This window comes from Enterobacter cloacae complex sp. 2024EL-00227 (genome assembly GCF_043945315.1).
GTDB classification, from domain to species: Bacteria; Pseudomonadota; Gammaproteobacteria; order Enterobacterales; family Enterobacteriaceae; genus Enterobacter; species Enterobacter roggenkampii.
This window is the reverse complement of the sequence record NZ_JBIMQP010000006.1, coordinates 1-57,017: the sequence shown is the minus strand read 5'-3', so window position 1 is coordinate 57,017 and position 57,017 is coordinate 1. Positions and strand designations below refer to the sequence as shown.

Annotated in this window: 51 protein-coding genes, 3 tRNA genes, 2 rRNA genes and 1 pseudogene (1 of these 57 running past the window's edge); 19 read left to right on the top strand and 38 right to left on the bottom strand. The window is 53.1% G+C overall.

The genetic code is table 11. The features are described from left to right. Positions 1–415, bottom strand: partial view of a TetR/AcrR family transcriptional regulator gene (locus tag ACHH0Z_RS12260; protein ID WP_023343460.1) — the 5' portion only. 230 nt of this gene lie to the left of the window's left edge; the window shows 415 of its 645 coding nt (coding positions 1–415); it begins with the start codon at positions 413–415; its stop codon lies beyond the left edge, outside the window. 180 nt (positions 416–595) lie between these two features. Between ACHH0Z_RS12260 and ACHH0Z_RS12255 the strand changes: the two genes are divergently transcribed. The 9 genes from ACHH0Z_RS12255 (at position 596) to ACHH0Z_RS12215 (ending at position 11,502) form a co-directional block, all read left to right on the top strand. Then, complete coding sequence (locus ACHH0Z_RS12255; RefSeq protein WP_100122021.1) at positions 596–2,092, top strand: efflux transporter outer membrane subunit; 1,497 nt, start codon at positions 596–598, stop codon at positions 2,090–2,092. Positions 2,093–2,141: 49 nt separating this feature from the next. Further along, positions 2,142–3,284, top strand: coding sequence for an HlyD family efflux transporter periplasmic adaptor subunit (locus ACHH0Z_RS12250; RefSeq protein ID WP_021241698.1), 1,143 nt, complete (start codon positions 2,142–2,144; stop codon positions 3,282–3,284). A gap of 13 nt (positions 3,285–3,297) precedes the next feature. Beyond that, positions 3,298–4,842, top strand: a complete 1,545-nt coding sequence (locus ACHH0Z_RS12245) for a DHA2 family efflux MFS transporter permease subunit (RefSeq protein WP_023326755.1) — start codon at positions 3,298–3,300, stop codon at positions 4,840–4,842. A gap of 489 nt (positions 4,843–5,331) precedes the next feature. Further along, entirely contained in the window at positions 5,332–6,405 is a 1,074-nt protein-coding gene (locus tag ACHH0Z_RS12240; protein ID WP_045408030.1) for a catalase family peroxidase, read from the top strand. Beyond that, positions 6,402–6,989, top strand: a complete 588-nt coding sequence (locus tag ACHH0Z_RS12235) for a cytochrome b (RefSeq protein WP_045408033.1) — start codon at positions 6,402–6,404, stop codon at positions 6,987–6,989. Before ACHH0Z_RS12240 ends, ACHH0Z_RS12235 begins: the two co-directional genes overlap by 4 nt. Positions 6,990–7,385: 396 nt before the next feature. After that, entirely contained in the window at positions 7,386–7,880 is a 495-nt protein-coding gene (locus ACHH0Z_RS12230) for a molybdopterin-dependent oxidoreductase (protein ID WP_008503255.1), read from the top strand. Positions 7,881–7,897: 17 nt separating this feature from the next. Next, positions 7,898–9,829 (top strand): bifunctional diguanylate cyclase/phosphodiesterase, encoded by a 1,932-nt coding sequence (locus ACHH0Z_RS12225; protein ID WP_045408037.1) that lies wholly within the window; start codon positions 7,898–7,900, stop codon positions 9,827–9,829. A 63-nt stretch (positions 9,830–9,892) separates the two neighbouring features. Further along, positions 9,893–10,552 carry a type A chloramphenicol O-acetyltransferase gene (gene catA / locus ACHH0Z_RS12220; RefSeq protein ID WP_045408039.1) on the top strand — a complete coding sequence of 220 codons (660 nt, stop codon included), beginning with the start codon at positions 9,893–9,895 and terminating at the stop codon, positions 10,550–10,552. Positions 10,553–10,683: 131 nt separating this feature from the next. Then, positions 10,684–11,502 carry a DUF4225 domain-containing protein gene (locus tag ACHH0Z_RS12215; RefSeq protein ID WP_032676873.1) on the top strand — a complete coding sequence of 273 codons (819 nt, stop codon included), beginning with the start codon at positions 10,684–10,686 and terminating at the stop codon, positions 11,500–11,502. A 5-nt stretch (positions 11,503–11,507) separates the two neighbouring features. Here the strand turns inward: ACHH0Z_RS12215 and ACHH0Z_RS12210 are convergent, their stop codons facing one another. Further along, positions 11,508–11,864 carry a hypothetical protein gene (locus tag ACHH0Z_RS12210; RefSeq protein WP_023293200.1) on the bottom strand — a complete coding sequence of 119 codons (357 nt, stop codon included), beginning with the start codon at positions 11,862–11,864 and terminating at the stop codon, positions 11,508–11,510. 412 nt (positions 11,865–12,276) lie between these two features. Here ACHH0Z_RS12210 and ACHH0Z_RS12205 point away from each other — a divergent pair, with 412 nt between their 5' ends. After that, on the top strand, positions 12,277–12,822 hold the full coding sequence (locus tag ACHH0Z_RS12205; protein ID WP_023293201.1) for a hypothetical protein: 546 nt from the start codon (positions 12,277–12,279) through the stop codon (positions 12,820–12,822). A 779-nt stretch (positions 12,823–13,601) separates the two neighbouring features. On the opposite strand, the gene ACHH0Z_RS12200 is transcribed toward ACHH0Z_RS12205, so the two are convergent. From ACHH0Z_RS12200 to proB, 6 genes and pseudogenes are all read right to left on the bottom strand, one after another. After that, the gene (locus ACHH0Z_RS12200) at positions 13,602–14,342 is read right to left on the bottom strand and encodes a hypothetical protein (RefSeq protein ID WP_045408040.1); all 741 of its coding nucleotides are present in this window, start codon (positions 14,340–14,342) and stop codon (positions 13,602–13,604) included. Continuing rightward, positions 14,339–15,967, bottom strand: a complete 1,629-nt coding sequence (locus ACHH0Z_RS12195; protein WP_023293203.1) for an RNA-directed DNA polymerase — start codon at positions 15,965–15,967, stop codon at positions 14,339–14,341. The genes ACHH0Z_RS12200 and ACHH0Z_RS12195 overlap by 4 nt, the downstream gene beginning before the upstream one ends. 315 nt (positions 15,968–16,282) lie before the next feature. Continuing rightward, positions 16,283–17,455 (bottom strand): annotated as a pseudogene (locus ACHH0Z_RS12190) (tyrosine-type recombinase/integrase). A gap of 176 nt (positions 17,456–17,631) precedes the next feature. Next, positions 17,632–17,707 (bottom strand) — tRNA-Thr (locus ACHH0Z_RS12185). 111 nt (positions 17,708–17,818) lie between these two features. Next, on the bottom strand, positions 17,819–19,072 hold the full coding sequence (proA, locus tag ACHH0Z_RS12180) for a glutamate-5-semialdehyde dehydrogenase (protein WP_032646979.1): 1,254 nt from the start codon (positions 19,070–19,072) through the stop codon (positions 17,819–17,821). 11 nt (positions 19,073–19,083) lie between these two features. Next, positions 19,084–20,187, bottom strand: coding sequence for a glutamate 5-kinase (gene proB, locus ACHH0Z_RS12175; protein WP_045354385.1), 1,104 nt, complete (start codon positions 20,185–20,187; stop codon positions 19,084–19,086). Positions 20,188–20,491: 304 nt separating this feature from the next. Between proB and phoE the strand changes: the two genes are divergently transcribed. Next, positions 20,492–21,544 (top strand): phosphoporin PhoE, encoded by a 1,053-nt coding sequence (phoE, locus tag ACHH0Z_RS12170; protein ID WP_008501878.1) that lies wholly within the window; start codon positions 20,492–20,494, stop codon positions 21,542–21,544. Between the two features lie 136 nt (positions 21,545–21,680). On the opposite strand, the gene crl is transcribed toward phoE, so the two are convergent. The 3 genes from crl to gpt form a co-directional block, all read right to left on the bottom strand. Then, positions 21,681–22,082, bottom strand: coding sequence for a sigma factor-binding protein Crl (gene crl / locus ACHH0Z_RS12165; RefSeq protein WP_008500249.1), 402 nt, complete (start codon positions 22,080–22,082; stop codon positions 21,681–21,683). 57 nt (positions 22,083–22,139) lie between these two features. Continuing rightward, entirely contained in the window at positions 22,140–23,384 is a 1,245-nt protein-coding gene (frsA, locus tag ACHH0Z_RS12160) for an esterase FrsA (RefSeq protein ID WP_008500250.1), read from the bottom strand. A gap of 106 nt (positions 23,385–23,490) precedes the next feature. Beyond that, positions 23,491–23,949 carry a xanthine phosphoribosyltransferase gene (gene gpt, locus ACHH0Z_RS12155; protein ID WP_003863205.1) on the bottom strand — a complete coding sequence of 153 codons (459 nt, stop codon included), beginning with the start codon at positions 23,947–23,949 and terminating at the stop codon, positions 23,491–23,493. A gap of 260 nt (positions 23,950–24,209) precedes the next feature. Between gpt and pepD the strand changes: the two genes are divergently transcribed. Then, complete coding sequence (pepD, locus tag ACHH0Z_RS12150; RefSeq protein ID WP_008500251.1) at positions 24,210–25,667, top strand: cytosol nonspecific dipeptidase; 1,458 nt, start codon at positions 24,210–24,212, stop codon at positions 25,665–25,667. Positions 25,668–25,743: 76 nt separating this feature from the next. Here pepD and dinB read toward each other — a convergent pair whose 3' ends face one another. The 8 genes from dinB to ACHH0Z_RS12110 all read right to left on the bottom strand — a co-directional run bounded on the left by dinB (position 25,744) and on the right by ACHH0Z_RS12110 (position 32,951). Beyond that, a complete protein-coding gene (dinB, locus tag ACHH0Z_RS12145; RefSeq protein WP_008500252.1) occupies positions 25,744–26,802 on the bottom strand; it encodes a DNA polymerase IV in 1,059 nt (352 codons plus the stop codon). A 108-nt stretch (positions 26,803–26,910) separates the two neighbouring features. Next, positions 26,911–27,114, bottom strand: a complete 204-nt coding sequence (gene nqrM, locus ACHH0Z_RS12140) for a (Na+)-NQR maturation NqrM (RefSeq protein ID WP_023615899.1) — start codon at positions 27,112–27,114, stop codon at positions 26,911–26,913. Further along, positions 27,114–28,337 (bottom strand): NADH:ubiquinone reductase (Na(+)-transporting) subunit F, encoded by a 1,224-nt coding sequence (gene nqrF, locus ACHH0Z_RS12135; protein ID WP_032674212.1) that lies wholly within the window; start codon positions 28,335–28,337, stop codon positions 27,114–27,116. Before nqrF ends, nqrM begins: the two co-directional genes overlap by 1 nt. Positions 28,338–28,347: 10 nt before the next feature. After that, a complete protein-coding gene (gene nqrE, locus ACHH0Z_RS12130) occupies positions 28,348–28,944 on the bottom strand; it encodes an NADH:ubiquinone reductase (Na(+)-transporting) subunit E (protein WP_008500255.1) in 597 nt (198 codons plus the stop codon). A 6-nt stretch (positions 28,945–28,950) separates the two neighbouring features. Continuing rightward, positions 28,951–29,589, bottom strand: a complete 639-nt coding sequence (locus tag ACHH0Z_RS12125; RefSeq protein WP_008500256.1) for an NADH:ubiquinone reductase (Na(+)-transporting) subunit D — start codon at positions 29,587–29,589, stop codon at positions 28,951–28,953. Continuing rightward, positions 29,582–30,376 (bottom strand): Na(+)-translocating NADH-quinone reductase subunit C, encoded by a 795-nt coding sequence (locus tag ACHH0Z_RS12120; protein ID WP_023293210.1) that lies wholly within the window; start codon positions 30,374–30,376, stop codon positions 29,582–29,584. Before ACHH0Z_RS12120 ends, ACHH0Z_RS12125 begins: the two co-directional genes overlap by 8 nt. Then, positions 30,369–31,604, bottom strand: a complete 1,236-nt coding sequence (locus ACHH0Z_RS12115; RefSeq protein WP_045408045.1) for an NADH:ubiquinone reductase (Na(+)-transporting) subunit B — start codon at positions 31,602–31,604, stop codon at positions 30,369–30,371. Before ACHH0Z_RS12115 ends, ACHH0Z_RS12120 begins: the two co-directional genes overlap by 8 nt. A gap of 3 nt (positions 31,605–31,607) precedes the next feature. After that, positions 31,608–32,951: a Na(+)-translocating NADH-quinone reductase subunit A gene (locus ACHH0Z_RS12110; protein WP_045408048.1), complete on the bottom strand. Its 1,344-nt coding sequence runs from the start codon at positions 32,949–32,951 to the stop codon at positions 31,608–31,610. Between the two features lie 298 nt (positions 32,952–33,249). On the opposite strand from ACHH0Z_RS12110, the gene dpaA reads away from it, so the two are divergent. Beyond that, positions 33,250–33,990, top strand: coding sequence for a peptidoglycan meso-diaminopimelic acid protein amidase (dpaA, locus tag ACHH0Z_RS12105; protein ID WP_008500261.1), 741 nt, complete (start codon positions 33,250–33,252; stop codon positions 33,988–33,990). On the opposite strand, the gene ACHH0Z_RS12100 is transcribed toward dpaA, so the two are convergent. Together ACHH0Z_RS12100 and lpcA are read right to left on the bottom strand one after the other, a co-directional pair. Then, complete coding sequence (locus ACHH0Z_RS12100; protein ID WP_008500262.1) at positions 33,961–34,728, bottom strand: class II glutamine amidotransferase; 768 nt, start codon at positions 34,726–34,728, stop codon at positions 33,961–33,963. The two genes, dpaA and ACHH0Z_RS12100, sit on opposite strands and share 30 nt — an antisense overlap. A 48-nt stretch (positions 34,729–34,776) precedes the next feature. Further along, positions 34,777–35,355 (bottom strand): D-sedoheptulose 7-phosphate isomerase, encoded by a 579-nt coding sequence (gene lpcA / locus ACHH0Z_RS12095; RefSeq protein ID WP_395149538.1) that lies wholly within the window; start codon positions 35,353–35,355, stop codon positions 34,777–34,779. A 239-nt stretch (positions 35,356–35,594) separates the two neighbouring features. Between lpcA and fadE the strand changes: the two genes are divergently transcribed. Beyond that, positions 35,595–38,039 (top strand): acyl-CoA dehydrogenase FadE, encoded by a 2,445-nt coding sequence (fadE, locus tag ACHH0Z_RS12090; RefSeq protein ID WP_045408050.1) that lies wholly within the window; start codon positions 35,595–35,597, stop codon positions 38,037–38,039. A 110-nt stretch (positions 38,040–38,149) separates the two neighbouring features. Then, positions 38,150–38,920, top strand: a complete 771-nt coding sequence (locus tag ACHH0Z_RS12085) for an amidohydrolase (RefSeq protein WP_045408052.1) — start codon at positions 38,150–38,152, stop codon at positions 38,918–38,920. 85 nt (positions 38,921–39,005) lie between these two features. On the opposite strand, the gene ACHH0Z_RS12080 is transcribed toward ACHH0Z_RS12085, so the two are convergent. From ACHH0Z_RS12080 to dnaQ, 9 genes are all read right to left on the bottom strand, one after another. Further along, a complete protein-coding gene (locus ACHH0Z_RS12080; protein WP_045408055.1) occupies positions 39,006–40,607 on the bottom strand; it encodes a gamma-glutamyltransferase family protein in 1,602 nt (533 codons plus the stop codon). 9 nt (positions 40,608–40,616) lie between these two features. Then, complete coding sequence (locus ACHH0Z_RS12075; protein ID WP_032654781.1) at positions 40,617–41,492, bottom strand: ABC transporter permease; 876 nt, start codon at positions 41,490–41,492, stop codon at positions 40,617–40,619. Between the two features lie 2 nt (positions 41,493–41,494). After that, positions 41,495–42,436: an ABC transporter permease gene (locus ACHH0Z_RS12070; protein WP_008500268.1), complete on the bottom strand. Its 942-nt coding sequence runs from the start codon at positions 42,434–42,436 to the stop codon at positions 41,495–41,497. 18 nt (positions 42,437–42,454) lie between these two features. Continuing rightward, on the bottom strand, positions 42,455–43,969 hold the full coding sequence (locus ACHH0Z_RS12065) for an ABC transporter substrate-binding protein (RefSeq protein ID WP_186436487.1): 1,515 nt from the start codon (positions 43,967–43,969) through the stop codon (positions 42,455–42,457). 2 nt (positions 43,970–43,971) lie between these two features. After that, positions 43,972–45,054: an ABC transporter ATP-binding protein gene (locus ACHH0Z_RS12060; RefSeq protein WP_045408062.1), complete on the bottom strand. Its 1,083-nt coding sequence runs from the start codon at positions 45,052–45,054 to the stop codon at positions 43,972–43,974. After that, positions 45,051–46,064 carry an ABC transporter ATP-binding protein gene (locus tag ACHH0Z_RS12055; RefSeq protein ID WP_045408065.1) on the bottom strand — a complete coding sequence of 338 codons (1,014 nt, stop codon included), beginning with the start codon at positions 46,062–46,064 and terminating at the stop codon, positions 45,051–45,053. The genes ACHH0Z_RS12060 and ACHH0Z_RS12055 overlap by 4 nt, the downstream gene beginning before the upstream one ends. Continuing rightward, positions 46,061–46,780, bottom strand: a complete 720-nt coding sequence (locus tag ACHH0Z_RS12050) for a FadR/GntR family transcriptional regulator (protein ID WP_021242871.1) — start codon at positions 46,778–46,780, stop codon at positions 46,061–46,063. The genes ACHH0Z_RS12055 and ACHH0Z_RS12050 overlap by 4 nt, the downstream gene beginning before the upstream one ends. Positions 46,781–47,166: 386 nt before the next feature. Further along, positions 47,167–47,243, bottom strand: a tRNA-Asp gene (locus ACHH0Z_RS12045). A 132-nt stretch (positions 47,244–47,375) separates the two neighbouring features. Further along, the gene (gene dnaQ / locus ACHH0Z_RS12040; RefSeq protein WP_025912581.1) at positions 47,376–48,107 is read right to left on the bottom strand and encodes a DNA polymerase III subunit epsilon; all 732 of its coding nucleotides are present in this window, start codon (positions 48,105–48,107) and stop codon (positions 47,376–47,378) included. A gap of 64 nt (positions 48,108–48,171) precedes the next feature. On the opposite strand from dnaQ, the gene rnhA reads away from it, so the two are divergent. After that, positions 48,172–48,639: a ribonuclease HI gene (rnhA, locus tag ACHH0Z_RS12035; RefSeq protein WP_008500276.1), complete on the top strand. Its 468-nt coding sequence runs from the start codon at positions 48,172–48,174 to the stop codon at positions 48,637–48,639. Here the strand turns inward: rnhA and ACHH0Z_RS12030 are convergent, their stop codons facing one another. Further along, positions 48,640–49,356, bottom strand: coding sequence for a class I SAM-dependent methyltransferase (locus ACHH0Z_RS12030; RefSeq protein ID WP_008500277.1), 717 nt, complete (start codon positions 49,354–49,356; stop codon positions 48,640–48,642). Between the two features lie 32 nt (positions 49,357–49,388). Between ACHH0Z_RS12030 and gloB the strand changes: the two genes are divergently transcribed. Then, positions 49,389–50,147 carry a hydroxyacylglutathione hydrolase gene (gene gloB / locus ACHH0Z_RS12025; RefSeq protein ID WP_045408068.1) on the top strand — a complete coding sequence of 253 codons (759 nt, stop codon included), beginning with the start codon at positions 49,389–49,391 and terminating at the stop codon, positions 50,145–50,147. 68 nt (positions 50,148–50,215) lie between these two features. Continuing rightward, entirely contained in the window at positions 50,216–51,580 is a 1,365-nt protein-coding gene (mltD, locus tag ACHH0Z_RS12020) for a murein transglycosylase D (RefSeq protein WP_023293221.1), read from the top strand. Positions 51,581–51,632: 52 nt separating this feature from the next. Here the strand turns inward: mltD and ACHH0Z_RS12015 are convergent, their stop codons facing one another. The 3 genes from ACHH0Z_RS12015 to ACHH0Z_RS12005 all read right to left on the bottom strand — a co-directional run bounded on the left by ACHH0Z_RS12015 (position 51,633) and on the right by ACHH0Z_RS12005 (position 54,595). Further along, the gene (locus ACHH0Z_RS12015; RefSeq protein WP_045408072.1) at positions 51,633–52,406 is read right to left on the bottom strand and encodes a class I SAM-dependent methyltransferase; all 774 of its coding nucleotides are present in this window, start codon (positions 52,404–52,406) and stop codon (positions 51,633–51,635) included. 76 nt (positions 52,407–52,482) lie between these two features. Continuing rightward, on the bottom strand, positions 52,483–53,283 hold the full coding sequence (locus tag ACHH0Z_RS12010; RefSeq protein ID WP_025912579.1) for an endonuclease/exonuclease/phosphatase family protein: 801 nt from the start codon (positions 53,281–53,283) through the stop codon (positions 52,483–52,485). A gap of 136 nt (positions 53,284–53,419) precedes the next feature. Continuing rightward, complete coding sequence (locus ACHH0Z_RS12005; protein ID WP_395149537.1) at positions 53,420–54,595, bottom strand: MFS transporter; 1,176 nt, start codon at positions 54,593–54,595, stop codon at positions 53,420–53,422. A gap of 104 nt (positions 54,596–54,699) precedes the next feature. Between ACHH0Z_RS12005 and yafC the strand changes: the two genes are divergently transcribed. Beyond that, positions 54,700–55,605: a DNA-binding transcriptional regulator YafC gene (gene yafC / locus ACHH0Z_RS12000; RefSeq protein ID WP_021242864.1), complete on the top strand. Its 906-nt coding sequence runs from the start codon at positions 54,700–54,702 to the stop codon at positions 55,603–55,605. A gap of 29 nt (positions 55,606–55,634) precedes the next feature. On the opposite strand, the gene dkgB is transcribed toward yafC, so the two are convergent. From dkgB to ACHH0Z_RS11980, 4 genes are all read right to left on the bottom strand, one after another. Next, entirely contained in the window at positions 55,635–56,438 is an 804-nt protein-coding gene (gene dkgB, locus ACHH0Z_RS11995; protein ID WP_045408079.1) for a 2,5-didehydrogluconate reductase DkgB, read from the bottom strand. A gap of 160 nt (positions 56,439–56,598) precedes the next feature. Continuing rightward, positions 56,599–56,675, bottom strand: a tRNA-Asp gene (locus ACHH0Z_RS11990). Positions 56,676–56,731: 56 nt separating this feature from the next. Continuing rightward, a 5S ribosomal RNA gene (gene rrf, locus ACHH0Z_RS11985) occupies positions 56,732–56,847 on the bottom strand. 73 nt (positions 56,848–56,920) lie between these two features. Then, a 23S ribosomal RNA gene (locus ACHH0Z_RS11980) occupies positions 56,921–57,017 on the bottom strand; the annotation flags it as partial.

Here is a 57,017-nt window from a genome sequence, read left to right as displayed (position 1 = left end):
AAAGCGCCGATACGTTTGAACGAAGTTTTTGCATTCGTTCATAATACAACTCTCCAATTCCCGACCTTCCGGCTTCGGAAATCATTAATCTTTGCAAGTCCACAATATCCGGTGAACAAATATAGCGTAAAAAGGCAACGGCAAATTGCTCGATGACCAGCTGTGGTGATTTTCTGAAAAGGCGCACCTGCCCTGCAGTTTCAATAGTCATGCTCTTAATATACTGTTCTGTTTCAGAAGACATGCATTCTACAAATAGCTCTTCTTTCGAAGAAAAGTGACTGTAAATTGTCGATTTTGAGCCACCCACAATCGCGTTGATCTCAGAGATAGACGTAGCATCAAATCCTTTTTGTCGAAACAGCCCGGATGCAACGTCCAGAATCTGTTGCCGTTTAAGCGCTCTTTTATCCATATGTTTCCTCGGTAGTTTAGGTATTTGGCCGCTCGCCAACACTTTTTGTTATCTGATTTCGGAATCACGTCTGTGAGTAGGGTTCGTAATCGTACCGACGAGTACATTTTTATTTGACGGCGCTCAGAAGTCAAGATATAAATCGTACCGTACTGTACGGTACTGCATTTGGACTACTTGATGAACAGCATGATGAGCGTACTGATGAAAGGTTTTCAGGAGGCACTCCCGAGGTGTCGTATTTCCGGTTCAACCCGGTCCAGGATAGTGATGGGCTGTGTTGTCTTTTCCGCCATCAGCCTGAGCGGATGCGCCATGATCCCCGATCTCGGCACCCCACCGCCTATGAAGACGGTCACACAACTTAAAAGCGATCAGAGTTTCCCACATCAGAACGGCCAGTGGCCGAAAGATGACTGGTGGAAAAAATACGGTGATGAGCAGCTCAACGGACTGATTGATGACGCGCTCAAAAATTCCCCTACGCTTAACATCGCCGACGCTCGCGTGAAGCAAGCGCAGGCGATGACCCAAAGCGCGAGCGGATCGCTTTTCCCCGAGGTCACCGCTAACGCCAGCTTTATGCGGGACAAAATGAGTTACAACTATGTGACGCCTGAAAGCGCAACACCCCAAAACTGGAACAGCTATGGGCGCACCACGCTGGATATGAGCTGGGAAATTGATTTTTGGGGTAAAAACCGCGCGGCGCTCGCGGCTGCAACGTCAGGTGAAATGGCGGCAGTCGCGGAAAAAGCGCAAACAAGACTGGTGCTGTCTTCGTCTGTTGTTACCGTTTACGCGGAGCTGGCGCATTTATACACCGTTCGCGAAACGCTTAACGATACCCTGACGATACGAACCAGTACGCTTGCGTTGTTCCAGCAACGGCATGACGCGGGGCTGGAAGATTTATCCAGCCTTCAACAGGTTGAGACGCGTCAACTCAACGCAAAAGCAAACCTGGTGGCAATAGATGAAGCGATTGCGATCAAAAAACATGCCCTCGCCGCATTGATCGGTGACGGGCCTGACAGGGCGCTGGCCATAACCGCGCCTAAGGCAACGCTTTTAGCGCATGAGGACCTTCCTCCCAATATTGCGTTGGATCTGATTGGTCGCCGTCCCGATATTGTCGCGGCACGTTTACGCGCAGAGGCGGCAGCAGAGAAAATCAAACAGAAAAAAGCCGGTTTTTACCCGAGCGTTAATCTGGTTGCCTTTGCCGGATTCCAGTCATTGGGTATTAACAACCTTACCCGAAGTGGCTCAGCAATTGGCAGCTTTGGCCCGGCAATATCGTTGCCCATATTTAATACGCAACAGCTACAGGGTGATTTGAAATACGCCAGCGGTGAATATGACATTGCGGTGAATGTATATAACGACACGTTAACGAATGCACTTCGTGAAGTGAGCGATGCGCTCACCAGCAGAGCCTCTCTTAAAGACGAGATGCTGTATTCTCAGGCGGCAGTCGCGTCAGCAGAAAAAGCGTATTCGCTCACCAGACAAAGGTATGAAGGAAAAGTTGCTGATTATCTTGACGTCTTATCCTCGGAAGACGAGCTGGTCGCTGCCCGCAGAAAATTAGCCGACGTTAATTCTCGTGCCTTTACGATTGACGTCGCATTAGCGCGCGCATTAGGCGGCGGATATACCTCGAGCAAACAGTGATTATTTAACACCAGGTTAATAACTAAATAGTGGAAAGAAAGGAAATAAAATGAGTCATTCTGCAGCGATTGAAAATCAAAATATTGAATCATCCGATATCAAAAAGAAAAAGAGAAAACGTTTGTTCTCCTGTCTTGCAGTGAGTATTGCGCTTGCTGGTGCAGGCTCTTTTGCCTGGTGGGAATTCGTCGGTTCCCGGTATGTTGAAACCGATAACGCCTATACCGATGTCGAATCAGCCCAACTCTCTTCTGCCGTTACCGGTACGGTAAGCGCCATCCTGGTCACGGATTCCCAGGTGGTAAAAAAAGGCGATGTTCTGATCCAGCTGGATCCCACCGACGCGCAGCTAGCCCTTAATCAGGCGGAAGCAGACCTGAACCTGTCCATTCGGCGAGTAAATGGATATAAGGCCACTGATACAAAGCTCGGCGCAGAAGTTGTGGCTAATGAAAAAGAGCAAAAACGCCTGCTGGCCCAGGTTGATGCCGCAAACGCTGACTTCCAGCGCGCGACGGTTGACCTCAAACGACGCGAGGCGCTCATGCAGACAGGCGCGATTTCAGGCGACGAGCTGACGCGCATTCAAAACGTTTATGCTTCCGCTCTGGCAAACCTGAATGCCGCTAAAGCCGCCGTGGCGCAAGCAGATGCAGCAAAACAGGCGGCGGTGGGTGCAAGACAAGCGAATGCCGTTCTGATTGAGAACGCAGATACCGAGACCAACCCTGAAGTTGTCCTTGCCAGAGCGAAGCGCGATCAGGCCAGACTGGATCTGGAAAGAACCGTAATCCGTTCGCCAGTCGATGGCGTAGTTGCTCGTCGCCAGGTCGAGCTTGGGCAACGTGTACAACCTTCCACACCGTTATTGTCCGTGGTGCCAGTACAGCAAATTCACGTCAATGCCAACTTCAAGGAGGTTCAACTCCAGCATGTGAAAGTGGGACAGAAAGTGGAGCTGGTTAGCGATCTGTATGGCGATAACGTGCTTTTCCATGGAACGGTAGAAGGCTTTGATGGCGGAACCGGCGCAGCGTTTTCAGTTATTCCTGCGCAGAACGCAACGGGTAACTGGATTAAGGTTGTTCAGCGTTTACCCGTACGCATCAAACTCAATGCTGACGAACTTGCAGCACATCCGCTGCGGGTTGGGCTGTCCATGAAAGCGACAGTTAATTTAAAAAGTGAATAACGGAAACCGGGCTATGTCTACATTCGTTATCGATAACCAGCCTCCTTCGCTGAAGGGCGGTATGTTATGGGTGGGTGCCCTGGTTCTTGCAATGGCGAACTTTTTAGCCGTGCTCAACATGACCATTGCAAACGTCACTCAACCCAATATGGCTGGTGCCCTGGGCGCAGGCACCAGCCAGGGCACCTGGATCATCACGGCCTATGCCGTTGCTGAAGCCATTACGGTACCGCTTTCAGGATGGTTAACCACACGGTTTGGCGGCGTGCGCGTTTTCTCCATTTCCGTGTTCATGTTCGGTATTTTTTCATTGCTTTGTGGCCTTTCCACTTCGCTGGGAATGCTGCTGCTGATGCGAGTTTTTCAGGGCATGGCAGGAGGCCCCCTGATGGCCTTATCACAAACGTTACTGCTGCGTATTTTCCCGAAAGAAAAATCCATGCAGGCGACGGGACTATGGGCAATGACCACGTTGCTGGCGCCCGTTATTGGTCCCGTTCTCGGTGGATGGATTTGCGATCATTACAGCTGGTCGTGGGTATTTATCATCAACGTTCCAATGGCCATCGCTTTTTCAGTCGTGGCGTGGTCAGTATTGAAAATCTTCGAAGATGAGCTGGTTAATAACGCTATTGATATCGTTGGGTTTGTTTTACTGGTTATCTGGGTTGGCGCACTGCAAATCATGCTGGATGAAGGGAAAGACCTTGACTGGTTTGCCTCAGAAGAAATATGGGTTCTGGCGATTGTGGCCTGCATAGGTTTTTTGAGTTTCTGTATCTGGGAACTGACCGCTGACCATCCGATTGTCGATATCAGCGTGTTTCGCCATCGCGGTTTCTCGGCCAGTATGTTTGTGCTCGCGCTTGCGTTTGGGTGTTTTTTTGGTCTGAATGTCCTGACGCCTTTGTGGTTACAATATAACTTAGGGTATACAACAACATGGGCCGGGATTGTGGTGGCCTGGGGTGGCCTTCTGCAGGTGGTCTTTTCTCCGGTTGCCGCTAACCTCTCCAACAGAATCGATCCGCGCATTCTTATCTTCTTTGGCTGCGCCTGGCTCGGTCTCGATACCTTCTGGCGCGCCTATGCGACGACCGATATGGACTACTGGTCCATCTGTGTCCCCTTGTTATTCATGGGGGTGGGAATGCCGTTGTACTATGTCCCGATTACGGGCCTTGCAATGGGCTCGGTAGATGAAGCGGAAATGCCCTCGGCAGCCGGGTTAATGAACTTTGTTCGAACGTTATCAGGCGCGTTTGCCACATCGCTGGTGACGACGTCATGGCAAGACCAGCGCTATATTGCGCATGACAGGCTGGCGTCCGTCGTTGACCCGACAGGCGATCTTTCACAGTACATCAACTCGGCGCCTCAGCAAGGTGGGCAGTTTGTTAGGGAGCTTTTTGACAAGATGGTTAACAGCCAAAGCATGATGCTTTCTACGAATAATCTGATGATGTCGATAGGCGTCATATTCTTTATCGCTGCTTTTGCTATTGCTTTAGCACCGAAACCCTCTCGCGTTGTTGATGCCGCATCTGTAGGACATTAATCGTTATTCAGCACAGGGATGTGGGCGTCAAATAAAAGAGAAAATTTGATGGATGAAAAACCAGGACTTTCTGTACAGAAAAAGCGGTGCTTAATATCAGAAATATATTTTTCAATATATAAAAAAGTGGACGCTTCCCAGTGGAAGAAGCGTCCTAAATCAGGCAATTATTCAGACACAGATTGAAACCGTTGACTGACGATCTCATCGATAATATCGCATACTCCCTTCTGTTCATTATTTACATTTTCTGCCATCGCCTACCTGTTTCGCCACTCTTTATCGCTGGGTCACCGACTCGGTCACAACTTCCGACACGATGAGTAAACCGGTCTTTTTTGCAGCGGAAAGGTTTAAACTTTTCGTGATATTCTTTCTTTACGCCCCTTAGTTCCTATACTCGAGCCATATTCGCCACTGTATTAACAGCTGCCACGCGCAATACGTTGCGCATGACAGGTGAAGATATTTTGTTCTGGAAAAACGTCTATGTCGAAACTGGATTTGAGGTCCAAAAAAACCTGGGGCGCGCTGGCAGCGATCGCCGTTGTCGCCGGTACGCTGGCATCTGCTTTTGCATGGACGGCGGGCTGGCTTGGGTCACGCACGGTCAGCCAGGCACTGGTGGGTGAAACACCGAAACCCTTCCCACCGGGTTTTCGTCGCGCGCATGGAAAAGGCATCTGCTTTGCCGGCACCTTTACGCCAAACGGCTCGGCGGATTCCCTTTCAACCTCCCGCCTCTTCTCGCAGCAGGAAGTGCCCGTGGTGGGCCGATTCTCTATTGGTACTGGCGATCCCCATGCCCCGGATAGTACGACCAAAACCCTGAGCATGGCGCTGCTGCTGAAGACAGATGACAAGCAACAATGGCGGATGGCGATGAACAACGAGCCTTTCTTCGCCACGCACAGCCCGGAAGGTTTTCTGGCCTTGCGAAAAGCCACGGCCGTTGATGCGTCCACCGGGAAACCGGATCCGCAGCGTCTCAAAGACTTTTTAAAAGCGTACCCGGAGGCGGAGAAATACCTTAAATGGGCGGCACAAAAACCCGCCCCCGGCAGCTTCGCGGGCGCGACGTTTTACAGCATTAACGCCTTTTACCTTGTGAACGCGCAGGGGGAACGTCAAGCCGTTCGCTGGATGATGCGTCCGCACGAGCCTTTCCTGTCGATAAGCGATGAGCAACGACAGAAAGCCGATGATAACTTCCTGTTCGAAAACCTGCGTCAGCGCCTGGCGCAGAAGCCACTCTACTGGGATTACGTTTTGCAGCTCGCACAGCCGGGCGATCCGGTGGATGACCCTTCCCAGCCATGGCCGGACGATCGCAAAAAGAGGGTGGCCGGTACGCTGGAAGTGACGCGCGTCGAAGCACAATCCACAGGCGCGTGCCGCGACGTTAACTTTGACCCTTCTGTCGTTCCTGCAGGCGTTGCGGTGTCTGACGATCCCATCTTAAACGCCCGTTCCGCTGCCTACTCCCACTCTTTCAGCCGTCGTGAGCGGGAAATCGGCTACGGCAAGGCCACCGAAGCCGTGCAAAAGCAGGAGGTAAAATGAGCTCAAATAAAGATAGGCGAGAGCACGCGCCGCAGCATTTCAATACCCTGGCGCGAAGCCTGCACTGGCTGATGGCGGTGATGATCCTGGCCATGCTTTTCATCGGTGCCGCGATGATGACGTCGTTACATCACCGGATTTGGTTAATCGATCTGCACCGGCCGCTGGGTATCGCCATTTTACTGCTGGCACTGGTGCGTCTGGTCAACCGACTTCTGAGCCGGACGCCCCCACTTCCTGCCGATTTGCCCGTCTGGCAGGTGCTTGCCGCAAAGGCATCACACTGGATGCTGTATGGGTTAATGCTGGCAATGCCGCTGCTGGGCTGGGCGCAGCTGTCGGCAGCGGGCCTGCCGATTGTGATGTTTGATGGCGTCAACCTGCCGGCGATTGTCCCGACCAGTCCAGCACTGTATGCCTGGTGTCACGACGCCCACAGCCTTCTGGCAAAATTGCTTTTTGCCGTGGTGCTGGTCCATCTTTCTGCCGCACTGGTTCACGCGTGGATCTACCGGGACGCAGTGTTTGCCAGCATGGCGAAAGGGGGTAAGCCGGTGTCAGCCATCCGGGAGGACCTGAAGTAAGGCAAGCGGTAGGGGACACGCACTGTCGGAATGTTCGTGTCCTCGCTTGTCATCATCCTGAAACAACGGACACAACCGGAGCAGGTATTTGGTCTCCAGATTCGCGCGTCAATACGCCACGAACACCCCACAATTGTCTTAAAAGATAATATCCCTCAATTAAAGCGATTATTTTTTAATCAACAGAGCATTTATGCCGGCAATTTTAGCTTTTATCAAAAAGTTAAGCGTCGCTTGAGTATCAAACACCCTGTTACCCACACCACCTAACTCATTGATTTAATTGAAATCACATCAATAAAAACGATAAAACCCCTGACTTCCCAACAAAATATATCAACTCGTGTGATATCTAAATTATAATTCTTATACTTCTGTTAAAAGGTGGAGGTCAAAATGCGATTAACCCTACTGCTGTTATGCTGTCTGGTACAGAGTGTAACCTGGGCTGGCGACCTGCCAAAACCAGTTGGTAAACCCATTTTAACGATTTCCGGTAATATAGAAAATACCAATGAAAATGGAAAAGCAGTGTTTGATCTCGCCAGCCTTGAAAAACTGGGTGTCGTGAGTTTCGAGACAACCTCCCCCTGGTATAACGGTCGTACGAAGTTTGAGGGTGTCCCAATGAGCAAGCTCATGGATTATGTGGGTGCAAAAGGTACGAACGTGAATGTTATTGCGCTCAATGATTACTCAACCATCATCCCTCTCAGCGACTTTAAAAAATACAACGCCATCCTTGCCTTAAAGGTCAATGGCGAATATATGCGCATCCGCGATAAAGGCCCATCGTTCATTGTATACCCCTATGACAGTCTTCCTGAGTTGAATAATCAGATTTATTACTCACGATCAGCATGGCAGGTAAGCAAAATGAAGATTGAGTAGTCGTTCAGGAGAACATAATGAACAGGATACTGGTTGGTATCATTTTTTCTCTTTTTATCACGACAGGATATATTGCATACCTTGTTTATGATCGTCAGCAAGAATTGCAAAAACTGACTCAATACACTGAGTCCTGGTCCGTGGCACAACTGGTATCAGAGTATTACCGTTTTGAATCATGGCTTGGTCTATACGCAACCGATACCGATGACGTTACGATAGACCAGGTCCGCATGCGTCTCGAAATTATGCTCAGTCAGGGCGATTTAATGAAGGGGGGCGATTTAGGTCGCTACATTGACAGCGATAAAACGCATCAGGAACTCGCTTTACGCTTAGAAAACATACTGGCCTATCTGGATAGCCATCTTGAAAATATGAGCCACCCGGCGTTGAAAGCATACCTGACAAATATGCATGAACTCGATGCACCGCTAAGCCAGCTTTCTGCCACGGCATTAACAAAAGATATTAACACAGTTAACGAATCCAATAAGAAAATACAGATACTGTATTATATCTACTCGGCACTTTCATTGCTCCTGGTAATTTTAAGCTTTATTCTCGGCTTCTTAATGATCTACCAGAATAAAAACATCCTGAAAGCACATATGCAGGTTAAAAGCCTGGCTGACGAACTTCAAATTTCAAAAGAAAAGCTGCAAATTCAGAACTCGAAGCTGGAGTATGATGTTTATCATGACTCCCTCACCGGCATGAAAAACCGACTTTTCTTCTGGGACGATCTCAACAAAATTAATCTTCAGGCAGATAAAAACCACGTCCCCGTCACCGTAATGTTATTTGATTTAGACCGTTTCAAAGAGGTCAACGATACCTATGGCCATGATACGGGAGATTTGCTGCTGAATCAGGTATCCCGACGGCTGACCTCAATGAGCAGCGCAACGGATACGTTTTACCGCTTGGGCGGCGATGAATTCGCCCTTCTCTCCAGCGGACTCACGGAAACCGCCGCCGTTTCGCGCGCCAAAGAAATCAGCGATCATATCAGCCAGCCTTATACGATTAATAACCAGCTGATAAAAATTGCCACCTGCGTAGGTATCGTTTTATCAGATAATGAACGACGCTCTGATTATCTATACAAATTTGCCGATCTGGCCCTTTACGAAGCGAAAAAAGAAGGTTCGCAGCAGATCAAAATCTTCCGTCAGTGGATGCTGCAAAGACTGCAGGAAAGCAGAACCCTTGAACATGATATGGCTCTGGCGATCGATCACAATGAATTCGTTGTGTATTATCAGCCTATTGTCGATTCATTCAGCAATGAAATTTACGGCTATGAAGCGCTTATTCGCTGGATACACCCGGTGAAAGGGATACTCGCGCCAGATTATTTTATTTCCGTCGCTGAAAAAACGGGAATGATCAATGAGATCGGCAAGTCGGTGCTTGAGATGGCCTGCCGGGAAGCGGTGTCCTGGGCGGTGCCGGCCAGGATCTCGGTGAACGTCTCCCCCGTTCAGCTAGGCACGAAATCGTTTACCGCGATGGTGCAGTCCATCCTGAAAGAGACAGGGCTACCGGCCAGCCGACTTGAGCTAGAGGTAACAGAGTCTTCGCTCTTCAGTGACAGCAACATGCCGATCACTATTCTCAAAAAACTCCGGGCGCTGGGTGTCAAAATTTCCATCGACGATTTCGGAACGGGATATTCCTCGCTCTCACGACTGAGTGAACTGAATTTTGATAAAATTAAGATAGATAAATCCTTTGTGAATCCGATATCCACGCAGGATGATGCCCTTAATATCGTTAAGTTAATTACCGGCATGGCGAAGAGCCTCAACATGCGGGTCATTGCAGAGGGTGTTGAAACCGAAGCGCAGCTTGAACGGCTTCAGGCGCTTGGCTGCGATCTCGTGCAGGGATACCTGTTCGGAAAGCCCCAGGCTGAGATTGACAGGAAGATTAGATACGGTTGAAATGGTTGTCCGGTTGTTTCTGGCCCAAAATCACGTAGACGGTTGATAATCAAAGGTTAAATAATGAAAAAAACAGCCCCGGAGTATACGCCTGTTGATTTATCTCGTTGGCCAAGGAAGGAGCATTTTGAAGTCTTCCAGTCATTTGCTGAATGCACAATTAACCAAACCGTTCTCATCGACATTACCGCGCTGCGAAAACATATCAAAGCGGTGGGCTGGAAGTTTTACCCGACGATCATTTTTCTCCTGTCTAACATCATGAACCGGCATCCTGAGTTCCGCATGGCCATGAAGGACAATGAGCTTGTCATATGGAATGAAGTTCATCCCAGCTACACCATTTTCCACCCCGAAACGGAGACGTTTTCGTCACTGTGGAGCCACTATGACGGCAATATTCATCACTTCCAGAACACGTATGCAGAAGATACGGCCCGCTATGGAAATAGCCTTTCTTACTGGCCTAAGGAAGAGTCACGGGAAAATGTCTTTTTCGTGTCGTCTATTCCGTGGGTAACGTTTACGAACTTTACGATGAACATTGCTCACATGAAGAACTTCTTTTCGCCTATGTTCACGTTTGGAAAATACTACGAGCAGGATGGAAAAGTGCTGCTGCCTATGGCGGTGCAGGTGCATCATTCGGTGTGCGATGGCTTCCATGTGGCAAGGATGTTTAATGAGTTGCAGGAGATGTGTGATGGTTTGTCGGAGCTGTAGGAAGAATGGAATGGCTAATCCACTAAAATATTTTGATAGGTAGCTGGCAGCAAGGGATACTGTTATAACGGCGGTCCGAAATGCATGTGTTACCCTATGTTCTCAGTTTTATTACGATTCGAGGGAAGGAATTGGATATCTATACAGGTGGTAATCGCTTTTCTGGCTATTTCCTGACAATGGCCTCATTAGAAGTGAATCAACTAATGAATACAGCGCTCGCTGTATCGGGATTTCATATTAAAGATGCTCTGACACGCATGCGTTTTCAGGACAATGTGCGTGATTTTGGAAAATATCAACTGGAAGCCATCAGGAATGGCGCGACGGAACAGGAATGTCAGCTGTGTATCCAGAATATTCGCGAGGAAAATAATAATCTGAAGATTCAGGACAGAATGCTTAGAACAGGTGAGTCTGTTCTCACGGCATCAGTCAGGATCTATGAAGAGAATGGTAAATACTTTGGTTATGCCATCGATTTCATAGGTGTAGTCATTTCCGGTTTGCAGGTTGCAGGCGGCATTGGAGTTATTGCCTCATCCGTTCCGGTCGGAAATATGCTTGGGATCATAGCTGGCGCAACGCTGGTACTTAATGGCGTATCTTCAGCAGCAGAGAGTGTCCAGAAGTTGGCGGGAAAGGTGTCACCCATCAATTTTATGCGTGATGGCTTTGAAGGTTCGGCAGAATTTCTGGGCTTTGACCGCAAAGTAGGTTTACTTGCTTATCAGATGGTAGATCTAAGTACGTCATATTATGGCATGTTCAAACTCACTCTGAAGCCCGATGCCTGGCGTCTGTACCGTTATCTCGCCCCGGACTTCATGAGACAGGTAAACACCATGAGCCGGACGGCCCTGGCGATTAAGGGCGCCGGAGCAACGTTGAAAGGCGCCAAAATTGGGCACACTCTTTACCAGTTGCAGAGTAACGAAAAAACTCAGTGAGCCCGCTACCGGCCTTTCATAATCTTATGCGCTTTCCATGAAAGGCCTAGCGGTATGAGATACCAGACTGCAATAACGCCAAAAGCTGCAATAGGTAGGTAATATACCAGCATAGAGGGGGTATAAAAGACGGGAAGGAAAATCAGCGGTGCCAGGATAAGCATCAGACAAATCACTCCACCATAAAAACGCTTACTTAGATCATCCACTAAAGTTGAAAGCGTTTCGCCAGCATTTTCTTTCCTGCTTAATACTTCTTTCAGACGAGATAATTGCTTACGCGAAAAACCATTATCTAGTAGATCTTTTTCCGTCAGTTCACTGGCCACTTGCTCGCCTATCTTCATGATTGGTATGTTCATGCAAGGATACCTTTAAGATGATCTTTTTTAAACACTAACCTTACTAACGAACTCCTTGAGATAGCAGGCAGGTGAAAATAAACCAGCATTTTCTGTAAGTTTATAGGCTTTCGTTCTGGATTTCACTTCATCTCTCTGGTGTACATTAAGCTTCAATGTGGGCATCACTCTCGACCTTACACTGAATGTCCCAACTTATGCCCCATACAAAATAGCCCACCAGACGAAAACACTGACAAAAGGCTTTTCCTCCGGCTGCCAATCCCGGATTATCAACCTCTACCAAAAAATTGAGGCCTGGATGGAAGCCAGACGGGCCAAAGAAACAGCCATTGAGAACCTCAGGGCTCTGCGCCAGCATCAGACCTAAACTGAACAGGTCAGTAAAGATAATCGGGAGTAGGTCAGGGAATTGCTAGACCAGACCGGCGGCATCGTAACGCCGGAGATGAAATCTCTTCGGGCTGAGTATCTGAAACAACAGGAAACAGCTACAGAAGTAGCCGGACTGATTACTGAAAAAGAAGAGCTGCTGCCGGTACTGGTTGACGCGACCGCGCATAAGGCAAACATCTATGTGAACTGCCATCATGACATCACTCAGGAGCGTATCAATGAGCTTTTACGAGTCTTTTTTATTTACCACAGTGCCGAATTGAGCAGCCTGCTCAGGATGAAGTACAGACAATTTGAGCGGAATAGCTTAGCGCATAAACCGGGCATTATTGAAGGGTCAAATGATGCAGATACGCTGTTTCGTGAATTTATCCTGCATCTAATGCTGAAGTCGATGAATGAAATATTGCCGTTGAGATTCCGTGACGACGTGATGAGTCTGACCGGTTCAGCACCGGTATCAGGATCACATGACGACCGAAAAAAAGAAAGCTGTTCTGACCTGAACAGAAAAGCTCACTTAAACCCGGCCAGTGCCGGGTTTATGATGTCTGTAGCATGAATGCATGTCTATACTGCATGAAATCTCATGGCTTTATGCACTTGCATCTTTACTTCCTAGGCCAGATAAGGTGCGGTTAAGAGCCTATCATGCAACTGCATGAAAACCACTCCATAAAGCGGGCAGGCGTGGCGGGGCTACGAGCGCGCGCTGTGGGGTTAAATAGTGCCGAACGTACAAATTTCAAGAAGCAGGCTGGGTCAAGACAGGGGGAAATCACGCCTCTTTGATGCTCTGTTGAAACGCAAGGCATAAGGGAGAAGAGTAGCAGGTCAGAGTAGAACAACGCGGTAGAAAGCATTAAAGACTTGATGCTGTTTAGTGGGTGAATAATTTTGAAAAATTCATCGTTCAAGAGTGTAATTTACCTCTGTCAACGCGCTGAACGTGCCTTGGGTAGTCGGTCAAAATACGACTTAAATCCCATTGTTTTTCCACGTTAAAGCATGCATCCAAAAGGAGCATCGTTTTGCACGCACTTTCTTGTTCCTGTACTAACTACCAGGGCCAGTTCCAGTGGGTTGTAAGTCCACCTTTGCACAAGCATTAGAAGCGCCTTCTAAAACGAGCGGGTGTGGCAGGGAGAGCATTGCGCGCTGAAGCTGAGAATATAGTTTCATGTTATTTTCATATGATAATCTGGCTTTATTAGTGAGCAAAGATATTTAGAGAGGAATTCACTTTGGATTAATAATCAAGTAAAAAAACCAATCCTTTTGTTCTTTATGTTATTTTTTTAAAAGACCGCCACAATGAACCGTAGCGGTCTATTATGACATCTAACGTTGCATTTCAGTTTCTATGAAGTTTTCCTCTGTAATAGAATTCATAATTTCAAAATACAATTCCTCCGCTTGAATAAATGCTAACTCTTTGCAGAGATTGACAATGGAGTCACTATATATAATACCCATTCGAGGATTGAAAAGCTCAAAACTGGTGATACCTCTTTTATTTTTTGAATAAAAATTCAAAGTAAAATATATTAGTATCTGCCTTAAATCGTATACACTAAATTTCCTATCTCCAGATTTAATTTCAACAAGAATATTTGAATAACAAATATCACCATATGAATTATTTATTACACCACATCCATCGAAATTTGGAGATACTTCAACTTGATTTATCTCACCATACCGAGAAAATATACTTTTAGCTATTTCCCTGATAGTATTGTATTCGATCATGCTTAAAGGAAGTTTGAAGTTAGAACCGTAACTGAACCTCTTTAAATACTCTTTCGTCTGCTCAAAAATAGTTTGAAAATCTGCGCTATGAAATAAGCCTGGCACTGAAAGTATATTTCTATCAATTGAGCCATTTTGTATGGCTTTGTACAAGTTAAATGCACATTCATTGACAAAGACGTTATTTGCTCTGTTGGCACTTTCATCCAGGGGAGGATAGACATCCTCAATGAGACTACCGTTAATGATACGTATAAAGTTATTAGCATTTGGAAGTAATTGATTCCAAAATGAAGTAAATTTTCTAGAGAATGTTAATTCGGAGATCATAGTGCGTCCTCAAGATTTCTTGCAGTTTGTCTTTGACCTGCCCAATCCTTATAGATATTCTCTATGAAATTGAATGATTTTTTATTATGCTCTCTCCAGTGTTTGCCTTCATCTCCTAAAAAATAGCTGGAGACAATTAATAACCTTCTCTGTAACGGATGCATTCCTGCAAAGTTCTTTTTGATATCTGAAAGCCACGCATAAGAATTAATTTTTGCCATTGACTGCGTAACGATGTTTTTAACTAAGATGCTTTCTGGGTTTTTATTATAAATTTCACAAAGGATTAGAGTGGATTCTTCAGTATTTTCTTTAGAAAGCATCCGAGCTACATATGCTAAATTAAGCTCAGTGCTTAAGATATATGAATTTTCTTGAATTAGTGTATTTATTTTTTCAAGAATAATGCCTTTAGTTTCTAAGCTTAATCTTTGCCAGTTAGAATTTGCCACCTGAATTATAGTTGTAAAAATCGGATAAAGCTCGTGCAGATTATTGAACATCACTTTGAAAGCACTACTTATTATTTCATCAGACGTTGCAGAGAATGCCTTTATCAAATGCTTGCTAAAAGATTGATTTATTTTTGATTTTTGCAATTCGCTACTCAGCATAGCTAGCAAGTCGAAATCTTTCAAAGACTCCTTAATTTCCTCATATTCTTCGATTGCGTTTGCTGAATAAGGGTCAAATCTAATAGGCAAGCTCATAAATTTGGCCTTCATAGGAGACTCTTCATCTTCATCATTGCCATGCAATTTAGCTTTAGTCACTGAAAGGAACTCTTCTTTAGTAACAATATTGGTTTTATGTTTCTGTAAAGTTAGCCCTTCATTTTCCATTAATTTTTTACTAAGTAAAGTTAAAGTCTTATGAGCATCCTCTCTTGAGTTACAAAATATAATAAAATCGTCAACATAACGCTTGTAGTTAACCCTATTCATAGACAATAGCTTATCAATGGAATCAAGGGCTAGCTCTGCTAATATTCTTGATGAAGGACACCCAACTGGCACTCCATATGATTTTGTTTCACTAAATGTCTGTAGCAATTTCTTAATTTTACCAGAGTATTTTTTATTAGGATCTATTCTGTCTAGTGCATTTTCTAAACGATGGTGATATATACGTGGATAGAAATCTGCTATATCGCATGTAAGTACATACTTAATTTCATCTTTAGCACATTCGACAATGCTGTCTTCTTGGTATTTTCTCCATGAAATATCCTTATCAAAAAGTGAGCCCGCAGCAAGGTTTGGATTGAAACGATATGAATAAACAGACGTATTAGTAGATCTTATTTTCTCTATATCTTCAGCGATCTTCAAAACTAGACCAAGAAAAAAAGCATTCCAGAATGGATCAATTTGCGTTGCCCACCTGTAACCATAATAGCCGATGCTAGAAAAGCTATTAATCATGTTTGGTGGGACCTCTGTCCGTTTATTTTCAAAGTCATCAAATGTTTGCATTAATGCAGTTTTTACGATTTCCTTACGGTCTTCAAATAGCCGACTTTCAAATGGATATGGGAAAATATCTGTATCGCCGTGTCTAATAATATTTTCTAACGCGAGATCGAAACAATTCTCTAGCTTACTACTATCAAATTCATTGCTCATTACTATCTCCTTGAGTTAATTATTTCTTGTCCCACTATTGTAATAGGTGAGTCCATGATTATGAATAAAGCACATGACAATATGCTATACATACTTAAATTTCACTTTTTGAGAAAAGCAACTTATATTTCGCAAAAATACAGTTTCCATTCATTAGACGTGGTGCTTGGAATAGCTCAAAGGTTATATTCAACCATCGCGTAATAATATAATGCAAACAATGATAAGAAGAAATCAATACATTAATAACGGTTTTATAGGAGTTTTGGGAATAACCTTTATTTGAATGTGTAGCAATGTACATAATATTCTCACTTACCCCTTAATCAAAACGTAACTTGAATACCACTGCATCATATCCTGGCGCCACTCAATATATTGAGCATGATTATAAGTACCTCTGATATTATTTTTATCTGTGTGAGCAAGCTGCATTTCAATCCAAGCCGAATCGTATCCTTTTTCATTGAGGATGGTAGATAAAGAATGTCTAAAACCATGACCGGTTACTTTCCCACCATAGCCAATACGTTTGATAATCTGATTTATACTCGCCTCACTCATAGGCTTGTTCGGATCGTTCCGTCAAGGAAAAACATAACGATAGTTTCCTGTCATGATCTTGAGTTCATTAAGTAAATCTAACGCTTGAGTCGACAATGGCACAAGATGCGCCCTACGCATTTTCATCCTTTCTGTAGGAATTATCCAAAGAGCGTTATCTAGATCAAATTCTGACCATGACGCTGCACGTAATTCGATGGTTCTAACACCTGTAATCATGAGTAATTTCGTTGCTATCTGGACAAGCTTACTCCCGGAGTAACCCTCTAAGGCACGCAGAAAATCAGGTATCTCATCAGCTTTTAGGAACGGGAAATGATTAGATTGGTGTACTTCGAGAGCGCTGTAAAGCTCTGCCGCAGGATTGTACTCCGCCCTACCTGTTGCAATTGCGTAGCGAAACACTTCGGAGCAAGGCTGACGTACTTTCCACACTTTCTACAACGCACAACGTTTCTCAATTTTACGCTGTACGTTCAGCAGCTCCAGCGGTTTAATCTTTCCCACAGGCCTTGTTCCAACATAAGGAAAAATGTCGTTCTTAAACGCTTCCATGATGTCTGATGCATATCCTGCCGACCATTTAGCAAATTTAAGTTGATGCCACTCTCTGGCTATCTTTTCGAAGGCGTTCTCTGACTCTGCTTGCATAGCCAGCTTTTGCTCTTTTCGAACCTCACAAGGGTTCTTTCCTTCTGCCACAAGTTTTCGCGCTTCATCACGACGGGAACGAGCATCGGCAAGGGTGATCGTTGGGTAAACGCCAAGCGAGATCATCTTGGGTTTACCGGCATAGCGATAGCGAAACCGCCAGCTCTTGCTTCCATTAGGTTCTATAAGCAATGACAAGCCTTGCCCATCCCCAAGCGTATAGGGTTTATCTTCAGGCTTAGCGCGGCGAATCTGCACATCGTTTAAAGGCATGTGTATAGGAATCCAGGACCGAACAGGACCATATACACAATCCTATACATATTCTGTATATATTCTGTATATATTCTGTATCGGTTTTTACTGGATGGTTACGGACAATGATGCACTAAAAAGACAGTAGAATTTTTACAAATCAGGCTATTTACGGACGTTTGAGGAATTTGAAATGGTGCCGATAATAGGAGTCGAACCTACGACCTTCGCATTACGAATGCGCTGCTCTACCAACTGAGCTATATCGGCCCTGAGAGGCCGGTTACGAGTGTAACCACGGGGCAAAAGGTTAGATCTATCCGGGTGATGCGTCAATGCCCTTTTGAATCAAACGGCTATTTTTGCATCACCCGTGATTATTTACGCACGAATCGTATCGTCGCCGAAGCCGATCCACTTGTACGTGGTCAGCGCTTCCAGCCCCATCGGACCGCGGGCGTGCAGTTTCTGCGTGCTGACCGCCACCTCAGCGCCGAGGCCGAACTGGCCGCCGTCGGTGAAGCGGGTGGAGGCATTCACATACACCGCAGAGGAATCCACTTCGTTCACGAAGCGATCGGCATTGCGCAGCGTACGCGTCAGGATGGCGTCAGAATGCTGCGTGCCATGCTCACGGATGTGCGCAATCGCGTCGTCAAGATCGCTCACGATTTTCACGTTCAGATCCAGTGACAGGAACTCGTCGTCGTACTGCTCCGCGTTGACGGGAACGACGTTAGCCGGGCCATCCTGCAGCAGTGCGAGCGCACTGGCGTCAGCATGCAGCGTCACGCCGCTCTCTGCCATCTGTTTGCTCAGGGCCGGCAGGAAGGTGTTCGCTATGTCCTGATGCACCAGCAGCGTTTCAACGGTGTTACAGGTGCTAGGACGCTGGGTCTTCGCGTTAACGATAATCTTCAGCGCAGGAGCAATCTCAGCGCTGTCGTCTACCACGATATGACACACGCCAATACCACCGGTGATCACCGGAATCGTCGACTGCTCGCGGCACAGCTTGTGCAGCCCCGCGCCGCCGCGTGGGATCAGCATGTCGATGTATTTGTCCATGCGCAGCATTTCGTTGACCAGCGCGCGGTCCGGGCTCTCAATTGCCTGCACGGCACCCGCTGGTAAGCCACACTCTTCCAGCGCCTGCTGAATGACTTTCACCGTCGCGGCGTTGGTGCGCCAGGTCTCTTTCCCACCGCGCAGAATAGCGGCGTTGCCGGTTTTCAGGCACAGGGAGGCGACATCCACCGTCACGTTTGGACGGGCTTCATAAATAACGCCGATAACGCCGAGCGGCACGCGACGGCGCTCCAGGCGTAAACCGCTGTCCAGCAGCCCACCGTCAATCACCTGCCCTACCGGATCGGCCAGATTGCAGACCTGACGAACATCGTCGGCGATGCCTTTCAGGCGGGCCGGGGTCAATGCCAGGCGGTCGAGCATCGCTTCGCTCAGACCGTTGCGACGCGCTTCCAGTAAATCCTGCTCGTTGGCGAGCAGAATTTCCTGGGACTGTGATTCCAGATAATCAGCGATTTTTTCCAGCACGCGGTTTTTCTCGCGGCTGGAAAGGAGCGCCAGTTTATAAGAGGCGGCCTTCGCGGCGGCGCCCATTTGTTCCAGCATGTTCTGACTCCTTAACGAATAATCATGTCATCGCGATGCACGGCAACCGGGCCATATTCATAGCCCAGAATGGCGTCGATCTGCTGCGAATGGTGACCCGCGATGCGGCGCAGGGCATCGCTGTTATAGCGGCTTACGCCGTGGGCGATGTCGCGGCCTTCGAGGTTACGGATACGGATCACTTCACCACGGGAGAAGTTGCCTGTCACGCTTTTAATTCCTTTAGGAAGTAATGAACTTCCTCGTTCCAGAATCGCGGCGGTCGCCCCTTCATCGACGACGAGTTCGCCCGCAGGCGGCGCACCAAATATCCAGCGTTTACGGTTTTCCAGCGGGGATTCCTGAGCGTGGAAGCGGGTGCCAACGGAGATGCCTTCCATCACGTCGCCAATCACGCCAGGGCGGCTGCCCGCGGCAATGATGGTGTCGATACCGGCGCGGCACGCCACGTCGGCGGCCTGCAGCTTGGTCCCCATGCCGCCCGTTCCGAGGCCGGACACGCTGTCACCGGCGATGGCGCGCAGCGCATCGTCGATGCCGTGAACGTCGGTAATCAGCTCAGCTCCCGGGTTAGAACGCGGATCGGCGGTGAACAGCCCCTGCTGATCGGTCAGAAGCAGTAATTTATCGGCGCCAGCCAGAATGGCGGCCAGCGCAGAGAGGTTATCGTTATCACCCACTTTGATTTCAGCGGTAGCAACGGCATCGTTCTCATTAATGACCGGAACGATATTGTTGTCCAGCAGCGCGCGCAGGGTATCGCGGGCGTTCAGGAAGCGCTCTCTGTCTTCCATATCCGCACGCGTCAGCAGCATCTGCCCGACGTGGATGCCATAGATAGAGAACAGCTGTTCCCAGAGTTGAATGAGTCGGCTTTGTCCCACGGCGGCCAGCAGCTGTTTAGAGGCGATCGTCGCGGGGAGTTCGGGGTAACCCAGGTGTTCACGCCCGGCGGCAATCGCACCGGAGGTCACAATCACAATACGATGCCCTGCGGCATGTAACTGAGCGCACTGACGTACAAGCTCAACAATGTGGGCGCGATTTAGGCGGCGCGATCCGCCTGTTAACACACTGGTACCGAGTTTTACCACCAGCGTCTGGCTGTCACTCATGATTCTCTGCCGTTCAACGATAAGGGAAAGTAATGTCGAACGAACGTTTTAGCAGGAGTCAGCCCCGTTGCCAACTGCCTTAGCACATCGCGAAACACTTTGTTGCGCGGGATCAGGAAGCGTAGCGGGAGAATTTGACACTTTTATTACCGAAATAATAAATCACAGTTTTTTAAAATTATTCTTAGTTTGTCATAAAAGTTTCATTCCAGAACGATAAAACCCTTCCTGTTTTTTCACGGGACTTAAGCATGAGCTTATCGTCCAGCGAATTTTTTAGCGCGTTTATAAGACAGGATCGAAAATGAAAAAGAGCACTCTGGCATTAATGGTTATGGGCGTAGTGGCTTCTGCATCCGTTCACGCAGCTGAAGTTTATAATAAAGATGGTAATAAGCTGGACGTGTACGGCAAAGTGAAAGCCATGCACTACATCAGCGATGATGCCACCAAAGATGGCGATCAAACTTACGTTCGTTTCGGTTTTAAAGGCGAAACCCAGATTAACGATCAGCTGACGGGCTATGGTCGTTGGGAATCTGAATTTGCGGGTAACAAAGCCGAGAGCGACTCCTCTCAGAAAACCCGTCTGGCGTTCGCGGGCCTGAAGCTGAAAAACTTTGGTTCTCTGGATTACGGTCGTAACCTGGGTGCGCTGTATGACGTCGAAGCATGGACCGACATGTTCCCTGAGTTCGGCGGCGACTCTTCCGCTCAGACCGATAACTTCATGACCAAGCGTGCGACCGGTCTTGCCACCTACCGCAACACCGACTTCTTCGGCGCGGTTGACGGCCTGGACATGACCCTGCAGTACCAGGGTAAAAACGAAAACCGCGATGCCAAGAAGCAGAACGGTGACGGTTTTGGTACCTCTCTGAGCTATGACTTCGGCGGCAGCGATTTCGCCGTCAGCGGTGCTTACACTAACTCTGACCGCACCAACGCGCAGAACCTGCTGGCGCGTGGTCAGGGGCAGAAAGCCGAAGCCTGGGCTACCGGTCTGAAATATGACGCGAACGATATTTATCTGGCAGCGATGTATTCAGAAACCCGTAATATGACGCCAATTTCTGGCGGATTTGCCAATAAAGCACAGAACTTTGAAGTCGTTGCACAATATCAGTTCGACTTCGGTCTGCGTCCTTCCCTGGGTTATGTCCAGTCTAAAGGCAAAGATATCGAAGGTATTGGTGACGAAGACCTGGTGAAATATATTGACGTTGGCGCGACCTATTACTTCAACAAAAATATGTCCGCGTTTGTTGATTATAAAATTAACCAGATTGACGACGATAATAAACTGGGCGTGAGCAGCGATGATATCGTTGCCCTGGGTATGACCTACCAGTTCTAAGATTATCCGAATAAGAAAATCCCGGCAGATAAGCCGGGATTTTTTTTGCCCGGTGGCGCTGCGCTTACCGGGCCTACGGGATAGTGCATTTTGTTGGCCGGGTAAGGCGAAGCCGCCACCCGGCACTGTGACGCTATCAGGCAGTCAGCTTCACCGCTTCGCTGGAAAAATCATCCGCTGGCTCGAACTTAAGGTCCAGGGTGGCCAGCAGTGCGCTCGCTTTGTCGTGAAACTCTTTCAGGGTATATTCCAGGCGATCGATCACTTCCTGATCTTTAATGGTGGTGGCCTGCCAGTTACCGTCTTTATTAAACAGGCCAAACTGGTAGCTATACGTAAAGCGTTTTTCCTCTGCTTCCATTTCCATCCACCAGCCCCAGAATTCACGTTTTTCGGGTGCAGGCTTCACGTTGACGCATACAGCCAGGCAGTCGAAAAAAAAGCGATTCTCTTCACACTGCTCTTCTCGAATATACGGGCCAAGAGCCATGAACTTCTTAATCAATCTACTTTTCGGGTGTCCACTCGGTAACGTCATTGCGATCTCCTTTTGTGAAGCCACTGTTTTACCAAACCAGCGAAATTTAGCAATCTATTAACACAATCTCTGAGCGATCCAGCGCGTAATCTCCTTCAGAGCTTTATCGAAATTCTGATAGACCGGGCTGAACGGCACCTCAAGCAATTTGCCATCCGCAGATGACGACGTGATTAAGCGCGACTCTTCTTCCGGACTGAACGGATCGTTTTTCCAGAAACCCGACAGCATCGGCGTCGGGCAGCGACGTCCCAGCAACCCTTGCGTTTTTAACGAGTAGCGATTGAGCTCAACGCGCAGCGCTTCGTCTGATGCATCATGCATGCCAAGACGGCTGGCCAGCACATCAAGGTACATTTCGGGCACGCTCCCCTGGCGTGCGGGATCGCTGAGCAGGGCGTGAACGACCGGTCCAAGGCAGGCGACAGCTTTCAGGCGGGAGGATTCAAGGTAAGCCAGACGCACCGCGACGTTTGCGCCAAAGCGGAAGCCAAATGCCGCCACGCGAGTGTGGTCAACCCATGGAATGTTTTCCAGCGCTTTTAGCGCATGCTGGTGCAGCAGGCTGGAATCCTGAGTCAGTTTCCATTTGGAGGAGAAGCCAATTGAGGGCATATCCAGCGTCAGCATCGCGATCCCTTTTGGTGCGAAGTAGCGCTCATACAGGCTGTAATAGTCAATTTGCAGAGAGTCCAGCCCGCCGCACATCAGCACGGTCGGGAACGGGCCTTCACCTTCAGGCATATGCAGGAACCCGGTAACGGGCGCCCCGCCCGGAACAGCGAACTCAAGCTCGCGCATCTGGCCCGGCAGGCGTTGAGCCGCCTCTTCGTAGGCGCGATTCGCCAGCGCCTGCGCCTGTTCAGCCAGCTCATCGCCTTTTAAATGCGGGTAGGCGGCAATGGCATAGAGGTTGGCCGCATGCAGCCAGTGTTTGCCGCTGCGCGTGGCATCCTCTTCCTGGCTGGCTTTTTGCTGCCAGAGCATCGCCTGTTTAGACCACTCGTAGATCCAGTTTCCGCCACGGTAGCCCACCACCGTATCATAGAGTTCGCTGTCGGTACGCTCGGCTTCACTCATCACGATACGTGCCTGCACATCAAGGATTTCACGGGGGTCGATACCGCGCCAGATCCACATCAGGCGGTTAATCATGCGATACCAGTGAGGCACGTTTTTACCGTCTAATGCAGACTGGACGGCAGGCTGAGTACCCGGATTGAAGCGACGCACCAGCGTCGACGTTTCAGGGTGTTTGAAACGGGGTTTGAAGAGAGTCTCGGTGAGATTCGCCTGCGTCATTGCATTGCCTCCATGAATACGTCGTATAGAGACTATTGTAACGCGCGTCAGACTAAAAAAAACAACGCCCGGCATCACCGGGCGTTAAATTAATTGCGGAACGTGATTAACGACCAGAGATAGGCGGTACGAAGACCACGCCCATATCCCATGGTTGTTCAATCCAGGTATCCTGCGGAATATCAATCACGTAATCGTCAACCAGCGGGCGGCCAGCAGGCTTCGCGAAGATAGTGACGAAATGTGCTTTCGGATACATTTCACGGATAGCCACCGCGGTACCGCCGGTATCCACCAGGTCATCAATAACGATGAAGCCTTCACCGTCGCCTTCCGCGCGTTTCAGCACTTTCAGCTCGCGCTGGTTGTCATGGTCATAGCTGGAGATGCAAACGGTATCGACATGACGAATACCCAGCTCACGTGCCAGCAGCGCCCCCGGTACCAGACCGCCACGGCTGACGGCAATAATGCCTTTCCACTGTTCGGAAGGCATCAGACGCGCAGCCAGTTTGCGTGCGTGAATCTGCAACATGTCCCAGGTGACGACGTATTTTTCGCTCATGTGAAGTGTCCCAGCCTGTTTTTATACGGCTTAAAAAGTGTTCGAGGGGGAAATAGGTTGCGCGAGATTATAGAGATCTGACGCACTAAAAACCAGTGTTTAGCGCCCTCTGCCTGAGTTTTTACATGCTTTATGCTACCAGCCAGCAGAGAAAGTGGTATTCTCAGTTTCATCTCGCAAGCCTGACTTGTGGTAACTATTAACCTGCTAACCCTGTGACCTGCAACCCTGTTTGCAGCGCCTCGACAAGGAGACTTATCGTGTCTGAACTGTCTCAACTATCTCCGCAGCCGCTGTGGGATATTTTTGCCAAAATCTGCTCCATTCCACACCCTTCCTACCATGAAGAACAGCTTGCCGAACATATTATGGGCTGGGCGAAGGAAAAAGGTCTGCATGCGGAACGTGACCAGGTTGGCAACATTCTGATCCGCAAACCCGCCACCGCAGGCATGGAAAACCGTAAACCGGTTGTGCTGCAGGCGCACCTGGACATGGTGCCACAGAAGAACAACGACACCGTTCACGACTTCACCAAAGACCCGATTCAGCCGTACATCGACGGCGACTGGGTGAAAGCGCGCGGCACCACCCTGGGTGCGGATAACGGCATCGGTATGGCCTCTGCGCTGGCCGTGCTGGCTGACGACAGCGTTGAGCACGGTCCACTGGAAGTGCTGCTGACCATGACCGAAGAAGCGGGCATGGACGGGGCGTTCGGTCTGCAGGCGAACTGGCTGCAGGCGGATATCCTGATCAACACCGACTCCGAAGAAGAAGGCGAGATCTACATGGGCTGCGCGGGCGGGATTGATTTCATCTCTACCCTGCCGCTGTCACGCGAAGCGATTCCTGCCGGTTTCCAGACCTTCAAGCTGACGCTGAAAGGGCTGAAAGGCGGCCACTCCGGCGGTGATATTCACCTGGGTCTGGGTAACGCCAACAAGCTGCTGGCACGCTTCCTGGCAGGTCATGCGGCCGAGCTGGATCTGCGTCTGGTAGACTTCAACGGCGGTACCCTGCGCAACGCGATCCCGCGCGAAGCCTTCGCCACCGTAGCGGTTCCAGCGGCAAAAGCCGACGAGCTGAAAAAACTTTCCACCGTGTACCTGGATATCCTGAAAAACGAACTGTCCGCGAAAGAGAAGAACCTGACCGTGGTGCTGGAATCTGTTTCTACAGATAAAGCCGCGCTGACCGTGCAGTCTCGTGACACCTTCGTTCAGCTGCTGAACGCGACGCCAAACGGCGTAATCCGCAACTCTGACGTGGCGAAAGGCGTGGTGGAAACCTCACTGAACGTGGGCGTGGTGACCATGAGCGACGACAGCGCGGAGATCATCTGCCTGATCCGCTCCCTTATCGACAGCGGTAAAGAGTATGTGGTGAGCATGCTGGAATCTCTGGGTACGCTGGCGGGCGCAAAAACCTCCGCCAAAGGCAGCTACCCGGGCTGGCAGCCGGATGCGAGCTCTCCGGTGATGGCACTGGTGCGTGAAACCTACCAGCGTCTGTTCAACAGCACGCCGAACATTCAGGTGATCCACGCGGGTCTGGAATGCGGTCTGTTCAAGAAACCGTATCCGAATATGGACATGGTATCTATCGGGCCGACCATTACCGGTCCGCACTCGCCGGATGAGCAGGTTCATATCGAAAGCGTTGGTCATTACTGGACGCTGCTGACTGAACTGCTGAAGGCGATCCCAGTTAAGTAATACCCTCACCCCAGCCCTCTCCCACAGGGAAAGGGTGAAAAACCCAGGCCCGGTAAGCGTAGCGCACCGGGCTTTTTTACAATCCCAATACCAGCTGTCGCTCTAACTGCGGATCCAGCAGCGTGACGTGTAATCCCACCAGCCTCACCCCTCGCCCGCCCCGGCGTTCTTCCCATGCCTTTTTTGCCGTCGCGATAAGATCGTCTTTGTTCAGACGCGGCCAGACGTGTTCCTGCGTGGTCTGCTGAAAATCGTTGAATTTGAGCTTGATGCCCTGACGGGCAATCAGCAGGTCCGGTTTTACCTTGCTTAAGCGTCGTTCCAGCTCAGGATAAAGCTGTTCCGTGATAATGGTTTCGCATTCGGACCAGTCATGAATATCTTCAATGAGGGTTCGCTCGACGCCGACGGATTTCCGTAGCCGTTCGCTGTTCACATCGCGATCGTCAATCCCCTGGCTGCGCTCCCACAGCACGCGGCCAAACTTCCCGAAGCGCTTGAGCAGCATGGCGAGGTCGCTTCGCTGCACGTCTTCGCAGGTGCGTAACCCCATGCTTTCCAGCTTTGCGGCGGAGACTTTCCCGACGCCGGGGATTTTGCCAAGCGGCAGCGTTTTTAAAAATGCAGGCACCTCTTCCGGCGTAATGACGTACTGGCCGTTGGGCTTATTTAAATCCGAAGCGATTTTGGCAAGGAATTTAACGGGCGCGACCCCCGCAGACGCCGTCAGATTCAGCTCGTTGAAAATCGTCTGGCGGATCTCCTGCGCCATCAGCGTGGCGGAGCCGTGGCAATGCACACTGTCGGTCACATCGAGATAGGCTTCGTCCAGCGACAGCGGTTCTATCAAAGAGGTATAGCGGGAGAAGATTTCCCGAATATGAAGGGAAGCCTCTTTATAGGCGTCGAACCGCCCGGGCAGAAGCGTGAGATGAGGGCAAAGCTTTAAGGCCATCGCCGTCGGCATAGCGCTACGCACGCCAAATTTGCGCGCAGGGTAGTTGGCGGTGCTGATAACGCCACGCTGAACGCGGCTGCCGCCAATGGCGATGGGAATATCCCGCAGCGCCGGGTTGTCTCGCATCTCCACTGCGGCAAAAAAGCAGTCCATATCAACATGGATTATTTTGCGCATAGTAAGCCCTCACTCATCACTGGATAAGTATACAGTAAATAAATGAGGGTTGAGAAGCAGATGTAAGAATGCCGGGTGGCGGCGTTGCCTTACCCGGCCTACAAAAACTTAAATAATGCGCTGCTGCTCGCGCGCCATGCGTTTTTTGCGGGCGTCGCACGGTTCCGGGCAGTCGCAGACCTTCTCCATACCAATGGAGGAAATACCGCCGCAGCTGCCCTGAATGCTTTTCCGCTTAACGATCCAGCCTAACGACATGCCGAAAATGACAAGCACAAAAACCACAAAGGTTGCCAGAAACGTCAGCATCATCAGCCTCCAAAGTCATCGAGCATGATGTTCTCATCTTCGACGCCGAGATCTTTCAGCATCTTAATCACGGCGGCGTTCATCATCGGCGGACCACACATATAGAACTCGCAGTCCTCGGGCGCCGGGTGCTGTTTAAGGTAGTTTTCATACAGCACGTTGTGGATGAACCCCGTATAGCCCGTCCAGTTATCTTCCGGCTGCGGATCGGAGAGCGCCACGTGGAAGGTAAAGTTCGGGTTTTCACGCGCCAGCTGTTCAAACTCATCATCGTAGAACATCTCACGCAGCGAACGCGCCCCGTACCAGAAGCTGATTTTACGCTTGCTGCCGAGCCGCTTGAGCTGGTCAAAGATGTGCGAGCGCATCGGGGCCATGCCGGCACCGCCGCCGATAAAGACCATTTCCGCGTCGGTATCTTTCGCGAAGAACTCACCGAACGGGCCGGAGATGGTCACCTTATCGCCCGGCTTCAGGGACCAGATGTATGATGACATCACGCCCGGCGGCGCATCCGGCACATTCGGTGGCGGCGTGGCGATACGCACGTTGAGCATGATAATGCCCTTCTCTTCCGGGTAGTTGGCCATCGAGTAGGCGCGCAGCGTCGGCTCTTTCACCTCAGATACAAAGCGGAAGAGATTGAATTTGTCCCAGTCGGTGCGGTACGCCTGCGGAACGTCAAAGTCCGCATACGCCACGGTATGCTCAGGGCACTCAATCTGAATGTATCCTCCGGCGCGGAACGGGACATCTTCCCCTTCCGGCACCCGCAGCTTCAGCTCTTTGATAAAGGTAGCTTTGTTATCATTAGAGATAACTTCACATTCCCATTTTTTGACGCCGAAAATCTCTTCCGGCAGTTCAATCTTCATGTTCTGACGCACTGCGACCTGACAGGCCAGACGGCAGCCCTCTTTTGCCTCACGCTTTGTGATATGCGACAGCTCGGTGGGCAGAATATCGCCGCCACCCTCTTTTACCGTCACGCGGCACTGCCCGCAGGAGCCGCCGCCGCCGCAGGCTGAGGAGACAAAAATTCCGTTACCGGAGAGCGTGTTGAGCAGTTTATCTCCCGCAGGCGTGCGGATCTGATTCTGCGGATCGTCGTTAATATCAATCACCACGTCGCCGGAATTCACCAGCTTCGCGCGCGCCGCCAGAATGAGCCCTGACAGCACCAGTACAATCAGCGTGAACATCACCACGCCAAGAATAATTTCCATCTGTTAGCCCTTATAGCTGCACACCGGAGAAGGACATGAAGCCCAGCGCCATCAGCCCGGTGGTGATAAAGGTGATCCCTAAGCCACGCAGGCCTGCAGGCACGTTGGCATATTTCATTTTTTCGCGGATCCCTGCCATGGTGACAATCGCCAGCATCCAGCCGATGCCGGAGCCGAAACCGTACACCACGGATTCACTGAAGTTGTAATCACGCTGAACCATAAACGAGACGCCGCCGAAGATGGCGCAGTTCACCGCGATCAGCGGCAGGAAGATCCCCAGCGCGTTGTACAGCGACGGGAAGTACTTATCGAGGATCATCTCCAGGATTTGCACCAGCGCGGCAATCACGCCAATAAAGGTGATGAAGTTCAGGAAGCTGAGGTCAACCCCTTCCACCAGCGCGCCGTCCCGCAGCACAAAGTTGTAGACCAGATTGTTAATCGGTACAGATAAGCCAAGCACCACGGTGACCGCGATACCCAGCCCAAATGCCGTCGACACTTTTTTGGACACCGCAAGGAACGTACACATGCCGAGGAAAAACGCGAGCGCCATGTTTTCAACAAACACCGCGCGCACAAACAAACTCAGGTAATGAGCCATCGTCGGTTACTCCTTTTCCTGCTGTTCTGGTCTCAAGGTACGAATCAGCCAGATCAACAAACCGATAATGAAAAATGCGCTGGGAGCCAGCAGGAACAGGCCGTTTGGCAGATACCATCCACCGTTTTGCACCGTGTCCAGCACCGTGATGCCAAACAGCTTACCGCTGCCAATGAGCTCACGCAGGAAGCCAACGGTCAGCAGGATCACACCGTAGCCGAGGCCGTTACCGATACCGTCCATAAAACTCGCCAGCGGCGGCATTTTCATGGCGTAGGCTTCCGCACGCCCCATCACAATACAGTTGGTGATGATCAGCCCGACAAACACCGAGAGCTGTTTGGAGGTTTCATAGGCGAAGGCGCGCAGCAGCTGATCGACCACGATCACCAGCGAGGCGATGATCGCCATCTGCACGATGATCCTCACGCTGTTGGGAATGTGGTGGCGGATCATCGAGATAAACATGCTCGAAAATGCCGTGACCAGCGTGACCGCCAGCGTCATCACCACCGCCGTTTCCAGCTTGGTCGTCACCGCCAGGGCTGAACAGACGCCCAGCACCTGCAGCGTGATCGGGTTATTGGCCAGCAGTGGGCCAATGAGCACCTTTTTGACTTCTTTCAGTTCACCGGTATCAGCCATTGTTCAGCGCTCCTTCACGTACGTTTTTCAGGAAAGGACCAAAACCCAGCTCGCCCATCCAGAAATCAAAACTGTGCTGCACGCCTTTGGAGGTGAGCGTGGCGCCGGACAGCCCGTCGACGGCGTAGTCGTCACCGGGACGTGCCGCCCCTTTCATCACCTTCAGCGCAGGCAGACCGTTATCGTCGAGCACTTTCTTACCGATAAACTGTGCCCGCCAGTTCGGGTTTTCTACTTCGCCCCCCAGCCCCGGCGTTTCGCCCTGGTCGTAATACGTAATGCCTTTTACGGTACGGCCATCCGTATCAAGCGCCACAAAGGCATACATCATTGACCACAGGCCGTTGCCGTAGACAGGAAGCACCACTTCCTGAATGCGTTTTTGGGGGTCACGCACCAGATAAATTTCGGCGAGATTGCTGCGGCGCTTAATCCCGGCGGGATCTTGCGATGCCTCGAGCGTCAGGCTCATCTGCGGATCTTTCAGCGCCAGCGCCTGGTTATACTTCGCCGGATCTTTATCCAGCAGCTGGCCTGTTTTCAAATCCACCAGACGCGGTGAAATACGCTCCGCAAATACCGCCGAGACGTCGTCTGCACTCATCCCTTCCTGCATCAACCCGGCCACGGCCAGTATGTTGCGCTGTTTATCCAGCGCACGTTGCGCCTGCTGCAGGGGTTTTAACCCCACGGCAGAGCCGGCCACGACAATCGAACAGACCAGACAGAGCACCAGCACCACCAGCAGCGTTTTGCTGATACTGTCGTTATTTTTAACTTCAGCCACGCGCCTTCCTCCGCTTAATGTTGGCCCGCACCACCAGGTAATCGAAGAGTGGCGCAAACAGGTTGGCAAACAGAATGGCCAGCATCATTCCTTCCGGGTACGCCGGGTTGACCACGCGGATCAGGACACACATCGCGCCAATGAGCACGCCATAGCTCCATTTACCTTTGTCCGTAAACGAGGCAGAGACGGGGTCGGTTGCCATGAACATCATGCCAAACGCGAAGCCACCCAGTACCAGATGCCAGTACCAGGGCATGGAGAACATTGGGTTGGTGGTCGAACCGATAACGTTGAACATCGTGGCGGTCAGCACCATGCCGATCATCACGCCCGCCACAATTCGCCAGGAGGCCACGCGCCCAAACAGGATGATCGCCCCACCAATCAAAATCATCAGCGTTGAAACTTCACCAATGGAACCCGGAATGTTGCCAATAAAGGCATCAAACCAGGTCACAGGCTGACCCGTCGCGTTGTTCACCAGCGTTTCGCCGCCGTGTGCCGCCCACTGTGAAAGCGGCGTCGCGCCGGAAAAACCGTCAGCCGCCGTCCAGACCAGGTCGCCGGAGATTTGCGCCGGATAGGCAAAGAAGAGGAACGCACGCCCCGCCAGCGCCGGGTTAAGGAAGTTCCGCCCGGTGCCGCCGAAGATCTCTTTAGCAATGACCACGCCAAAGCTGATGCCCAGCGCTGCCTGCCAGAGCGGTAGCGTCGGGGGAACAATCAGGGCAAACAGAATAGAGGTCACGAAGAAGCCTTCGTTGATCTCATGTTTACGGATGATGGCAAACAGCACTTCCCAGAAGCCGCCCACGATAAAGACCGTGATGTAAATCGGCAGGAAGAACACCGCCCCCAGCGTCATCATGCTCACCCAGCCCGCGTCTGGCGCAAAGCTCACCCCTAACGACTGGGCCAGACGGTAGTGCCAGTCAGACTGAAGCACCTGCGCCATCTGCTGCGCATCGTACATGTGGTGCAGCGCCGGAATGGTCTGCAGACCGACGTTGTACATCCCCCAGAACATCGCCGGGAAGACCGCAAACCACACCAGGATCATCATCCGCTTAAGGTCGATGGCGTCACGGACGTGCGCCGCTCCTTTCGTCACCAGCCCCGGCGTGTAGAAAATGGTCGCCGTGGCTTCATACAGCGGGTAGTACTTTTTGAGCGTCCCTTCGGTAAAGTGCGGCTCAATTTTTTCAAAGAGGTGTTTTAAGCCCATCGGTTATCCTTCCTGCTCAATGCGGGTTAACACCTCGCGCAATACCGGTCCATATTCGTATTTTCCCGGACAGACATAGGTACAGAGCGCCAGATCTTCTTCGTCCAGTTCCAGACAGCCCAGCGCCTGCGCGCTGTCGGTATCGCCGGCGAGCAGATCGCGCAACAGCATGGTCGGCAGAATATCCAGCGGCATGACGCGCTCGTAGTTGCCAATCGGGACCATAGCGCGCTCGCCGCCGTGCGTACTGGTCGAGAAGCTAAACAGCTTATTACGCAGGAAGTGCCCCAGCGTGGTACGGGTGACGGAGTATTTTTCCGCACCGGGCAGCACCCAGCCGAACAGCTCTTTCTCGCGGCCTTCCTGCACAATGCTGACCTGCAAATGGAAACGTCCCAGATAGGCGTGCGCCTGCACGGCATGGCGGCCACTGAGGACCGAACCGGAAATCAGCCGGTTTTCGCCTGCTTTGGTTTCTTCGTTCAGCAGTTCATTGATATCCGCGCCAATCAGCGTCTTCACCAGACGCGGGTTTGCAGCCTGCGGCCCACCGATGGCGATGGTGCGTTCCGCGCACAGCTCTCCGGAGGTGAAGAGCGTACCGATGGCGATGACGTCCTGATAATTAAGATGCCAGACCTGTTTCGTCAGGCTCACCGGCTCAAGGAAATGGATGTGCGTCCCGACCAGACCCGCCGGATGCGGGCCAGCAAACTCATTAAACGTGACCTGCCCCTGAGGATGACCGCCAAGCTTGCCGCCACCGGCCTGGCAAACGTGGACTTTTCCCGACGTCAGACGGGTTAAAACGGTAAGCCCGGCATCAAAGGCTTTGCGCTGTGCCAGGATAACCGGCTGCGGATCCACGCTGAGCGGATTGGTATCCATTGCCGTGACGAAAATCGCGGCCGGTTCCGTGCCGGGAACCGGGGATTTACTGAAGGGACGCGTGCGAAGCGCGGTCCATAAACCGGACGCCAGAAGCTGAGCCTGAACAGCCTCACGGCTCAGCGACGCGAGGTCTGTGGCATCGTAACGGGCGAATTCACGCTGTTCATCGCCTTCAATGCGGATCACCACCGACTGCAGAACGCGCCGTTCGCCACGGTTGATCGCCACAACGGTGCCGCTCGCGGGGGCTGTAAACATCACGCCGGGATTTTTTTTGTCCTCAAAGAGCGCCTGGCCTTTGATCACGCGATCGCCTTCCTGTACCAACATCGAAGGACGCATTCCCAGGTAGTCGTCGCCCACAATGGCGACATGACGGACACTTGCGCCTGTCGAAACGTGCTGCGCGGGCACGCCTGCAATCGGCAGATCAAGTCCTTTTTTGATTTTAAACATGTGGTTAGCAGGTTTCCATGAACAACAATCCAGTGGCCGCGAAGTGTAACATTTTCCCCTTCTCGCGGGCAGCGAATCCGCCGTCGCGCGCGCCAAATTGCGAGCTAATGCGCAAAGTTCCTGGAGCCATCGCGATTTTGATGGTTTATAAAGTAAAACTAATTTGTAAACTCACCGCCCGGCTCTTGCGAAAATCTATAGCGGTGCTAATGTGAGCGCTCCTAACAGAATAATCTGATTTCGGGTCTCTTTTGCCGTCCTGGCAAGTTGGTCATGGTTTTATCAAGGAACTAGTAGTATGCGTAAAATCGCATTGTTCATTGCGATGCTTCTGATTCCGTGCATGTCGTTTGCCGGACTGCTCAGCAGTAATAGCTCAACGACGCCGATCAGCAAAGAATATAAACAGCAGTTAATGGGATCGCCGGTTTATATTCAGATCTTCAAGGAAGAACGCACTCTCGATCTGTTTGTAAAAATGGGTGAGACGTATCAGCTGCTTGATAGCTACAAAATATGTAACTACTCCGGTGGATTAGGGCCAAAACAGCGTCAGGGCGATTTCAAAAGTCCGGAAGGGTTCTACAACGTTCAGCGTAGCCAGCTCAAACCAGACAGCCGTTTCTATAAAGCCATCAATATCGGTTTCCCGAATGCCTATGACCGTGCACACGGTTATGAAGGTAAATACCTGATGATCCACGGTGCCTGCGTGTCTATCGGCTGCTACGCGATGACCGATTCCGGCATTGATGAGATTTTCCAGTTTGTCACCGGCGCGTTGGTCTTTGGTCAGCCAAACGTTCAGGTCAGCATCTATCCGTTCCGCATGACGGATGCCAACATGGCGCGTCACAAGTATTCGTACTACGCGGATTTCTGGAAACAGCTGAAACCCGGCTATGACTACTTCGAGCAGACTCACAAGCCGCCTGTTGTCTCGGTTGTGGATGGCCGTTACGTGGTCAGCAAGCCGCTGAGCCACGAAGTTGTCCATCCACAGCTGGCGTCAAATTACACGGTCCCCGAGACAAAATAGCACCCACTCGCCTGGCATAATCTTTTGCCAGGTTTCGTTGCCCGTCAGCGGCTGCGTTGCAATAACAGTGACCACATCGTTCGGTGTGGTCTCCTTCTGAAAGTCTATCTCCACATCCTGATCGAGCAGCGTTGCCACGCCAAACGGCGCACGGCGGGTGATCCAGAACAAATTCGTCGAGCAGAACGCCATCACATAGCGGCCGTCAGAGAGCAGCATGTTGAACACGCCTTTTTCACGTAGCTCGGTCGCCAGCGTTGCGATGTATTTAAACACGGCAGCCATGTTGCCTGGCGTGCGGGGATAGCGCTCCGTCAGCTTGTGCAGCAGCCAGCAAAAGGCTTTTTCGCTGTCGGTTTCGCCTACCGGGCGGAAATTGCCCGTCTCCAGCGACTTATAGCCCGTGAGTTGCCCGTTGTGCGCGTAGGTCCAGTTACGCCCCCACAGTTCCCGGGTAAACGGATGGGTATTTTCCAGCGCCACTTCGCCACGGTTGGCCTGGCGAATGTGGGCGATCACCGAGCGGGACTTGATGGGATAGTCCTGCACCAGTTTGGCAATCGGTGAGTTAAAGCTGGGCTGTGGATCTTTGAACGTGCGACACCCTTTGCCTTCGTAGAAGGTGATGCCCCAGCCGTCTTTATGCGGCCCGGTTCCCCCACCGCGCTGAACCAGCCCGGTGAAGCTAAAGCAGATATCGGTTGGCACATTGGCGCTCATCCCGAGCAGTTCGCACATACATCACCTCCACAACAGCGGGGGGCACCGGCGCCCCCCAGCGAAGTCTTACTTAGCCATCTCTTTTTCGATCAGCTGGATCAGGATGTGGATCACTTTGATGTGAATTTCCTGAATGCGGTCAGCATAACCGAAGTGCGGAACGCGAATTTCAACATCCGCCGTACCGTCCATCTTACCGCCATCTTTGCCCGTCAGGGTGATGACTTTCATCCCTTTTTCACGCGCGGCGGCGATCGCTTTGATCACGTTACCGGAGTTGCCAGAGGTAGAGATCCCCAGCAGCACGTCGCCTTCACGGCCTACGGCTTCAACGTAGCGGGAGAAGATGTGGTCGTAACCGAAGTCGTTGCCTACGCAGGAGATGTGGCTCACGTCGGAAATCGCAATCGCCGGGTAGCCAGGACGGTTTTCGCGATAGCGTCCGGTCAGCTCTTCTGCGAAGTGCATCGCGTCACAGTGAGAGCCGCCGTTACCGCAGGAGAACACTTTGCCACCCGCTTTGAAGCTGTCGGCCAGCAGGACCGCCGCGCGCTGAATAGCGTGAATATTGGCATCATCTTTCAGAAAGTTCGCCAGCGTTTCCGCCGCTTCGTTCAGTTCGTTACGAATAAGATCCTGGTACATGAGGATAATCCTTCAGTATTGATGAAATAACACAGTGGAGTGTACCGGATAGCGGGAAAAGCGAGAAGCTAAAGCCATGCGAAACGTCCGGCGTTTTGCTTTTTCGTGCCGGGTAAAACGCGAACAATGTGAACCAGGTTGTAATTATTTTGTAAACACATTGCTAAAGGAAATAACATCAACTACAACCATATCATCACAAGTGGTCAGACCTCCTACAAGCAAGGGAGCTTTTCTTTATGATGATTTTGAGCATTCTCGCAACCGTTGTTCTGCTCGGTGTGTTGTTCTATCACCGCGTAAGTTTATTCCTGAGCAGCCTGATTCTTCTGGCCTGGACGGCTGCGCTTGGCGTCGCAGGTCTCTGGACTATCTGGCTTTTAGTCCCTCTTGCCATCATCCTTCTGCCGTTTAACTTTGCCCCGATGCGTAAATCAATGATCTCTGCACCGGTGTTCAAAGGCTTCCGCAAGGTGATGCCGCCCATGTCGCGTACTGAAAAAGAAGCGATTGATGCGGGCACCACCTGGTGGGAAGGCGACCTGTTCCAGGGTAATCCGGACTGGAAAAAGCTGCATAACTACCCGCAGCCGCGTCTGACCGCGGAAGAGCAGGCGTTTATTGACGGCCCGGTAGAAGAAGCCTGCCGTATGGCGAACGACTTTGCCATCACCCATGAAATGGCCGACCTGCCGCCAGAGCTGTGGGCGTACCTGAAAGAGCATCGCTTCTTCGCGATGATCATTAAGAAAGAGTACGGCGGTCTGGAGTTCTCCGCCTACGCTCAGGCTCGCGTCCTGCAAAAGCTGGCAGGCGTTTCCGGCATCCTGGCGATTACCGTTGGCGTGCCTAACTCCTTAGGCCCGGGCGAACTGCTGCAGCATTACGGTACCGAAGAGCAGAAAGATCACTACCTGCCGCGTCTGGCTCGCGGTCAGGAAATCCCTTGCTTCGCGCTGACCAGCCCGGAAGCAGGCTCCGATGCGGGCGCGATTCCGGATACCGGCGTGGTCTGCATGGGCGAGTGGCAGGGCGAGCAGGTGCTGGGCATGCGCCTGACCTGGAACAAGCGTTATATCACGCTGGCCCCTATCGCCACCGTGCTGGGTCTGGCCTTTAAGCTCTCTGACCCGGAAAGACTGCTGGGCGGCGAAGAAGATCTGGGCATTACCTGTGCGCTGATCCCAACCTCCACCCCGGGCGTCGAGATTGGTCGGCGTCACTTCCCGCTGAACGTGCCGTTCCAGAACGGTCCAACCCGCGGCCAGGATATCTTTGTGCCGATTGATTACATCATCGGTGGTCCAAAAATGGCCGGTCAGGGCTGGCGTATGCTGGTGGAATGTCTGTCGGTGGGCCGCGGCATTACCCTGCCGTCGAACTCAACCGGCGGTCTGAAGTCGGTGGCGATGGGGATTGGTGCCTACGCCCACATCCGCCGTCAGTTCAAAATCTCCATCGGCAAGATGGAAGGTATCGAAGAGCCGCTGGCGCGTATCGCGGGCAACGCCTACGTGATGGACGCTGCCGCCACGCTGATTACCTACGGTATTATGCTGGGCGAAAAACCGGCCGTACTGTCCGCCATTGTGAAGTACCACTGTACCCACCGCGCGCAGCAGTCAATTATTGACGCGATGGATATCGCGGGCGGTAAAGGCATTATGCTCGGCGAAGGCAACTTCCTGGCGCGCGGCTATCAGGGCGCACCGATTGCCATCACCGTTGAAGGGGCAAACATCCTGACCCGCAGCATGATGATCTTCGGTCAGGGCGCAATTCGCTGCCATCCATACGTGCTGGAAGAGATGGCCGCGGCGCAGAACAACGACGTGGATGCCTTCGATAAGCTGCTGTTCAAACATATCGGTCACGTGGGCAGCAACAAGGTGCGCAGCTTCTGGCTGGGCCTGACGCGCGGTCTTACCAGTTCGACGCCAACCGGCGATGCAACCAAACGTTATTATCAGCATCTGAACCGTCTGAGCGCCAACCTGGCCCTGCTGTCCGACGTTTCCATGGCGGTACTGGGCGGCAGCCTGAAGCGTCGCGAACGTATCTCTGCCCGTCTGGGCGATGTGCTGAGCCAGATCTTCCTGGCCTCTGCGGTCCTGAAACGTTACGACGACGAAGGCCGTCAGGAAGCGGATCTGCCGCTAGTGCACTGGGGCGTACAGGATGCGTTGTATCAGGCTGAACAGGCGATTGACGATCTGCTGGCAAACTTCCCGAACCGCTTCGTGGCAGGCGCCCTGCGCGTGGTGATCTTCCCGACCGGTCGTCACCATCTGGCACCGTCCGACAAGCTGGACCACAAAGTGGCGAAGATCCTGCAGGTTCCGAGCGCAACCCGTTCCCGCATCGGCCGCGGTCAGTACCTGGCACCGACGCCGCATAACCCGGTGGGTCTGCTGGAAGAGGCGCTGCTTGACGTGATGGCCGCCGATCCGATTCACCAGAAGATCTGTAAACAGCTGGGCAAAAACCTGCCGTTTACCCGTCTGGACGAACTGGCAAAACAGGCACTGGCCGGTGGCATTATCAGTAAAGATGAGGCCGCTCTGCTGGTGAAAGCCGAAGAGAGCCGTCTGCGCAGCATTAACGTGGATGATTTCGAACCGGACGAGCTGGCGACGCAGCCGGTAAAGCTGCCGGAGAAGCACCGCAAACCTGAAGCGGCATAACGCGTTTCGCTTACCTAAACCCCGCCTCGCGCGGGGTTTTTTATTGCCACATTTTCTCGTTGTGTCGTGCTACAGTGTCAAAAAAAGTGGTCGTTTGAGGAGTCTGTATCGTGCCTGGTCTGAAGATTTCTATTTTGCAGCAACCTTTAGTGTGGATGGATGGCCCCGCCAACCTGCGCCACTTCGATCGTCAACTCGAAGACATTACCGGGCGCGATGTGATTGTCCTGCCGGAAATGTTCACCACGGGCTTCGCCATGGAAGCGGCAAAACAGTCAATGCCGCAGGAGGAGGTGGTTGCATGGATGCATGCCAAAGCGCAGCAGACCAACGCGCTGATTGCCGGTAGCGCCGCGCTGCAAACGGAGCGCGGCCCGGTGAACCGCTTCCTGCTGGTCGAGCCGGAAGGAAAGGTGCATTTCTACGACAAGCGCCACCTGTTCCGTATGGCGGATGAGCACCATCACTATGAAGCCGGTAACGCGCGCGTGGTGTTCGAATGGCGCGGCTGGCGTATTCTGCCGCTGGTCTGCTACGACCTGCGCTTCCCGGTGTGGTCTCGTAACCGCAACGATTACGACCTGGCGCTGTATGTTGCCAACTGGCCTGCACCGCGCTCCCTGCACTGGCAGTCGCTGCTCGTGGCGCGCGCGATTGAGAACCAGGCGTACGTGGTGGGCTGCAACCGCGTGGGGACGGACGGCAACGGGCATCACTATCGCGGCGACAGCCGGGTGGTGAATCCGCAGGGCGAGATCATCGCCACCGCCGAGCCGCATCAGGCGACGCGCATTGATGCCGAATTATCGTTAACGGCGCTGAAGGAGTACCGGGAGAAGTTTCCGGCATGGCAGGATGCGGATCCGTTTAGCATTGGATGAATAAAAGCCGGGTGGCGGCTACGCCTTACCCGGCCTACAAAGAGCACAACGTAGGCCCGGTAAGCGCAGCGCCACCGGGCGTTAATTAACTCACCAGCGCCTGCCCGTCTTTACGGCTTTCCGTCGCGGCCACGTAGTGTCCTTCCGGCAGGCGGTAAATCACCTGCGCACCACCGAAGTTGTAATCCTGAAGCGGATCTTCCACCACGATCTGATGCCCGCGCTCGCGCAGCGCGGCAATCGTGTTGCGATCGAACGTCGATTCAACGATCACCTCCCTGCCCTGCACCACGCGCCAGCGCGGCGCATCGATTGCCGCCTGCGGGTTTTGCCCGTGCAGTATGATGCGCAGCGCCATCTGCATGTGCCCCTGCGCCTGCATCGGGCCGCCCATCACGCCGAAGGACATCAGCGGCTGGCCGTTGCCGTCCATCGCAAAGCCCGGAATGATGGTGTGGAACGGGCGCTTGCTGCCCGCCAGCGCGTTCGGGTGCTTCGGATCCAGCACAAAGCCGCAGCCCCGGTTTTGCAGGCTGATCCCGGTATCCGGCACCACAATGCCTGAACCGAAGCCCATATAGTTGGACTGAATAAACGAGACCATCATCCCGCTGGCGTCCGCGGTGCTGATGTAGACCGTGCCGCTCTGCGTCGGGGAACCGTAGACAAAATCAGATGCGCTGTCGTGGTTGATCAGCGCCGCACGCGACTTCAGATAATGGTCGCTCAGCAGCTCTTTTGCCGCGAACGCCATGTGCTCTTCGTCCGCCACGTAGCGGTCGAGATCCGCCAGCGCCAGCTTCATCGCCTCAATGGAGAGATGCAGAGACTGCACGGAATCCGGATGATGCTTCTCAATGCCGCACTGCTCAAGAATGCCGAGCGCGATCAGCGTGGCGATCCCCTGACCGTTAGGCGGGAGCTCCTGCACCGAACCGCCCGCGAAGTCGCGCGACAGCAGCTCTACCCAGTCCACGCGATGGTTGGCCAGGTCCTCAGCCGTCAGGTGCGCGCCATGTTCTTTGGCGAAGGCGGCAATTTTCTGCGCCAGCTCGCCGCGGTAAAAGGCGTCGCCGTTGGTGCGGGCAATCAGCTCAAGCGAGTTCGCCTGCGCCGGGTTACGGAAGATCTCCCCCACGCGCGGGGCGCGGCCTTCCGGGGCGAAACAGGCGCTGAAGCCCGGCTGATCTTTCAGCTTGTTATAGCCGCGCTGCCAGAGATGCCCAATCAGCGGGGAGACCGGGAAGCCGTTGCGCGCGTAGTCAATGGCAGGCTGCGCCAGGGTGGTCAACGGCAGCGTTCCGAAGCGTTCCGCCAGGGCGACCCAGCCGGATACCGCCCCCGGCACGGTTACCGCGTCCCAGCCGATTTCGGGTACCGCGGTTTTTCCGGCAAACAGATCCGCGTGCCAGCTCGCAGGCGAACGACCTGAGGCGTTCAGGCCGTGCAGCTTTTCACCGTCCCAGACGATAGCAAAGGCGTCGCTGCCGATCCCGTTGCCGGTCGGCTCGACTACCGTCAGCGCCATCGCGGCGGCAATGGCGGCATCCACGGCATTTCCCCCCAGCTGCAGCATCTTCATTCCCGCCTGCGCCGCCAGCGGCTGAGACGTCGCAACGGCGTTATGGCCCAGCATCGGCGGACGGCGTGAAGCGTAACCGGACGTAAAATCTAGCGCTTTGGTCATCATGACTCCTTAGTCGTGGCGCGGATCGAGCGCATCGCGCAGCCCGTCGCCGAGTAAATTAAAGCCCTGCACGGCAAGGAAAATCGCCACGCCGGGGAAAATGGACATCCACGGGGCCTGCTCGAGAAAACCTTTGGCGGTGTTGAGCATGGAGCCCCAGGACGGATTGGGCGGCTGCTGTCCCAGCCCCAAAAACGACAGGCTGGCTTCAGCGATTATCGCCGAGGCAATCGCCAGCGTGGCCTGCACCAGAATCGGCGACATCACGTTGGGCAGAACGTATTTGATGATGATCCAGCGATCCGGCAGGCCAATTGCCCTCGCGCCGTCGATGTACTCTTCGTTGCGAATGGCGATCACCTGGCCGCGCGTCAGGCGGGCGAAGATCGGCATCGCGGAAAGGCCGATGGCGATCATCGCGTTCGTCAGGCTCGGGCCCAAAAACGCCCCCAGCGCGATCGCCATGATCAGGAACGGGCAGGCCAGCAGCGCCTCGATCACGCGCGAGATGACGCCGTCCCACATCTTCTGGAAGTAACCCGCCACCAGCCCCAGCGGTACGCCGATAACCACGGCAATCACCACAGACATACAGCCCGCCATCAGCGAGGTGCGCGCCCCCCAGATAATGCGGGATAGGATGTCTCGCCCCAGCTCGTCGGTGCCGAACCAGTACATCGCCGACGGCGCTTTGCGCACCGCCAGGAAGTTGGCTTTGACCGGGTCGAACGGGGCGATCCACGGCGCCAGCAGAGCCACCAGCACAAAGAATCCCACCACTGCCGCGCCAATGACCGCGCTTTTATTGGCGAGGAATTTTTTCAATACCCGGTTTTGCGCCCGCGGCAGTGCGGGCACAACGGTTTGGGTCGTCATTTCCGCCATCGTTAGCCTCGCATTTTCGGGTTGATAAGGACGTAAAGCACGTCGGCCAGCAGGTTGAGCATCAGGAAGCCGATGGCGACGATCAGCACCACGCCCTGCACCACCGCGTAATCACGGTTAAATACTGAATCGACGATCATCTTGCCGAAGCCCGGAATGGTGAACACCTGCTCGGTCAGCACCGCGCCGCCCAGCAGTTCGCCAAACAGCAGCGTGGTGAGGGTGATCACCGGCACCAGCGCGTTGCGGAACGCGTGCTTCAGGATCACCGCCTTCGGCAGCAGCCCTTTCGCCCGCGCGGTGCGGATGTAGTCCGCCTTCAGTACCGCAATCATCGAGGCGCGGGTGTGGCGCATCAGCGTTGCCGCGAGCCCCGTTCCGAGCACGGACGCGGGCAGCAGCAGCGTGCGCAGGTTCTGGAGCGGATCTTCACTGAACGGCACGTAGCCGGAGGCAGGCAGCCACTGCAGGTTCACCGAAAAGACCAGAATCAGCAGGATCCCCAGCCAGAAGTGCGGGATCGAGATCCCCGAGATCGCCACGAAGTTCGCCCCGTGATCGACCCAGCTGTTTTTGTTCACCGCCGCGAGGATCCCCATGCTGATGCCAAACACCAGCGCGATAATCATCGCCAGCAGCGACAGCTCCAGCGTAACCGGCAGCTTGCTGGCGATCAGCTGCGTCACCGGTTCATGCGTGCGTAAGGAGACGCCCAGATCGCCCTGCAGCGCGCGCGTCAGCCAGTGGAAATACTGCACGGGGATCGGCGCATCGAGGTTCAGCTCTGCGCGCAGCTGGGCGATGACGGCCGGATCGCGCTCCTCCCCGGCCATGGCGATCAGCGGGTCGCCGGGCAGCAGCTTTTGCAGCCCGAACACCATCATGCTCACCAGCAATAGCGTCGGGACGGCCAGCAGCAGACGTTTGCAAATCAGTTCCAGCATGGGTTCTCCTCAGGACGTTTATTTCGCCAGCGTCAAACCGGCCAGACGCACGATGCCGTCCGGGTACGGCTTAAAGCCCTGCACGCTTTTGTTCAGGCCAAAAATGCGCGGCTCGAAGTAGAGGTAGGCAATCGGCATGTCGGTTTGCAGCTGCTTCACCACCTTGTCGTACAGCGGCTGGCGCGCGGCCTGGTCGGTACTCTGGCGCGCCTGGGTCAGCCACTCATCGACCTGCGCGTTGCTGTAGCGGCCGTCGTTCAGGGTGCCTTTGCTGTTGATAAAGCCGTAGATGCTGCCGTCCGGATCCGGGCGCCCCGACCAGCCGGAGAAGCTCAGCTGATAGTCCCCGCTCTGCTGGCGGTCCAGCAGCGTGGCGAATTCGGTCATCTGCAGGTTCAGGTTAAAGCCCGCCTCGGCGACCATCGCCTGCAGCACCTGCCCCACCTGCTGCGAGGTTGGGTTGTTCGGCACCAGCAGGTTGACGGTCAGCGGCGCGGTGACGCCTGCCGCTTTGAGCAGGGCTTTGGCTTTATCGACGTCACGCGGCGGGACCGGCAGGTTGACGTGATACGGACTCACCGTGGAAAACGCCTGGTTGGCTGGCGTATACAACCCTTCAAAGACCACCTGGTTTAGCGCATCGCGGTCGATGGCCTGAGAAAACGCCTCGCGTACTCGAGCGTCCTTGAACGGATCGTTGGCGGGCACCTTGCCGTTATTGATGTTGAAAGTGATGCCCTGATAGCCCAGACCGGTCACCTTCGCCAGCGCCAGCTTGCTGTCGGCTTCGACGGTTTTAACATCGCTGGCGGCGATGCCTTCGGTCAGATCAAGATCGCCCGCGCGCAGGTTCGCGAGGCGCACGGAGGCATCCGGGATCGGCAGATAGATAATTTTGTCGAAGTGGTAGGCGTCTTTGTTCCAGTAGTTGTCGAAGCGGGTCAGAACGATGCGGTCCTGGGACACGCGGCTGTCGAATTTATACGGGCCGGAACAGACCGGATGGGCGGCAAAGTCAGGCTTTTTTGCCGCTTCAGGGGCCATCATCGCGCCCGCGCGGTCGGTGAGCTGCATCAGCAGTGCCGCATCCGGCGTTTTCAGGTGCAGGGCAATCTGCATCGGACCGGTGACCTCGACCGATTCAACGGAGGAGATCTCGCTTTTACGCAGGGAGCCTTTTAAGGTCAGGGCGCGGTCGAGGTTGTATTTTGCCGCGGCGGCATCGAATTTCTCACCGTCATGGAAGGTCACGCCTTCGCGCAGGTTGAGCGTCAGGGTTTTACCGTCGTCACTCCACGCCCAGTCTTTGGCCAGACCGGGGACGACCTTCAGGTTTTCATCCACATCCACCAGCCTGTCGCACAGGGCGGCAAAGACGAAGCGGCCATAGTAGGTGCGCGCCAGATGCGGGTCGAGCATGTCCGGGTCAGCCCCCAGGCCAATACGCAGCACGCTTTCAGAATGGGCGGGCAGCGCCGCGCCAAGCAACATAACACTTCCCAGTACGGTCAAAAGAGAATTACGCATTGTCATTATCATGAGTTCCTTGAAGGAAGGGACGAGTGGGTGGCCGCGTGTTCAAACAGCGCGCGGCGGCGCAGAAAAGCAGCGGATGGCGGTGCGATCTGGATAACGCTGCGATCGCGGTTGATCTCCTGCCAGCGATGACAGGCAACCTGACGCCCGCCGTCGAGCACCTGATTAATCGGCTCGACCTGACGGCATTCGTCAGTGACGTACGGGCAGCGGGTGTGGAAACGGCAGCCGGACGGCGGACTGGCCGGGTTCGGTAAGTCCCCCTGCAGCAGCGGCGCGTCGCGTTCAGCGCCCGGCTGCATCTGCGGCGCCGAGGCGATCAGCGCCTGGGTATAGGGGTGCAGCGGTGCGTCAAAGATCTCATCGACGCTGGCAAGCTCGACGATTTGCCCGAGGTACATGACCGCCACGCGGTCGCTCATATGGCGAATAACAGCCAGACCGTGGGCGACAATCACCATCGTCAGCCCCAGCTGGTGCTTCAGGCTTTCCAGTAAATTGACCACCTGCGCCTGCACCGACACATCCAGCGCGGATACCGGCTCATCGCCCAGCAGCAGCTTTGGTCCTGAGGCCAGCGCGCGCGCAATGCCGATACGCTGGCGCTGCCCGCCGGAAAACTCGTGCGGGTAGCGCCCGGCCCAGGCGGCGGGCAGGCCCACGGTCTTAAGCAGTTCGGCAACGCGGTACTGCCGGTCCCCTTTCTTCATGTTCTGGTGCAGCCACAGCGGCTCACCGACGATCTGCTCCACCGTCATGCGCGGGTTCAGGGAGGCGAAGGGATCCTGGAAGATGATCTGCAGCTCGCGGCGGAGCTGATTGAGCCGCGCGCCCGAGGCGTGGGTGATCTCTTCCCCCTGATAAAACACGCGCCCTTCGCTGGCGGCCAGCAGGCGCAGCAGCAGGCGGCCAAGCGTGGATTTTCCGGAACCGGACTCGCCGACAATCGCCAGCGTTTCGCCCGGCATGACGGCAAGCGACACGCGATCGACCGCCGTGACGAACCGGGCCGGGGAAAAGAGTTTTTTCGGACCGGGGAAAAGCTTGCTGAGGTCCCGGGCTTCAAGAATGGGCGTGGTCATGCGGTCTCTCCCAGGGCAATGTGGTGTTCGAGCGGCACGCGGAAGCAGGCGACCTGATGGCCCGCGCCGAGCGTGGCGAGCGGCGGTTTTTCATCATGACAGCGCGACTGTGCAAACGGGCAGCGCGTCGCGAAACGGCAACCTTTCGGCATGGACTCCGGGAGCGGGACCGTTCCGGGAATAGTGGAAAGCGGGCCTTTGCGTGCCCCCAGCGAAGGGATCGAGCCCATCAGGCCGATGGTGTACGGGTGCTGCGGGTCGGCAAATATCGCCTCGACGCTCCCCTGCTCTATCACCTGTCCGGCATACATCACCGCCACCTGCTGCGCCACTTCGGCCACCACGCCTAAATCGTGGGTGATCATCAGCACCGCCGTGCCGGTTTCCTCTTTCAAGGTGTTGAGCAAGGCGAGGATTTGCGCCTGGATGGTGACGTCGAGCGCGGTGGTCGGCTCGTCGGCAATCAATAATTTAGGATGATTGATCAGCGCCATGGCAATCATCACGCGCTGGCGCATGCCGCCGGAAAGCTGGTGGGGATAGGCTTTCAATCGCATCTCTGCTGCCGGAATCTGCACTTTCTCGAGGATCTGCAGCGCGATCTTCATCGCCTCTGCGCGCGAGACGTCCTGATGACGCATAACCGCCTCGCTCAGCTGATCGCCCAGCGTAAACGCCGGATTGAGCGAGGTCATCGGCTCCTGGAAAATCATCGCCAGCTCGCTACCGCGCAGATCGGCATATTCCCGCGGCGAGAGCTTGCGCAGATCGTGGCGACGAAACTGCATCTCCCCGCTGACGATCCGTGCGCTGGCGGGCAGTAACCCCATCAGCGCCAGGGAGGTGATACTTTTCCCACAGCCGGATTCTCCCACCAGCGCCAGCGTTTCGCCCGCCCTGACGGTCAACGAGATACCGTCAAGCACGCTTACCGGCGAGCCCGCGAACGTAACGTTGAGGTTTTTTACTTGCAATACGGGCGTGGCGTCCTTGAAGGGGATTGTCGTCATGGCGTGAAGTCGTCCTCGAGGTGGATCGCCTGAATCAGGGCGGTTTGCAGGCTGAGCAGGTGTTCGCGCATCGCGGTCGCGGCCTCGTTAGGCTGGCGATGGATAATGGCAGCCATGATCTTGTGATGGTGGTCGTTATAGCTATCGACACGCTCGGGGGTGCGTGCCAGCTCGCGCAGATGCTGCCAGCCCGGTTCACGCCGCACGGCATCAATGGCATCAAACAGGCCGAGCATCAGGCGATTACCAGCCGCTTCCGCAATGGCGCGGTGAAAGGCGCTATCCCACAGTTCGTTGAGATCGCGGTCATCCGGGCTGACTTTGTCGATGCGTTCCAGCATGCGCTGCATGAGCGCAAGGTTTTCCCTGGTGGCACGCAGTGCCGCAAGCCGGGCTAAGCCGGGTTCGAGCTGCAGACGAGCTTCCATCACTTCCAGAAGGTTGGTTTGCTGAACCAATCCCTGAAGGGCCAGCGGTTCAACGGGTGCAGCCGGGCCGATAAAGGTCCCTTTGCCCTGCTTACGCCAGATGCGCCCCTCTTCTTCCAGCACGTCCAGCGCGCGACGCACTTCACGTCGTCCTACGCCGAGTGTGTCCGACAGCTCACGTTCCGTGGGCAGCGGAGTGCCTGGTGTTGACTCGTGCTGGTTGATTAGCCCGCGCAGCTGTTCAAGCGCGGTGCTGGAATTGGCCAGAAACCGTGACGGTTTTTCCATATTGGTTCGCTCGCTTTCATCATTGCTTTATTTTTATTAACGATAAGTTATTGATATGGAATGACGCTTATCGTGCTAATGATTAAGCAATAACCAAACCAATCTGCAATTGGTTCAGTAATTTTTTGCATAGCGGGTTATAAGCAGATGATTCTGTATGAATTCTTTTTTACAGAGAGACACAATCTGACTCGTGCCTGAATAGCCGTCGGTGGAAAAATGCACAACAACAGTGCAAAGAATGCACTAATGATGTGCAATTGTTAATTAATTGCACTATTGATATTAACTTTTTGTTAACTACAAGTCAGAAGAGAGGGAATGGAATCACAGCTGGCTGAAACGACGAAGGCCTGAATCATTTCTGATTCAGGCCTTCTGAATAGTGGCGGAACGGACGGGACTCGAACCCGCGACCCCCTGCGTGACAGGCAGGTATTCTAACCGACTGAACTACCGCTCCACTGTTCCCGTTTGGGGAACGAGGCGCATATTACGGTGCGCCTCCGATCTCGTCAACGCTTTTTCTCGCGTTTTGAATCGTTTGCTGCAAAAATCGCCCAAACGATGATTTTACAGGCATTCCGGCGTTTTTTCAGGCACGCCACAGGCAGCTGCCGCCCTTCTTCTGCACCAGATCAAGACGGGATTCGTGGTTAAGCAGCTCTTCATCACTGGCTAAAACAACCCGCAGCCGGCTTGCCTGACGGACGACACGCTGAATACCCGCTTCGCCCTGCGTTTGCTGCGACTCATTTTCCATACTGAACTTCATAGACGTCTGCCCACCGGTCATCGTCAGATAGACATCGGCGAGGATCTGGGCATCGAGCAACGCCCCGTGGAGCGTTCGTTTGGTATTATCTATCTCGTAGCGCGAACAAAGTGCATCCAGGCTGTTACGCTTGCCGGGGAACATTTTCCTCGCCAGCGCCAGACTGTCTGTCACCTTACAGAAGGTGTTCGTCTTCGGGATATCACGGTTAAGCTTGCTGAATTCATAATCCATAAAGCCGATATCGAACGAGGCGTTATGGATAACAAGCTCAGCGCCCCTGATGTATTCCAGGAATTCGTCAGCCACGTCCGCAAACGTCGGCTTATCCAGCAAGAACTCATCGGCAATACCGTGAACGCCGAACGCTTCGGGATCCACCAGCCGATCGGGCTTGAGATAGACGTGGAAGTTGTTCCCCGTAAGGCGACGGTTCACCACTTCAACGGCACCGATCTCAATGATCTTATGCCCTTCGTAGTGCGCGCCGATCTGGTTCATACCGGTGGTTTCGGTATCGAGGACGATCTGGCGAGTAATTGCAGTGCTCATAGCGGTCATTTATGTCAGACTTATCGTTTAACTGAACGTTTCAAATACAGGAAGTCTACCAGAGATGCGTAAACAGGTAGAAATTTTCACCGATGGATCTTGTCTCGGCAACCCGGGTCCCGGCGGCTACGGCGCGATTATGCGTTATCGCCAGCATGAAAAAACTTTTAGCGAAGGCTATTTTCTGACCACCAACAACCGGATGGAGCTCATGGCGGCCATTGTGGCGCTGGAGGCACTAAAAGAACATTGTGACGTGGTGTTAAGTACCGACAGCCAGTACGTTCGTCAGGGAATTACCCAGTGGATCCATAACTGGAAAAAACGCGGCTGGAAGACTGCCGATAAGAAACCGGTCAAGAACGTCGATCTCTGGAAACGGCTTGATGCCGCCCTGGGCCAGCACCAGATCAAGTGGGAGTGGGTTAAAGGGCATGCCGGTCATCCGGAAAACGAACGCTGTGACGAACTGGCGCGTGCGGCAGCCGCTAACCCTGCGCATGAGGACGCGGGCTATCAGCCTGAATCCTGATCAGGGCTTTCTGTACTGCCGCGTGGCGCCAACGGTCTGGCGGATCGGTGTTTTCGATTTGCTCTGCTTCATGGGATTAAGCGTAAGGGGAATGGTTCGCTTACGCGCGACGATAAACTGCATGCAGCCTAAGGCAGGCAAATGCGTGCTCAACAAGACGCCCCCCTGCCGCGCCCAGGGCAGCACCTGAAAACCGCCGTAGCAGAGCACTTCGAAGTTAAGCAGTGACAGCCAGTCGAGCTGGCGCATCATGGTGAACATCCGGCTGTTGTAAGGCGGCGTCCGGCGCAGCACCGGTACCAGCTTTCGCAGGCCCATCAGGCTCAGCGGGTTGAATCCGCTCAGCACCAGCCAGCCGTCATCAATCAGCACGCGATCGGCTTCGCGAAGCAGACGGTGCGGATCGCTGCACCAGGGTAACGTATGTGCGAGCAAACACGCATCAACGGATTTTTCCGCAAACGGCAGATGTAACGGGTCTGCTTTCACCTGAACCGGCGATCCGCCGAGAGAGACGTTCACCTGATGCGAGATAGCGCAGCTTTCGGTATTGATTTCCGCGCTGAGATTGCCAATCTTAAGCAGGTGAAAGCCATACATTTTCGCGAGCCAGGGCTTCAGCTGTTGCTCTAACGCCTCGCGATAGTATTCACCCCAGGGCAGTTCCGCCCAACGTTCCGGTGCTGCGACAGTCTGAGGTATCCTTGCCGGTTTCATCAACACACCCGCCACGCTATAAGAGGTAATGTATGAATCTTATCAGTATTTCTGCTTTTGAGGACAATTACATCTGGGTTTTGGTTGACGATGAACGTCGATGCGTCATTGTCGATCCCGGAGAATCCGCCCCCGTACTGCGCGCAATAGAAGAGAACGGCTGGCAGCCGGAAGCCATTCTGTTGACGCATCACCATAACGATCATACGGGCGGTGTACCTGAACTGCGTACCCATTTTCCGCATGTTGTGGTTTACGGACCGTCAGAGGCACAAGATAAGGGTGTTACGCAAGTAGTCGAAGAAGGCGAAAAAATCCTCATACGCGAGTGGGAGTTTTCCGTATTTGCCACACCGGGTCACACTTTGGGACATCTGTGTTTCTACAGTAAGCCTTATCTTTTTTGCGGTGACACGCTGTTCTCAGGGGGCTGCGGAAGGCTGTTTGAAGGCACACCAGCGCAAATGTATCAGTCTTTACAGAAGATTAACGCATTACCCGATGACACCGTTATTTGTTGCGCGCATGAGTATACATTAGGGAATATGAAGTTTTCCGTCAGCCTGTTGCCTGAGGATCGGGCGATTCAGGATTATTATCACAAAGTGAAGGAGTTACGTGCAAAAAACCAAAACACACTCCCCGTAATTCTGAAAAACGAGCGCCAAATTAATTTATTTTTGCGAACAGATGATATTGATTTAATTAGCAAAATTAACCAAGAAACAAATTTGCAACAACCAGAACAGCGATTTGCATGGTTAAGGTCAAAGAAAGATAACTTCAGATAATTGCTGGTTGCCTTTTCAAAAATTCGCCGTTATCATCGCTCGTCTTTTAAGCAACTATTGACACACACATGAAGGCAAAAGCGATATTACTCGCCTCTGTCCTGCTTGTAGGTTGCCAGTCGCAGAACGGCAGCAACGTACAACAGCACGCACAGAGCCTTTCTGCAGCTGGTCAAGGGGAAGCAGGGAAGTTTACAAGTTCGGCGCGCTGGATGGACGATGGGACATCTTTCGCGCAGGAGCAAGACTTGTGGACCTCTATTGGCGACGAGCTAAAGATGGGAATTCCGGAAAACAGCCGGATTCGCGAACAGAAACAGAAGTATTTAAGTAATAAGAGCTATCTCCACGATGTAACGTTACGGGCAGAGCCGTATATGTACTGGATAGCCGGGCAAGTTAAGAAACGTAACATGCCTATGGAGCTGGTACTCCTACCCATAGTGGAGAGCGCTTTTGACCCACACGCGACGTCTGGCGCCAATGCCGCAGGCATTTGGCAGATCATTCCGAGCACCGGGCGAAACTATGGTCTGAAACAGACCCGCAACTATGATGCGCGTCGCGATGTTGTCGCTTCAACGACAGCCGCTCTCGACATGATGCAACGTCTGAACAAGATGTTTGACGGCGACTGGCTGTTAACGGTCGCAGCGTACAATAGCGGCGAAGGTCGTGTACTGAAGGCAATGAAAGCGAATAAAGCACGGGGTAAATCCACCGATTTTTGGTCGCTCTCACTGCCACAGGAAACAAAGATTTACGTACCGAAAATGCTGGCTTTGAGCGATATTCTCAAGAACAGCAAGCGTTACGGTGTACAACTGCCAACACCAGACGAAAGTCGTGCACTGGCGCGTGTTCGCCTCAGCAATCCGGTTGATATTCAACAGGTTGCTGATATGACGGGTATGTCGGTAAGTAAATTGAAAACCTTTAATGCTGGCGTTAAAGGCTCAACGCTGGGGGCGAGTGGCCCGCAGTATGTAATGGTTCCGCAGAAACATGCTGAGCAGTTACGTGAGTCTTTAGCTTCGGGTGAAATCGCCGCCGTTCAGTCAACGCTGATCGCGGATGCATCATCAGTTAACAGCCGCAGCTATAAGGTTCGTTCAGGTGATACGCTTTCGGGCATTGCGTCACGTCTTGGCGTGAATGCGAAAGATCTGCAGCAGTGGAATAACCTGCGCAGTTCAGGCCTGAAAGTGGGTCAAACTCTGACGGTGGGTGCAGGTAGCAGCGCACAGCGTCTCGCCAGCAACAGCGATAGCATTACCTATCGCGTGCGCAAGGGTGATTCGCTGTCCAGTATCGCAAAACGTCACGGCGTGAACATCAAAGATGTGATGCGCTGGAACAACGATACTGACAATCTGAAACCGGGCGACCAGCTGACGCTGTTTGTGAAGAACAGCGCGACGCCAGACTCCTGATTACACGACCGAAAGATAAAAAGGCACCGATTCCCCTCGGTGCCTTTTTTGTTTATCCCGCTTTTTGCGCTTCCGCCATGATGGTATCGCTGGTAAATGAACCATCGTCCTGCAGTTCAAAGTACGCCTTCACCTCTGCCGACGCACTCTCCTGATACAGCCTGATAGCCTGGCTTAATGCTTCCGGGGTGCGCATACGCGCAATCCACGAGCTAAACTCCAGCGGTAAACGGTCTGTGATTAACGAACGCGCGATCAGCCCCGCTTCCGTGATCAGCGATAACCACTCTCCGCTGGCGTAGTTTTGCACATGGGAGGTGTCGCGCAGCGCTTCCACCGTCTGCAGCCAGATATTACGTACCGGATGACCAGGCGACATGACATCCATAATAATGAAGATGCCACCCGGCTTCAGAATGCGCTTGACTTCGCGTAATGCCTGGCCAACATCATGCCAGTGGTGCGCGGAATAACGGCTGATCACCACCTCAAACGAGGCATCATCAAAAGGTAAGGATTCGGCATAGCCCTGACGCGTATCAATGTTGTCCAGCCCCTTCGCTTTCGCCGCTTCAGCAACCACCTCCAGCATCTGGCTGGATAAGTCATATGCGGTTACGTGCGCCACCTGCTGCGCAGCCGTGAAGCTGGCATGCCCTGCCCCGCAGCCTAAATCCAGTACGTGCGCCTGCGGGAATGCCGACAGACGTTCACCGAGACGTACCAGATCGCGACCTGAAGCGTGCACGGCGCTGCTCAGATAGGCATTTGCCTGAGAACCAAACTGTTTTTCTACGTTGTCATGATGGGAGTGTGTTGTTCTCATCGTACTGTCCTTTGTGGGTTAAAAATAGAAGGGCAGCACCCGCGCAGGTCTGCCCCACGGCAGACCTGACACACCATTATTTATCAGGTTTGCCGGGACTGAATTCGACTAGTAGAGGGTTATGATCGGAGGCCCGCGTCACCAGCACAGAGGCGTCGTGCACGCTTAAACCACGGTAGAAGACAAAATCGAGAGGACGACCAAAGGCTTTTTTGCGCTGGTCATCGCTAAAACGGACTTCACGCAGCGACATTTCGCGCGCAAAGCGGTACAGCGCATTCATGCGCGGGCGGCTCCAGGCATTGAAATCGCCGGCCATAATGATCGGCCCACTGTGATGCGCAATCTGATCGCCGATCGGAAGTAACTGCTTACTATAAACATCCACGCCCAGGCTGAAGTTTACCGCGTGGATATTCACGACCATCAGCATACGGGTATCCGGCAGTGGATAGACCGTCACCAGCGCCGATTTCGCCAGACGCAGGATAGGCTCGCGTTCGCGCAATGGACAACAATAGACCGGATGTGCTGCTGAAAGCGTCATCACCCCCGAGGGGTGCTGAGGCAGAACAAAGGCAGGTACCTGGTCGGCGGCAAGATAGTGAGTGGTGGCAAACCGGACCAGCTCAGGGGTGGTTTGCGCCTCCTGGAGCAGAACCAGATGGGCATCTTTGCCAAAATTCTTGAGTACCGATAACCACTCCGCACGCTGCTGCTTAAAGATATTCCACACCAGTACGCGGATTTTTTCATCGCTGCTTAACGGTGTGCCGGCGGGTAATGCCTGACTGATGCTCGCAAACGACCCCGGAGGCAAGATCCTCTCCGCGGGCATTCCGGCAACATAACGCATGGCATAGGTATTTTTTCGCACTTTTGGAAACAGCCTCTGTAACATGAACCAGTCCGGAAAACGGACTGGTTCTAATGTTATAGGGACTTTAGGTCACACTTTCAACGCAATTTCTGAGAAACCGCTTTCCAGTTTTGTAAGCCAGCGCTTACTGATGTTACCCCAGCGCAACGCGGGCTGGCTTATCCAGACGTCCGCTCAGGCCAATCAGCAGGAAGGCGATCAGGACAATCACCGCGCCAATCCACGGGGTCTGGGTCAATCCGAAGTGCTCGACGGTTTGTCCGCCAATAATTGAACCCAGCGCAATACCAATATTAAATGCGGCAATGTTCAGCCCCGATGCCACGTCCACCGCATTTGGCGTATAAAGCTCGGCTTTCTGTACAACGTAGACCTGAAGCCCTGGCACATTACCAAAAGCGAAGATCCCCATGACCAGTACCGTGACCAGCGCGGCGTACTGTATCGAGGCGGTGAACTGGAAAATCATCAGCAGAACAACCAGCGCGGCGAAGATGAATTTCAGCGCCGGCACCGCACCATGCTTATCCGCAAGCTTGCCGCCCCAGATATTGCCAATCGCAACGGAAATACCGTACCCCAGCAAGATCCAGCTTACGGCGTTGGGAGAGAAGCCCGCCAGGTCCTGCATCATCGGTGCCAGGAAGGTAAAAGCAGTGAATACGCCACCATAGCCCAGCGCCGTAACCGCGTAGATGATCAGCAAACGCGGATGCGTAAGTACCTTCAGCTGATCGCTCAAGCTAGCGCTGGCCCGGCCTGGAATATTCGACGGCACCAGCAGCAGGCTGGTCACCAGGGCAATGACGCCCAGTAGGGAGACGGCCAGGAACGTTTCACGCCAGCCGAAGTGTTGTCCGATAAACGTGCCCAACGGTACGCCCGTAACGAGTGCAACGGTCAACCCACCGAACATGATCGCAATGGCGGATGCCGCTTTCTCTTTGGGTACCAGGCTGGTTGCAATAGTAGAACCAATCGAGAAGAACACCCCCTGTGCAAGGCCGGTCAACAGCCGAGCGATGACCAGCGTAGTGTAGTCCGGCGCCTGCCAGGCCAGAATGTTGCCAGCAGTGAACAGCACCATCAGTGCAACTAACAGCTGCTTACGCGGGAAACGTCCGGTCAGGGCCGTCAGGACTGGCGCACCGACGGCAACGCCCAGGGCATAGATAGACACCAGCAATCCGGCGGAGGGCAGCGAGATCGCAAGCTGGTTAGCAATGGTGGGAACCAGTCCCACGATAACAAATTCGGTCGTGCCAATTGCGAAGGCACTGATCGTCAGGGCAAGTAGCGCCAGTGGCATAAAATACTCCGTATCATCAGGATTAAGATGACAGGCAGTATGCGCCAGTGCTTAAATAACAAAAATGGTCAAAATCTCAATAGAATTTTGCGGGTGGTGCAACAATGAAAGCAACGTCAGAAGAGCTGACAATCTTTGTCGCCGTGGTTGAAAGCGGCAGCTTTAGCCGCGCTGCCGAACAGCTGGGACAGGCTAACTCAGCCATCAGCCGCTCGGTAAAAAAGCTGGAGATGAAGCTTGGGGTGAGTCTGCTCAACCGAACGACGCGGCAGCTGAGCCTGACGGAGGAAGGTGAGCGTTATTTTCGCCGCGTGCAGTCGGTACTGCAGGAGATGGCCGCAGCAGAGACCGAGATTATGGAGACCCGCAGCACGCCGCGTGGGTTACTGCGCATTGATGCAGCCACGCCGGTTGTGCTGCACTTTCTGATGCCGCTAATCAAACCTTTCCGTGAACGCTATCCGGAGATGACGCTCTCTCTGGTCTCGTCCGAGACGTTTATTAACCTCATCGAGCGAAAGGTAGATGTGGCGATCCGGGCCGGAACGCTGACCGATTCAAGCCTGCGGGCCCGCCCGCTGTTTGCCAGCTACCGTAAAATTATCGCGTCGCCACAGTATATTGCTGAACATGGCAAACCGGAGACGGTTGAGGAGTTGAAACAGCATTTGTGCCTGGGCTTCACGGAACCCGTTTCGCTAAATACCTGGCCCGTCGCCTGCCCTGACGGTCAGTTGCATGAGATCACCTGCGGGTTGTCGTCCAACAGCGGGGAGACGCTGAAGCAATTGTGTCTTGAAGGCAACGGTATCGCCTGTTTGTCTGACTATATGATTGATAAGGAGATTGCGCGGGGTGAACTGGTGGAATTGATGGCCGATAAACGCCTGCCAGTTGAAATGCCTTTTAGCGCGGTGTATTACAGCGACAGAGCGGTGAGTACGCGCATTCGTGCCTTTATCGATTTTCTGAGTGAACATATAAAAACAGCTCCCGGAGGAGCTGTGTGAGGGTTCAGGTTACAGAGGGTGGGTCAAACTTAATCCCAGTTTGGCGCTAAGCCTTCCGGGCTGACCAGGCGATCGTTGCACTCCAGTGCTGCGATCGCTTTTTTATCGTCAGTATCCAGATGAAGATCCGTTGCTAATAGGTTGCTCGCCAGGTTTTCACGCTTAGTGGATGATGGGATCACGGCATACCCTTCACCCATTGCCCAAGCCAGTATTACCTGCGCAGCCGTCGCATTATGCTTCTCGGCGATACGGATAATCACCTCATCTTTCAGCGCCTTACCGTAGGCCAGCGTCATGTATGAGGTGATGTGGATCCCATGCTGTTTTGCCCAGTCCACCACTTTGCGGTTTTGCAGATATGGAGAGAGCTCAATCTGGTTGGTCGCAATATTTTCTGCGCCAACAGCAGCAATGGCCTTTTCCATCAGCGGGATAGTGAAGTTGGAGATCCCAATTTCACGCGTTAAGCCCTGTTTTTTCGCTTCCAGCAGCGCCTGCATGAATTCTTCCACAGAGACGGCATCGTTCGGTGATGGCCAGTGGACCAGCGTCAGATCCACGTAGTCAGTACGCAGTTTTTTCAGGCTCTCTTTCAGGCTTGGGATCAGCTTGTCTTTGCTGAGATTCTCAATCCAGATTTTCGTGGTAATAAACAGCTCATTACGCGGTACACCGCTCTCTTCGAGAGCTTGTCCAACGGCAGCTTCGTTTTCATAGATCTGCGCCGTATCAACAGCACGATAGCCCAGTTCGAGTGCGGTTTTAACTGATGCGATAACAACGTCGTCTTTCAGGCGGAAAGTGCCCAGACCAAATGCAGGGAGAGTCATACTATTCCTCAATCATTATGTTCGTAAACTGAGGACGATTATCGCTGGCGGTGTTATAGAGAAAAAGATCGCAAAATGCAGAGGATTTTTGCTGATTTCGCAATAATTAAACGTCAGATAAGAAAAAAGCCCTGAGCGTTAGCTCAGGGCTTTTAATAAGTGGCGGAACGGACGGGACTCGAACCCGCGACCCCCTGCGTGACAGGCAGGTATTCTAACCGACTGAACTACCGCTCCACCGAAGACTGCTTGTAACCACCGGATTAATGCACCGGCTTACTACTAAATTTGATGCCTGGCAGTTCCCTACTCTCACATGGGGAGACCCCACACTACCATCGGCGCTACGGCGTTTCACTTCTGAGTTCGGCATGGGGTCAGGTGGGACCACCGCGCTAAAGCCGCCAGGCAAATTCTGTTAAATCTGTATCAAAGCTGAAATTTGATTGTTCGTCTCTTCGCCAAAACATCTTCGGCGTTGTAAGGTTAAGCCTCACGGTTCATTAGTATCGGTTAGCTCAACGCATCGCTGCGCTTACACACCCGACCTATCAACGTCGTCGTCTTCAACGTTCCTTC

What these genes read in the sequence shown, in the direction of transcription:
- ACHH0Z_RS12080 (WP_045408055.1), bottom strand. Translation starts at nt 40,607, where the DNA reads ATGACCAAAGCGCTAGATTTTACGTCCGGTTACGCTTCACGCCGTCCG.
- ACHH0Z_RS12115 (WP_045408045.1), bottom strand. Translation starts at nt 31,604, where the DNA reads ATGGGCTTAAAACACCTCTTTGAAAAAATTGAGCCGCACTTTACCGAA.
- ACHH0Z_RS12195 (WP_023293203.1), bottom strand. Translation starts at nt 15,967, where the DNA reads ATGAGCAATGAATTTGATAGTAGTAAGCTAGAGAATTGTTTCGATCTC.
- ACHH0Z_RS12070 (WP_008500268.1), bottom strand. Translation starts at nt 42,436, where the DNA reads ATGCTGGAACTGATTTGCAAACGTCTGCTGCTGGCCGTCCCGACGCTA.
- ACHH0Z_RS12015 (WP_045408072.1), bottom strand. Translation starts at nt 52,406, where the DNA reads ATGAGAACAACACACTCCCATCATGACAACGTAGAAAAACAGTTTGGT.
- ACHH0Z_RS12060 (WP_045408062.1), bottom strand. Translation starts at nt 45,054, where the DNA reads ATGACCACGCCCATTCTTGAAGCCCGGGACCTCAGCAAGCTTTTCCCC.
- proB (WP_045354385.1), bottom strand. Translation starts at nt 20,187, where the DNA reads ATGAGTGACAGCCAGACGCTGGTGGTAAAACTCGGTACCAGTGTGTTA.
- proA (WP_032646979.1), bottom strand. Translation starts at nt 19,072, where the DNA reads ATGCTGGAACAAATGGGCGCCGCCGCGAAGGCCGCCTCTTATAAACTG.
- dnaQ (WP_025912581.1), bottom strand. Translation starts at nt 48,107, where the DNA reads ATGAGCACTGCAATTACTCGCCAGATCGTCCTCGATACCGAAACCACC.
- nqrF (WP_032674212.1), bottom strand. Translation starts at nt 28,337, where the DNA reads ATGGAAATTATTCTTGGCGTGGTGATGTTCACGCTGATTGTACTGGTG.
- catA (WP_045408039.1), top strand. Translation starts at nt 9,893, where the DNA reads ATGAAAAAAACAGCCCCGGAGTATACGCCTGTTGATTTATCTCGTTGG.
- ACHH0Z_RS12255 (WP_100122021.1), top strand. Translation starts at nt 596, where the DNA reads ATGAACAGCATGATGAGCGTACTGATGAAAGGTTTTCAGGAGGCACTC.
- ACHH0Z_RS12225 (WP_045408037.1), top strand. Translation starts at nt 7,898, where the DNA reads ATGAACAGGATACTGGTTGGTATCATTTTTTCTCTTTTTATCACGACA.
- nqrE (WP_008500255.1), bottom strand. Translation starts at nt 28,944, where the DNA reads ATGGCTCATTACCTGAGTTTGTTTGTGCGCGCGGTGTTTGTTGAAAAC.
- ACHH0Z_RS12200 (WP_045408040.1), bottom strand. Translation starts at nt 14,342, where the DNA reads ATGATCTCCGAATTAACATTCTCTAGAAAATTTACTTCATTTTGGAAT.
- ACHH0Z_RS12125 (WP_008500256.1), bottom strand. Translation starts at nt 29,589, where the DNA reads ATGGCTGATACCGGTGAACTGAAAGAAGTCAAAAAGGTGCTCATTGGC.
- ACHH0Z_RS12075 (WP_032654781.1), bottom strand. Translation starts at nt 41,492, where the DNA reads ATGGCGGAAATGACGACCCAAACCGTTGTGCCCGCACTGCCGCGGGCG.
- ACHH0Z_RS12245 (WP_023326755.1), top strand. Translation starts at nt 3,298, where the DNA reads ATGTCTACATTCGTTATCGATAACCAGCCTCCTTCGCTGAAGGGCGGT.
- dkgB (WP_045408079.1), bottom strand. Translation starts at nt 56,438, where the DNA reads ATGACTCTCCCTGCATTTGGTCTGGGCACTTTCCGCCTGAAAGACGAC.
- crl (WP_008500249.1), bottom strand. Translation starts at nt 22,082, where the DNA reads ATGACGTTACCGAGTGGACACCCGAAAAGTAGATTGATTAAGAAGTTC.
- ACHH0Z_RS12065 (WP_186436487.1), bottom strand. Translation starts at nt 43,969, where the DNA reads ATGACAATGCGTAATTCTCTTTTGACCGTACTGGGAAGTGTTATGTTG.
- ACHH0Z_RS12240 (WP_045408030.1), top strand. Translation starts at nt 5,332, where the DNA reads ATGTCGAAACTGGATTTGAGGTCCAAAAAAACCTGGGGCGCGCTGGCA.
- gpt (WP_003863205.1), bottom strand. Translation starts at nt 23,949, where the DNA reads ATGAGCGAAAAATACGTCGTCACCTGGGACATGTTGCAGATTCACGCA.
- gloB (WP_045408068.1), top strand. Translation starts at nt 49,389, where the DNA reads ATGAATCTTATCAGTATTTCTGCTTTTGAGGACAATTACATCTGGGTT.
- ACHH0Z_RS12250 (WP_021241698.1), top strand. Translation starts at nt 2,142, where the DNA reads ATGAGTCATTCTGCAGCGATTGAAAATCAAAATATTGAATCATCCGAT.
- ACHH0Z_RS12005 (WP_395149537.1), bottom strand. Translation starts at nt 54,595, where the DNA reads ATGCCACTGGCGCTACTTGCCCTGACGATCAGTGCCTTCGCAATTGGC.
- mltD (WP_023293221.1), top strand. Translation starts at nt 50,216, where the DNA reads ATGAAGGCAAAAGCGATATTACTCGCCTCTGTCCTGCTTGTAGGTTGC.
- ACHH0Z_RS12055 (WP_045408065.1), bottom strand. Translation starts at nt 46,064, where the DNA reads ATGACGACAATCCCCTTCAAGGACGCCACGCCCGTATTGCAAGTAAAA.
- fadE (WP_045408050.1), top strand. Translation starts at nt 35,595, where the DNA reads ATGATGATTTTGAGCATTCTCGCAACCGTTGTTCTGCTCGGTGTGTTG.
- dinB (WP_008500252.1), bottom strand. Translation starts at nt 26,802, where the DNA reads ATGCGCAAAATAATCCATGTTGATATGGACTGCTTTTTTGCCGCAGTG.
- ACHH0Z_RS12100 (WP_008500262.1), bottom strand. Translation starts at nt 34,728, where the DNA reads ATGTGCGAACTGCTCGGGATGAGCGCCAATGTGCCAACCGATATCTGC.
- lpcA (WP_395149538.1), bottom strand. Translation starts at nt 35,355, where the DNA reads ATGTACCAGGATCTTATTCGTAACGAACTGAACGAAGCGGCGGAAACG.
- ACHH0Z_RS12235 (WP_045408033.1), top strand. Translation starts at nt 6,402, where the DNA reads ATGAGCTCAAATAAAGATAGGCGAGAGCACGCGCCGCAGCATTTCAAT.
- ACHH0Z_RS12110 (WP_045408048.1), bottom strand. Translation starts at nt 32,951, where the DNA reads ATGTTTAAAATCAAAAAAGGACTTGATCTGCCGATTGCAGGCGTGCCC.
- ACHH0Z_RS12230 (WP_008503255.1), top strand. Translation starts at nt 7,386, where the DNA reads ATGCGATTAACCCTACTGCTGTTATGCTGTCTGGTACAGAGTGTAACC.
- rnhA (WP_008500276.1), top strand. Translation starts at nt 48,172, where the DNA reads ATGCGTAAACAGGTAGAAATTTTCACCGATGGATCTTGTCTCGGCAAC.
- frsA (WP_008500250.1), bottom strand. Translation starts at nt 23,384, where the DNA reads ATGACGCAGGCGAATCTCACCGAGACTCTCTTCAAACCCCGTTTCAAA.
- dpaA (WP_008500261.1), top strand. Translation starts at nt 33,250, where the DNA reads ATGCGTAAAATCGCATTGTTCATTGCGATGCTTCTGATTCCGTGCATG.
- ACHH0Z_RS12030 (WP_008500277.1), bottom strand. Translation starts at nt 49,356, where the DNA reads ATGAAACCGGCAAGGATACCTCAGACTGTCGCAGCACCGGAACGTTGG.
- ACHH0Z_RS12050 (WP_021242871.1), bottom strand. Translation starts at nt 46,780, where the DNA reads ATGGAAAAACCGTCACGGTTTCTGGCCAATTCCAGCACCGCGCTTGAA.
- phoE (WP_008501878.1), top strand. Translation starts at nt 20,492, where the DNA reads ATGAAAAAGAGCACTCTGGCATTAATGGTTATGGGCGTAGTGGCTTCT.
- yafC (WP_021242864.1), top strand. Translation starts at nt 54,700, where the DNA reads ATGAAAGCAACGTCAGAAGAGCTGACAATCTTTGTCGCCGTGGTTGAA.
- ACHH0Z_RS12210 (WP_023293200.1), bottom strand. Translation starts at nt 11,864, where the DNA reads ATGAACATACCAATCATGAAGATAGGCGAGCAAGTGGCCAGTGAACTG.
- nqrM (WP_023615899.1), bottom strand. Translation starts at nt 27,114, where the DNA reads ATGATGCTGACGTTTCTGGCAACCTTTGTGGTTTTTGTGCTTGTCATT.